Origin of the sequence: Xanthomonas populi (assembly GCF_002940065.1) — a bacterium.
Lineage (GTDB): Bacteria > Pseudomonadota > Gammaproteobacteria > Xanthomonadales > Xanthomonadaceae > Xanthomonas > Xanthomonas populi.
In genome coordinates this window covers 1-57,638 of the sequence record NZ_MDEJ01000008.1, presented here as the reverse complement: position 1 = coordinate 57,638, position 57,638 = coordinate 1, and the positions used below count along the sequence as shown (strand labels likewise).

General features: G+C 64.1%; 42 protein-coding genes, 2 other RNA genes and 5 pseudogenes. 16 read left to right on the top strand and 33 right to left on the bottom strand.

The window, feature by feature from the left end; genetic code table 11:
* The first annotated feature begins 222 nt into the window (after nt 1–222).
* A pseudogene (locus tag XpopCFBP1817_RS02585) lies at nt 223–484 on the top strand (PadR family transcriptional regulator).
* 187 nt (nt 485–671) lie between these two features.
* Nucleotides 672–1,058: a sensor domain-containing protein gene (locus tag XpopCFBP1817_RS02580; protein ID WP_425479043.1), complete on the top strand. Its 387-nt coding sequence runs from the start codon at nt 672–674 to the stop codon at nt 1,056–1,058.
* Nucleotides 1,059–1,118: 60 nt separating this feature from the next.
* On the opposite strand, the pseudogene XpopCFBP1817_RS02575 reads toward XpopCFBP1817_RS02580, so the two are convergent.
* Nucleotides 1,119–1,703, bottom strand: a pseudogene (locus XpopCFBP1817_RS02575) (hypothetical protein).
* A 446-nt stretch (nt 1,704–2,149) separates the two neighbouring features.
* Between XpopCFBP1817_RS02575 and XpopCFBP1817_RS02565 the strand changes: the two are divergent.
* Nucleotides 2,150–2,226: non-coding RNA, sX9 sRNA (locus XpopCFBP1817_RS02565), on the top strand.
* Nucleotides 2,227–2,428: 202 nt separating this feature from the next.
* Here XpopCFBP1817_RS02565 and XpopCFBP1817_RS02560 read toward each other — a convergent pair.
* Together XpopCFBP1817_RS02560 and XpopCFBP1817_RS02555 are read right to left on the bottom strand one after the other, a co-directional pair.
* Nucleotides 2,429–3,772: a polyhydroxyalkanoate depolymerase gene (locus XpopCFBP1817_RS02560; protein WP_128415856.1), complete on the bottom strand. Its 1,344-nt coding sequence runs from the start codon at nt 3,770–3,772 to the stop codon at nt 2,429–2,431.
* 242 nt (nt 3,773–4,014) lie between these two features.
* Nucleotides 4,015–4,617: a methyltransferase gene (locus XpopCFBP1817_RS02555; RefSeq protein ID WP_128415855.1), complete on the bottom strand. Its 603-nt coding sequence runs from the start codon at nt 4,615–4,617 to the stop codon at nt 4,015–4,017.
* Nucleotides 4,618–4,690: 73 nt separating this feature from the next.
* On the opposite strand from XpopCFBP1817_RS02555, the gene XpopCFBP1817_RS02550 reads away from it, so the two are divergent.
* The gene (locus tag XpopCFBP1817_RS02550; RefSeq protein ID WP_128415854.1) at nt 4,691–5,137 is read left to right on the top strand and encodes a CopD family protein; all 447 of its coding nucleotides are present in this window, start codon (nt 4,691–4,693) and stop codon (nt 5,135–5,137) included.
* A 310-nt stretch (nt 5,138–5,447) separates the two neighbouring features.
* Here XpopCFBP1817_RS02550 and XpopCFBP1817_RS02545 read toward each other — a convergent pair whose 3' ends face one another.
* From XpopCFBP1817_RS02545 to lpxD, 8 genes are all read right to left on the bottom strand, one after another.
* Nucleotides 5,448–6,212: a tetratricopeptide repeat protein gene (locus XpopCFBP1817_RS02545; protein ID WP_128415853.1), complete on the bottom strand. Its 765-nt coding sequence runs from the start codon at nt 6,210–6,212 to the stop codon at nt 5,448–5,450.
* A gap of 75 nt (nt 6,213–6,287) precedes the next feature.
* Nucleotides 6,288–7,247, bottom strand: a complete 960-nt coding sequence (locus XpopCFBP1817_RS02540; protein ID WP_128415852.1) for an acetyl-CoA carboxylase carboxyltransferase subunit alpha — start codon at nt 7,245–7,247, stop codon at nt 6,288–6,290.
* Between the two features lie 100 nt (nt 7,248–7,347).
* Nucleotides 7,348–10,941 (bottom strand): DNA polymerase III subunit alpha, encoded by a 3,594-nt coding sequence (dnaE, locus tag XpopCFBP1817_RS02535; RefSeq protein ID WP_128415851.1) that lies wholly within the window; start codon nt 10,939–10,941, stop codon nt 7,348–7,350.
* Between the two features lie 219 nt (nt 10,942–11,160).
* Nucleotides 11,161–11,820: a ribonuclease HII gene (locus tag XpopCFBP1817_RS02530; RefSeq protein WP_244171041.1), complete on the bottom strand. Its 660-nt coding sequence runs from the start codon at nt 11,818–11,820 to the stop codon at nt 11,161–11,163.
* A 77-nt stretch (nt 11,821–11,897) separates the two neighbouring features.
* Complete coding sequence (gene lpxB, locus XpopCFBP1817_RS02525; protein ID WP_128415850.1) at nt 11,898–13,214, bottom strand: lipid-A-disaccharide synthase; 1,317 nt, start codon at nt 13,212–13,214, stop codon at nt 11,898–11,900.
* On the bottom strand, nt 13,211–14,002 hold the full coding sequence (lpxA, locus tag XpopCFBP1817_RS02520) for an acyl-ACP--UDP-N-acetylglucosamine O-acyltransferase (RefSeq protein ID WP_128415849.1): 792 nt from the start codon (nt 14,000–14,002) through the stop codon (nt 13,211–13,213). Before lpxA ends, lpxB begins: the two co-directional genes overlap by 4 nt.
* 25 nt (nt 14,003–14,027) lie before the next feature.
* Nucleotides 14,028–14,486 carry a 3-hydroxyacyl-ACP dehydratase FabZ gene (fabZ, locus tag XpopCFBP1817_RS02515; protein WP_128415848.1) on the bottom strand — a complete coding sequence of 153 codons (459 nt, stop codon included), beginning with the start codon at nt 14,484–14,486 and terminating at the stop codon, nt 14,028–14,030.
* On the bottom strand, nt 14,486–15,496 hold the full coding sequence (gene lpxD, locus XpopCFBP1817_RS02510) for a UDP-3-O-(3-hydroxymyristoyl)glucosamine N-acyltransferase (RefSeq protein WP_128415847.1): 1,011 nt from the start codon (nt 15,494–15,496) through the stop codon (nt 14,486–14,488). Before lpxD ends, fabZ begins: the two co-directional genes overlap by 1 nt.
* A 126-nt stretch (nt 15,497–15,622) precedes the next feature.
* Between lpxD and XpopCFBP1817_RS02505 the strand changes: the two genes are divergently transcribed.
* Nucleotides 15,623–15,814 (top strand): hypothetical protein, encoded by a 192-nt coding sequence (locus XpopCFBP1817_RS02505; protein WP_128415846.1) that lies wholly within the window; start codon nt 15,623–15,625, stop codon nt 15,812–15,814.
* Between the two features lie 80 nt (nt 15,815–15,894).
* Here XpopCFBP1817_RS02505 and bamA read toward each other — a convergent pair whose 3' ends face one another.
* The 8 genes from bamA to XpopCFBP1817_RS02465 all read right to left on the bottom strand — a co-directional run bounded on the left by bamA (nt 15,895) and on the right by XpopCFBP1817_RS02465 (nt 25,629).
* Complete coding sequence (gene bamA, locus XpopCFBP1817_RS02500; protein WP_167393792.1) at nt 15,895–18,261, bottom strand: outer membrane protein assembly factor BamA; 2,367 nt, start codon at nt 18,259–18,261, stop codon at nt 15,895–15,897.
* Nucleotides 18,262–18,348: 87 nt separating this feature from the next.
* Complete coding sequence (gene rseP / locus XpopCFBP1817_RS02495) at nt 18,349–19,695, bottom strand: RIP metalloprotease RseP (protein ID WP_128415844.1); 1,347 nt, start codon at nt 19,693–19,695, stop codon at nt 18,349–18,351.
* A gap of 26 nt (nt 19,696–19,721) precedes the next feature.
* A complete protein-coding gene (locus XpopCFBP1817_RS02490) occupies nt 19,722–20,912 on the bottom strand; it encodes a 1-deoxy-D-xylulose-5-phosphate reductoisomerase (protein ID WP_128415843.1) in 1,191 nt (396 codons plus the stop codon).
* 2 nt (nt 20,913–20,914) lie between these two features.
* A complete protein-coding gene (locus tag XpopCFBP1817_RS02485) occupies nt 20,915–21,742 on the bottom strand; it encodes a phosphatidate cytidylyltransferase (protein ID WP_128415842.1) in 828 nt (275 codons plus the stop codon).
* Nucleotides 21,739–22,500 (bottom strand): polyprenyl diphosphate synthase, encoded by a 762-nt coding sequence (uppS, locus tag XpopCFBP1817_RS02480; RefSeq protein WP_167393791.1) that lies wholly within the window; start codon nt 22,498–22,500, stop codon nt 21,739–21,741. Before uppS ends, XpopCFBP1817_RS02485 begins: the two co-directional genes overlap by 4 nt.
* Nucleotides 22,501–22,517: 17 nt before the next feature.
* Entirely contained in the window at nt 22,518–23,075 is a 558-nt protein-coding gene (gene frr / locus XpopCFBP1817_RS02475; protein WP_128415840.1) for a ribosome recycling factor, read from the bottom strand.
* A gap of 202 nt (nt 23,076–23,277) precedes the next feature.
* Nucleotides 23,278–24,000 carry a UMP kinase gene (gene pyrH / locus XpopCFBP1817_RS02470; protein WP_055820240.1) on the bottom strand — a complete coding sequence of 241 codons (723 nt, stop codon included), beginning with the start codon at nt 23,998–24,000 and terminating at the stop codon, nt 23,278–23,280.
* Between the two features lie 105 nt (nt 24,001–24,105).
* Complete coding sequence (locus XpopCFBP1817_RS02465) at nt 24,106–25,629, bottom strand: sensor domain-containing diguanylate cyclase (protein ID WP_128415839.1); 1,524 nt, start codon at nt 25,627–25,629, stop codon at nt 24,106–24,108.
* 149 nt (nt 25,630–25,778) lie between these two features.
* Here XpopCFBP1817_RS02465 and XpopCFBP1817_RS02460 point away from each other — a divergent pair.
* Nucleotides 25,779–25,856: non-coding RNA, sX9 sRNA (locus tag XpopCFBP1817_RS02460), on the top strand.
* A gap of 79 nt (nt 25,857–25,935) precedes the next feature.
* On the opposite strand, the gene tsf is transcribed toward XpopCFBP1817_RS02460, so the two are convergent.
* The 8 genes and pseudogenes from tsf to XpopCFBP1817_RS02420 all read right to left on the bottom strand — a co-directional run bounded on the left by tsf (nt 25,936) and on the right by XpopCFBP1817_RS02420 (nt 34,327).
* Complete coding sequence (tsf, locus tag XpopCFBP1817_RS02455; protein WP_128415838.1) at nt 25,936–26,814, bottom strand: translation elongation factor Ts; 879 nt, start codon at nt 26,812–26,814, stop codon at nt 25,936–25,938.
* A 170-nt stretch (nt 26,815–26,984) separates the two neighbouring features.
* On the bottom strand, nt 26,985–27,821 hold the full coding sequence (gene rpsB / locus XpopCFBP1817_RS02450; RefSeq protein ID WP_128415837.1) for a 30S ribosomal protein S2: 837 nt from the start codon (nt 27,819–27,821) through the stop codon (nt 26,985–26,987).
* Nucleotides 27,822–28,540: 719 nt separating this feature from the next.
* Nucleotides 28,541–29,248, bottom strand: coding sequence for a fimbrial biogenesis chaperone (locus XpopCFBP1817_RS02445; protein WP_128415836.1), 708 nt, complete (start codon nt 29,246–29,248; stop codon nt 28,541–28,543).
* A 2-nt stretch (nt 29,249–29,250) separates the two neighbouring features.
* Nucleotides 29,251–29,577: a hypothetical protein gene (locus XpopCFBP1817_RS02440; protein ID WP_128415835.1), complete on the bottom strand. Its 327-nt coding sequence runs from the start codon at nt 29,575–29,577 to the stop codon at nt 29,251–29,253.
* Nucleotides 29,578–29,626: 49 nt separating this feature from the next.
* A complete protein-coding gene (locus XpopCFBP1817_RS02435) occupies nt 29,627–30,661 on the bottom strand; it encodes a Csu type fimbrial protein (RefSeq protein ID WP_128415834.1) in 1,035 nt (344 codons plus the stop codon).
* Nucleotides 30,658–33,008 (bottom strand): annotated as a pseudogene (locus XpopCFBP1817_RS02430) (fimbria/pilus outer membrane usher protein). Before XpopCFBP1817_RS02430 ends, XpopCFBP1817_RS02435 begins: the two are co-directional and overlap by 4 nt.
* A 16-nt stretch (nt 33,009–33,024) precedes the next feature.
* Nucleotides 33,025–33,789 (bottom strand): fimbrial biogenesis chaperone, encoded by a 765-nt coding sequence (locus tag XpopCFBP1817_RS02425; protein ID WP_128415833.1) that lies wholly within the window; start codon nt 33,787–33,789, stop codon nt 33,025–33,027.
* Nucleotides 33,790–33,802: 13 nt separating this feature from the next.
* Entirely contained in the window at nt 33,803–34,327 is a 525-nt protein-coding gene (locus XpopCFBP1817_RS02420) for a Csu type fimbrial protein (RefSeq protein WP_158251264.1), read from the bottom strand.
* 318 nt (nt 34,328–34,645) lie between these two features.
* Between XpopCFBP1817_RS02420 and map the strand changes: the two genes are divergently transcribed.
* The 6 genes from map (at nt 34,646) to asnB (ending at nt 43,083) form a co-directional block, all read left to right on the top strand.
* Nucleotides 34,646–35,422 carry a type I methionyl aminopeptidase gene (gene map, locus XpopCFBP1817_RS02415; RefSeq protein ID WP_128415831.1) on the top strand — a complete coding sequence of 259 codons (777 nt, stop codon included), beginning with the start codon at nt 34,646–34,648 and terminating at the stop codon, nt 35,420–35,422.
* The gene (locus tag XpopCFBP1817_RS02410; RefSeq protein WP_128415830.1) at nt 35,419–38,025 is read left to right on the top strand and encodes a [protein-PII] uridylyltransferase; all 2,607 of its coding nucleotides are present in this window, start codon (nt 35,419–35,421) and stop codon (nt 38,023–38,025) included. Before map ends, XpopCFBP1817_RS02410 begins: the two co-directional genes overlap by 4 nt.
* 18 nt (nt 38,026–38,043) lie before the next feature.
* Nucleotides 38,044–39,219 carry a 2,3,4,5-tetrahydropyridine-2,6-dicarboxylate N-succinyltransferase gene (gene dapD, locus XpopCFBP1817_RS02405; RefSeq protein ID WP_128415829.1) on the top strand — a complete coding sequence of 392 codons (1,176 nt, stop codon included), beginning with the start codon at nt 38,044–38,046 and terminating at the stop codon, nt 39,217–39,219.
* 273 nt (nt 39,220–39,492) lie between these two features.
* Entirely contained in the window at nt 39,493–39,849 is a 357-nt protein-coding gene (locus XpopCFBP1817_RS02400) for a Spx/MgsR family RNA polymerase-binding regulatory protein (RefSeq protein ID WP_128415828.1), read from the top strand.
* A gap of 112 nt (nt 39,850–39,961) precedes the next feature.
* Complete coding sequence (gene dapE / locus XpopCFBP1817_RS02395) at nt 39,962–41,095, top strand: succinyl-diaminopimelate desuccinylase (RefSeq protein ID WP_128415827.1); 1,134 nt, start codon at nt 39,962–39,964, stop codon at nt 41,093–41,095.
* 293 nt (nt 41,096–41,388) lie between these two features.
* Entirely contained in the window at nt 41,389–43,083 is a 1,695-nt protein-coding gene (gene asnB / locus XpopCFBP1817_RS02390) for an asparagine synthase B (RefSeq protein ID WP_128415826.1), read from the top strand.
* Nucleotides 43,084–43,140: 57 nt separating this feature from the next.
* Here asnB and hpaM read toward each other — a convergent pair whose 3' ends face one another.
* The 3 genes from hpaM to XpopCFBP1817_RS02375 form a co-directional block, all read right to left on the bottom strand.
* Nucleotides 43,141–44,193 (bottom strand): type III secretion-associated outer membrane-bound protein HpaM, encoded by a 1,053-nt coding sequence (hpaM, locus tag XpopCFBP1817_RS02385; protein WP_167393790.1) that lies wholly within the window; start codon nt 44,191–44,193, stop codon nt 43,141–43,143.
* 239 nt (nt 44,194–44,432) lie between these two features.
* Nucleotides 44,433–46,574: a TonB-dependent siderophore receptor gene (locus XpopCFBP1817_RS02380; protein ID WP_128415824.1), complete on the bottom strand. Its 2,142-nt coding sequence runs from the start codon at nt 46,572–46,574 to the stop codon at nt 44,433–44,435.
* A 399-nt stretch (nt 46,575–46,973) separates the two neighbouring features.
* Nucleotides 46,974–49,382: a penicillin acylase family protein gene (locus XpopCFBP1817_RS02375; RefSeq protein ID WP_128415823.1), complete on the bottom strand. Its 2,409-nt coding sequence runs from the start codon at nt 49,380–49,382 to the stop codon at nt 46,974–46,976.
* A 145-nt stretch (nt 49,383–49,527) separates the two neighbouring features.
* On the opposite strand from XpopCFBP1817_RS02375, the gene bfr reads away from it, so the two are divergent.
* Entirely contained in the window at nt 49,528–50,013 is a 486-nt protein-coding gene (gene bfr, locus XpopCFBP1817_RS02370; RefSeq protein WP_128415859.1) for a bacterioferritin, read from the top strand.
* A gap of 281 nt (nt 50,014–50,294) precedes the next feature.
* Here bfr and XpopCFBP1817_RS02365 read toward each other — a convergent pair whose 3' ends face one another.
* The 3 genes and pseudogenes from XpopCFBP1817_RS02365 to XpopCFBP1817_RS22505 form a co-directional block, all read right to left on the bottom strand.
* Nucleotides 50,295–50,951 (bottom strand): thiopurine S-methyltransferase, encoded by a 657-nt coding sequence (locus XpopCFBP1817_RS02365; protein WP_128415822.1) that lies wholly within the window; start codon nt 50,949–50,951, stop codon nt 50,295–50,297.
* A gap of 435 nt (nt 50,952–51,386) precedes the next feature.
* A complete protein-coding gene (gene parC, locus XpopCFBP1817_RS02360; protein WP_128415821.1) occupies nt 51,387–53,630 on the bottom strand; it encodes a DNA topoisomerase IV subunit A in 2,244 nt (747 codons plus the stop codon).
* 63 nt (nt 53,631–53,693) lie between these two features.
* Nucleotides 53,694–54,543: pseudogene (locus XpopCFBP1817_RS22505) on the bottom strand (AraC family transcriptional regulator).
* Between the two features lie 123 nt (nt 54,544–54,666).
* Here XpopCFBP1817_RS22505 and XpopCFBP1817_RS02350 point away from each other — a divergent pair.
* The 3 genes and pseudogenes from XpopCFBP1817_RS02350 to XpopCFBP1817_RS02340 all read left to right on the top strand — a co-directional run.
* Nucleotides 54,667–55,107 carry a MarR family winged helix-turn-helix transcriptional regulator gene (locus tag XpopCFBP1817_RS02350; protein WP_128415820.1) on the top strand — a complete coding sequence of 147 codons (441 nt, stop codon included), beginning with the start codon at nt 54,667–54,669 and terminating at the stop codon, nt 55,105–55,107.
* Nucleotides 55,108–55,134: 27 nt separating this feature from the next.
* A pseudogene (locus tag XpopCFBP1817_RS02345) lies at nt 55,135–56,535 on the top strand (efflux transporter outer membrane subunit); the annotation flags it as partial.
* Nucleotides 56,532–57,638, top strand: a 1,107-nt coding sequence (locus tag XpopCFBP1817_RS02340) for an HlyD/EmrA/EmrK family protein (protein WP_244171040.1), incomplete at its 3' end; no start/stop codon positions are given. The pseudogene XpopCFBP1817_RS02345 and the gene XpopCFBP1817_RS02340, both read left to right, overlap by 4 nt.

The window sequence follows — 57,638 nt, the reverse complement described above, 5'->3', positions numbered from 1 at the left end:
ATCATGTCTGTCGTTCTCCGCTGGCAGGGCGTCAAGTCAATGATGGCAGATTGCTGGGGTTTTTAGAGGCTCCTTTAAATAACTTCGCAATAGCATTGCCTTCAACCTAGTGGAGATGGCATGACCGAGCCAAATGCCTACCTACGAAAATTTCAGAAAGAACTGAGTGCCGGCACCGTGTCGCTGGCTTTGTTGGCGGTACTAGCGTAGGCCCAGGAGCCGCTGTACGGCTACCTGATTGCCAAGCAATTGGAGCGGCTGGATGGTGTACTGAGCGGCAAGCAGAGCGCGCTCTACCCGGTACTGCGCAAACTGGAAAGGGACAGGGCTGCTGCACAGCCATGTTGAGTCTTCCGCGTCCGGTCCGCCACGGCGCTACTACCGCATTACCCAAACCGGGCGTGATTGCCTAGGCGACTGGACCGCCGCGTGGCGCGCTACCCGCGATTCCGTTGACTCAGTGCTGGAGGCGACTCACTCATGACGACCATTGCGCAGGCACGTCCGTTGCCGATCACCATTTCCGATTACCTGGCGCAATTGCGCCAGGCCCTGTGTCCGGCGCGGACCCGGCGATGATCCAGGACACGCTCTGCGATGCCGAGGAATATCTGCGCCCTTAACTGGCCGAGGTGGAAGGCCGCGTGGTGGAGACGCTGCTCGGCATACGCATGCCGCGTCGTCCTGCGCATCCCGGCCCGCAAGGCGGCTGGCTGCAACGCATCGGCGCGATGTTCACCGATGTCCGCACCTGGAGCACGATGCTGTACTTCCTGCTGATGCTGCCGCTTGGCATCATTTACTTCAGCGTGTTCACCACGTTATTTGTCGCTGGGGTTGGCCGCTTCACCGCTGGCGCTGCTGTTCGACAACGCGGTGGTTTTGACCCGGGATGGCCTGGACCTCAACAACGCCTGGTTGACGTTGCCGTTCTTCATCGTCGGCGTGCTGCTGTTGTTCGTCACGCTGCATCTGGCGCGCGCCTTCGGCAAGCTGCACGGAATGTTCGCCAAGCACTTGCTGGTCAAGAGCGGCGAGGGCAACGCGCGCTCGACTGACGAGGTGTTCAGTGCCGGCCGCTGGTCGGCAGCCATCGGACTGTTCCAGAGCATGCATACTCACCTCGTAATGGCTTGGGCCTCTCGCGCTCGGGCGTTGAGGATGACGCGCATCTTTCGCATCGCCGCCATGACAGCGACCTTGCCGGGCTTTCCGGTTGCCCGCAGCGACCGGTAGAACTCCCGGATCCGTCGCTCGTGCTGGATGGCAGACAGGCACGCCATGTACAGCGTTTTCTGCGCTGGTTGCCAGCGCTACGAGCTGCGGTCGCACGCGCGCACGCGCGCAGCTTTCGCTGCCAAGGTTCCATCGGTTGAGAGGGGCCTAGCCCCAGCGTGGCAGCCATTCAGGCGGGATTGGCGGCGTCCAGACGATCTGTGTTTGCCGGCAGGCCGATGGCAGCGGCGAAGGCATGGCAGCGGCGCGCACCGGACCACCACGTGACCGGCGTCGAACAGGGCATCCAGCACTGCCTGTTCGTATCCGCCACAGGCCTCCAGGACACGCTGGCCGACCTCATGGTGTGCCAGCCAGGACAACAACTTGCGGTGGCCCGCGGGTGTGTTGTGAAACTGCGCGAAAGGGCCGCGGTGGACGGCCACATCCAACAGCGCCTTGCACCCATCAATCCCGATGCCGTTCATGCNTGCCTGCCCTGCCCTGCCTTACCGCTACGCGCGGCAACTCTGGCAACTGTTCGGGCGCAACAGGGCAGAAACCGGCGTGGGCACCCGGCTACACGACGATCGGTAACGATCCAGGCTCTCACACTGGCCCACGTCGGCTCTCGACACCCAGCCCTGGCAGACTCCGAACAGAGCAGGCGCCTATGCGGCATCCATGCCGCAGAAGGTCCCGCGACGGTGGGAGGGCAAGGACCAGTCGACAGGGGCGGTGTGCATGTTTTCAACACAACAACCAGCAAACTGTCTGGCCAGGACACCGTGCCGTCGACCAAGCACTGGCCGAGGCGAACATGCGCAACGGCGCACGCACGACCACCTCGTCTGGTGGCCGTCTGCTGACTTAGAGCGGCTAACAAAACTACTGCGCAGCCGCCAGGCGGGCGCGGCCGGTGCTCGGAATCGGCATGTACCACCCGTACACTCCGGTTCTGAGCGCGCCGTCCGCACCCACCTGAAGACTGCTCGCTACGTTTTGTTAGCCGCTCTTAGTCTTGGTCCTGCACCGGGTTGTTGGCGGATCGTCGGCTCAGTTTGCAGCACTCGATGAAACGCAATGGCTGATACGGGAGTCGAACACGAGATCGAGCGCGGCTGAGTCGTGCTCTATCTTCGCTTTACCCAACAATCTGCCCATAAACATGAACCCTGGTCGAGACAGATCAAGGGGCGTTTTTTTCAGCCGATCAAGCGCGTTTGCCGCGCTTGCGGATCGGGGTGACGGTGGCGGGGGCGCGACTGCCGACCGGATCAGCATCGTAGCGGCCGATGAATTCGCGTACCTCCGGATACACCACTTCACGCCAGCGACGTCCACTGAAAATGCCGTAATGGCCGGCACCTTCCACCACCAGATGACGACGATGCGCAGCATCGATACCGGTGCACAGATCGTGCACCGCTTCGGTCTGACCAAGGCCGGCGATATCGTCTAGTTCGCCCTCGATACTGAGCAGCGCGGTGTTGCGGATCGCCGACGGCTTCACCAACTGGCCATCCACTTTCCACTTGCCCTGAGGCAGCAAAAAGTCCTGGAACACCACGCGGATCGTATCGAGGTAATACTCGGCCGGCATGTCGAGCACGGCGTTGTATTCGTCGTAGAACTGCCGGTGCGCCTGCGCATCCTGCAGATCGCCCTTGACCAGGTCGGTGTAGAAATCCCAGTGCGACATCACGTGCCGGTTTGGATTCATCGACAGGAAGCCGGCGTGCTGCAGGAAGCCCGGATACACCTTGCGGCCATGGCCCGGATACGGGAACGGCACGGTGTGGATCAGGTTGTTCCGGAACCACTCGATGCCGTTCTCGGTCGCCAGATTGTTGACCTGGGTCGGACTGCAGCGTGCATCGATCGGCCCCCCCATCATCACCAGCGAGCGCGGCGTGGGCTCATTGTTGGAGGCCATCAGCGACACTGCGGCGAGCACCGGTACAGTGGGCTGGCACACGCTCACCACATGCAGGCGGTCGGCACCGATGTGGCGGATGAATTCCTGGATGTAGCCGATGTAGTCCTCAAGCCGGAACGCACCGGCTTCCAGCGGCACCATGCGCGCGTCGACCCAGTCGGTCACGTAGACCTTGTGGTTGCGCAGCAGGGTACGCACGGTGTCGCGCAGCAGCGTGGCATGGTGGCCGGACAACGGCGCCACCACCAGCACGGCTGGCTGCTGCTTCATCGTGCCGATCAGCTCGACATGGTCGCTGAAACGCTTGAAGCGCAGCAGGCGGCAGAACGGCTTACTCAGCACCTCGCGTTCGATGATCGGCAGCGAGTGGCCATCGACCTCGACATCATCGAGCGCCCAGGCGGGTTTTTCGTATTCTTTGCCCAGGCGATGGAACAGCTCATTGCTGGCGGCCATGCGTTCGGCTCCCGGGAGCGAGGCCCACAGACTGTCGGGGTCGGAGAACATCTTGGCGTTCGCCTGGGCCTGATGCACCCAGGGGGCTAGCAGATTGCGGGTTAGCTCATGCAGTTGATAAAGCATTCCACCCTTCCGTGCGGCGTTGCTGCCGCGCAGCATACCCTCTTTGGCGCATTTGCACCTTAATGGGGCTGCAGACGGTAGAGGCTGTCATAGGACCTATGGGAGACGTGAGCGACTTTATCTGCCGCTATTTGTGGTCTTTCGAGCGGCTGCGCTCAGCGGAAAGTTGCGCCTATAGCAGGACCATTCGGCCTGCGGAAAAACTGCCCCTCTCCCGTCGGGAGAGGGGAGGCTGCCAAGCCACACGCGGTGAGTGAATCAAGCAGCCAACGTCTTGCTCAGCCGCGCTCCAGCACAGACGCCTCTCCCGCCAACTGTGGCGACAACCAGCAATGCGACCCCAGCGCAGCAAAGCCCACGCTGGCGAAGCGACGCCGATAGCAGCGCGCCGGCCGTGCCTGAAAACCTTCGTGGTCGCCTTCAAACGCATCTTCTTGCGCAAAGGTTTCCAGAAACGCCACGCCCGCACACATCTCGGCCAATCCTGGCAGGCCCTGGTTGAGCTCACGCGTGGGCACGTAATGCAGCACGTCCGAGCAGATCAGCAGATCCACCGGCGCGCACGGGCGCAGCCAGGCGAAATCGCCGAAGCGGGCAGGGTGGATCTGCCGGCTGCGCCCATAGCGCTGCACGGCATAGGCGCTGCTGTCGAAACCCAGATAGCTGAGCTTGGGGCGAAGCGCCAACAACGGTGCGCGCCACGCGGCCTCGCCGCAACCGATATCCAGCACGCTGTGGAGCGGGCGCTCCAGGTAGTACTCGGCCTGGCTCACCGCGAGTGCGACCTTGCGTCGCAGGCGTGCGGGGTCGGCCAGCCCGGCATCGCGATACCAGCGGCTGAAATAGTGGGCGTCGTACTGTTTTTCGTCGGGCTGATGCATGGACGGATGTGCTTTCGCGCGAGCGGATAGGTGAAAATGCGGGCCATCCTACGCCAGCCAGCGAAGCCAGCACATGACTCTGTATCTGTGGATCAAGACCTTCCATCTGTTGTTCGTCATCGCCTGGATGGCGGCGGTGTTCTACCTGCCACGCATCCTGGTCAATCTCGCCGAAGCCGGTGCCGAGCCTGCGGTGCGCACGCGACTGCTGCTGATGGGGCGCCGCCTCTACAAGTTCGGCCACAGCATGCTGGGCCTGGCGCTAGTGCTGGGCGCGGTGCTGTGGCAGGGATACCGAGCGATTGCGGATTTCCCCACCATGGTGGCCGGCAGCTGGATGCACGCTAAGCTATTCGCGGTGGCGTTGATCCTGGCGCACTACATCGTGTCCGGGCGCTGGTTGAAGGGTGTGGATCAGGGGCGCGGAGTGCCCAGCGGCCGCGCGCTGCGGCTGTTCAACGAAGTGCCGGTGTTTTTGTTGGTCGGCGTGATCTGGCTGGTGTTGGCCAAGCCGTTTTGAGCGCTGTTGACAAACAGACGGCGTGTGCTGGCTGACAGTGTGTGTCGCTGAATGCGATTCAGGTGTGGGTGTTGATGCGTTGCCGTTGCTGCTTGGTCGTCGTGATGCGTGTCGAATCATGCTGCTTGCAGCACGCAGCGCTGCGCGCTGACGGCCCACAAGCCGCAGGCGCCTCGACGCCGTCTACAGCGCAGCGGCCGACACGTGTGCGGAAGAACGCAGATCCAGGGCAATCTGCAAACAGCTGTCGCCGGGGTGACTGCTCATGTCTGCACCATGCGTCGGCGCTGGCCGACGCATGGTGATCGGGTCAGGTAGCGATTACGCGTCGACGCGGAGCTCGCTCAGTTCCTTGCGCGATGTCGATCCAGGCACGTTGTTCGCGTTGGTAATGCTCGGGCGAGGTGGCCGCATGGCGCAGCACCTGTTCGAAGATGGTTTTGGCATCTTGCGGGCGCGAGGCGCGCAACAACAGCTGCGCATTACGCACGCGTGCTTCTTCGCCCGGATAGCCTTGTGCAAGCGTCCCGTACTCGTGCAGCGCCTCGTCGATGCTGCCGCTGTCTTCGACGGCGCGCGCGTAGATTAAATGCCCGTCGTGCGAACGGTCGTTGGGATTGTCGGCAATCAATGCGTCCAGAGTCTTGCGTGTTTCCGCAGCCTGGCCCATCCCGTACTGCGCTTTGGCCAGGCCCAGCATCAAGTCTGGGTCGTCGCGATAGATGCCGCGCAGCGCACCTTGGTAAAGCTCTGCCGCACGCGCGTAATCGCGTTGTTCCAGCAGCGTCTGCGCGAGACGGCGGCGGTTTTCCGGAGTATCGGCCACATCCAGTTGGCGCCAAGCGTCGCGTTGTTCGCGTTGCGGATCGATGCGTTGGCGCACCTTGCGCAAGTTGCGGCGTGCGCTGGGGTCGTTGCGCAAATGCGGAATCACCGCCACGAAGATGTAGACCAGCGTGGCCAGAAAAGGGAGCGCCAGCACGATGAAGATCCAGTACAGCGGGCGGCCGCTGCGGACCACGTTCACGCAGCAGGCGGCCTGTAACACCAGCGATAAAAACAGCCGCGGGCTCATTGTTCGGACATCCTTTTCATGAGTGCCTGTCGGTGCGATGGCGCGTTCTGCGCCATCGTGAGTCACATCGCCGATTCAGTTGCCTTCGTAAGCGCCGTAGCTGCGCAAGCGCTCGTAACGCTGCTGCAGCAGTGCGTCGACCGGGATCTTTTCCAGCGCGTCCAGCTCGTTGAGCAGCACCGCTTTCAGACGCTTGCCCATCTGCTCGGGATTGCGATGCGCGCCACCGGTGGGTTCGCGGATCACCTTGTCGACCAGGCCAAGGCCGTTCAGGCGCTTGGCGGTGAGGCCGAGTTGCTCGGCAGCGTCCTTGGCCTTGGCGGCGTCCTTCCACAGGATCGAGGCGCAGCCTTCCGGCGAAATCACCGAATAAGTGCCGTATTCCAGCATCAAGGTGCGGTCGCCCACACCGATCGCCAACGCGCCGCCGGAGCCGCCTTCGCCGATCACGGTGCAGATCACCGGCACTTTCAGTTCGGCCATTTCTAACAGGTTGCGTGCGATTGCTTCAGACTGCCCACGCTCTTCTGCACCGATGCCAGGGTAGGCGCCAGGGGTATCGATAAAGGTCAGCAGTGGTAGGCGGAAGCGGTCGGCCAGCTTCATCAGGCGCAGCGCCTTGCGGTAGCCTTCCGGACGCGGCATGCCGAAGTTGCGCGCGACCTTGGTCTTGGTGTCGCGGCCTTTCTGGTGGCCGATGATGACCACCGGGCGGCCATTGATACGGCCCAGGCCACCGACAATCGCCTTGTCGTCGGAATAGGCGCGGTCGCCGGCCAGCTCCTGGAATTGGTCGCAGATGGTGTTGATGTAGTCCAGCGTGTACGGGCGCTGCGGGTGGCGCGCCAGCTGCGAGACCTGCCAAGCGTTGAGGTCGCGGAAGATCTGCGCAGTACGCACGCGCAGCTTGTCGCGCAGCGCACGCACTTCGGTGTCCACGTTGACTGCAGGGCCCGTGCTGGCCTTGCGCAGTTCCTGGATCTTTGCTTCCAGATCGGCGATGGGTTGCTCGAAGTCGAGGTAGTTAGGATTCATGCAGTGGTGTCGTCAACGTAAGGCGGGAAGTGTAGCTGAAGCGGAGTGGCCGACCCGTACGGGGGCGTTTTGGGCGGGTCCCGGGTCCCCGGTCCCGGCTTCACTGCGCCCACGGTGGGCTGTACTTGATCTTCAACGTGCGCACTGCCGGGTCGGCGCGCAGGCTGTCCATCAGGTGCTGATCGATGCGCACCGAGTGGCTGCCGTTGAGGTCGAGCATGCCGGCGACGCCGCCGCTGGGCGCGCGCAGCAGCAGGTCCAGGCGCAGCGGCGTCTTGCCGGGGCGGTGCTTGGCCAGCAACGCATCAATGCGCTTGAAGGCCTGTTTTTCGCGCAGGTCCAGGCGCAGCGACAGGCGTTGCGCGTGTTCGGCGCAGATCTGCTCGTAGTCCCAGCATTGACGGATGCGCAGGCTGTAGCCGCCGTTGAATTCGTCCTCGCGCAGGCCGCCCTTGACGATCAGGATGCGGTCGCGGGTGAGCAGATGCCCGAACTCGGCCATCGCATCGGAGAACGCGCTGCATTCGACCCGGCCACGGCCGTCTTCGAGTTGCACGAACACCTGGCTGTCGCCCTTGCGACGCACGCCGATCACCTTGCCAGCGAGAATGGCGCTGACTTCCGGGCGCCAGGCGCGTTTTTCGCCATCGCCGCCGCCTCCACCGCCTCCACGTTGTTGCGAGGCGAGGATCTTTTCCAGCGACCCCAGATCGCAGCCGACCAGCTCACGCACTTCGTCGCGGTGCGGGTCAAACGGGTGGCCGCTGAGATAAAAGCCCAGCGTTTCGCGCTCGCCGGTGAGCAACTGGCCCAGCGGCCATTCCTTGCTTTCCGGTAGGTCCAGACGCAGCGCGGGCGCGCTCGCATCTGCGCCCCCGAACAGCGAGTTCTGCCCCGAGGCGCGCTCGCGCGCCATCTGCTCGGTGGCCTTCACCACCTCCGGCAACTGCAGCATCAGCGAGGCGCGGTTCTTGCCCAGCCCATCCATCGCGCCAGCATTGATCATTGCTTCCAGCGTGCGCCGGTTGAGCTTTGCGGTGCCCACACGGGTGCAGAAATCCAGCAGCGTCGTGTAAGGGCCGCCACGCTGGCGTTCTTCGACGATCGCCTCGCAGGCGCCGTGACCGACGCCCTTGATCGCGCCCAGGCCGTACTGAATCGTGTCCGGGGTGGCGGCCTCGAACATGTAGGCAGATTCGTTGACGCGCGGCGGCTTGACGGTCAGGCCGAGGTTGCGCACTTCATCGAGAAATCCGACCACCTTGTCGGTGTTGTCCATGTCCGAAGACAGCGTGGCGGCCATGAACTCGGCCGGGTAATGCCGTTTCAGCCAGGCGGTCTGGTAGCTCACCAACGCGTAGGCGGCGGCGTGCGATTTGTTGAAACCGTAGCCGGCGAACTTCTCCATCAGGTCGAAGATTTCGTCGGCCTTGTGCGCGCTCACGCCGCCCTTGGCTGCGCCCTCGCGGAAGATCTCGCGGTGCTTGGCCATTTCGGCCGGCACTTTCTTGCCCATCGCGCGGCGCAGCAGGTCGGCGCCGCCCAGCGAATAATCGCCGACGATCTGCGCCATCTGCATCACCTGCTCCTGGTACACCATGATCCCATAGGTGTCCTTGAGGATGGCCTCGGTGCGCGGATCCGGGTAGATGATCTCCTGCTGGCCGTGCTTGCGCGCGGTGAAGTCCGGGATCAGGTCCATCGGGCCGGGGCGGTACAGCGACACCAGCGCGATCAGGTCTTCGAAACGGTCCGGGCGCGCGTCCTTGAGCAGCCGGCGCATGCCCGAGGATTCGAACTGGAACACCGCGCCGGTATTGCCCGAGGCGAACACGCCCTTGTAGGTCGGCACGTCGTCGAGCGGAAGCGTGGTGATGTCGACCGGATCGATGCCGGCGCGCGCGTGGCGCACGTTGATCGCCTTGACCGCCCAATCGATGATAGTCAGCGTGCGCAGGCCGAGGAAGTCGAACTTGACCAGGCCGACCGCTTCGACGTCGTCCTTGTCGAACTGGGTGACCTGATTCTTGCCGCGCCCGCCCTCGTCGTGTTCGGCGAACAGCGGGCAGAACTCGGAGAGCGGCTCGGGCGCGATCACCACGCCGCCGGCGTGCTTGCCGGCGTTGCGGGTGAGATCCTCGAGCTGGCGCGCCAGATCCATCAGGTCGCGCACGTCGTCTTCGACCTGATAGCGCTGGATCAGGTCCGGCGAGGCCATCTCCGAATCCTTGCCTTCGCCCATCGCATCCTTGAGCGTGATGCCCAGGATGTTGGGGATCAGCTTGGCCACGCTGTCGACCAGACCATAGGTGAAGCCGAGCACGCGCCCGGCGTCGCGCACCACCGCTTTGGCGGCCATGGTGCCGTAGGTGATGATCTGGCTGACCCGTTCGCGCCCGTACTTGCGCGCCACGTAGTCGATCACTTCGTCGCGGCGATCCATGCAGAAGTCGATGTCGAAGTCGGGCATCGACACGCGTTCGGGGTTGAGAAAGCGCTCGAACAGCAGGTTGTACGGCAGCGGATCCAGATCGGTGATCTGCAGCGCCCAGGCCACCAGCGAGCCGGCACCGGAACCGCGCCCCGGGCCAATCGGAATGCCCTGGTTCTTTCCCCACTGGATGAAGTCGGCCACGATCAGGAAGTAGCCGGGAAAGCCCATCTTGATGATGGTGTCCAGCTCGAACTCCAGCCGGTCCCCGTAGTCCTGGCGGGTCTTGCCGGGCGCGATCGGGCTCTTTTCCAGGCGCGCGGCCAGACCATCGCGCGCTTGTCTGCGGATCCAGCTGTCCAGCGTTTCGTCTTCGGGCACCGGGTAGGCGGGCAGGAAGTAGGTGCCCAGGCGCATCTCGATGTTGCAGCGTTGCGCCAGCGCGTGGGTGTTGTCGATCGCGTCGGGCACGTCGGCGAACAGCGCGGCCATTTCCTCGCTGGACGTGAGGTATTGCTGGTCGCTGTACTCGCGCGGACGCTTGGGGTCGTCCAGCACGCGCCCCGACGAAATGCACACGCGCGCTTCGTGCGCATTGAAGTCGCTGGCATACAGAAAGCGCACATCGTTGCTGGCCACCACCGGCAGGCCGCGCACACCGGCCGCATGCAGCGCGAACTGGTTGAAGCGCTCTTCGCCCTCGCGCCCGGTGCGAGTCAACTCCAGATGCAGGCCATCGCCGAACACGCGTTGCCAGTCGGCCAGTTGCTGCTCGGCCAGATCGGCGCGGCCTTCGCCGAACAGGCGCCCGGCCAGGCTGTCGCGGCCGGCCAGGGCGAACAGGTTGGCGTGGCCGCTCTGCAGCCACTCGGGATGGATCGCCACGCCGCCCTCGGGGCGGTGGCCTTCCATCCAGGCGCGGGTGAGCAGGCGCGACAGGCTTAAGTAACCTTCGCGGTCGCGGCACAGCAGGGTCATGCGCCAGGGCGTCATGTCCGGCGTGGCGATCATCACGTCGGCGCCGACGATCGGCTTGATGCCCACGCCTTCGGCGGCCTTGTAGAACTTGACCAGCGCGAACAGGTTGTTGAGGTCGGTGACTGCCAGCGCAGGCATGTCGAGTTCGACCGCGCGGCTCAGCAGGTTGGCCTGCTTGGCCTTTTTCGGGTCGGCCTGATCCGGTTTCTCGGGCACACGGATGGTGGAATCCGCCAGCGAGAACTCGGTGTGGACGTGCAAATGGACGAAGCGGGAAGTGGACATGCGAGACCAAAATAATGCGTGGTCAGGGTAGCGACCGTGGTCGGGCCGAACAAGGCTTGACAGCACCGGCACGGGGCTGGGGCCAACTGCCACGGGGCTGGGCGGCGCAGCCGATTCAGGCTTTGGCCAACTGCGTGGAGCGCGGCGGTGGCGATTGCGCGGATCGCGGTGTGCGTGGGCTGCGCGAGCGTGGGCTAGGTCGGCCTGGACTGCGGTCAGTCAGTCGGCCCGCGGCAGGCCATCGGCCGGGGCCACGCAGGGCACGTCCCAGTTCGACGGGGCGGTGGCCTCGATTCCCAGCGCACGCCGCACCGGCGCGAAGCTGCGGCGGTGTTGCGGGCACGGCCCGTGGGTCTGCAGCGCGGCCAGATGCACCGGCGTGGCGTAGCCCTTGTGCTGGTCGAAGCGGTATTCGGGATGTTGCGCGTGCAGGTCGTGCATCAAACGGTCGCGGGTGACCTTGGCCACGATCGAGGCGGCCATGATCGCGCGGTCGAGCGTGTCGCCGCCGATCAAGGCCTCGGCCGGGCAGGGCAGTCCCTTGGGCACGCGGTTGCCATCGATGCGCGCCAATCCGGCCACATGCGCCACCCCTTCCACCGCGCGCCGCATGCCCAGCATGGTCGCCTGATAGATATTGATGCGGTCGATCTCTTCGCTGTCGATCAGTACCACCGACCACGCCAGCGCCCGCTCGACGATGCGCGCATACAACTGCTCGCGCCGCTCCGCGCTCAGCTGCTTGGAATCGTCCAGCCCATTGATGCGCGGCTTGCTGGGATCGAACACCACCGCGGCTACCGCCACCGGACCCGCGAGCGGGCCGCGGCCGGCTTCGTCGACGCCGGCGATCAAGCGCTGGGAGTGGGGGTTGGGCATTTGGGATTGGCCAAACAACGGCGACTGGCGTAGCTCAATGTCTGCGCCCTCTGCTGTTACGCGCGCAGCAAAAATCTTCAAGCTTTCGCTCCTGACGAATCCCGAATGCCCACTCCCCAATCCCTGCCTTCAAGCAGCCCAGCCACTGCTTCGGCCGCGCGCGCCGACGCATCGCGGCGCAGTTCTGCGTGCAGCGCGAGATAGCGCGGCTGCAGCGCGGCGACTTTTTCAGGGTGTTTGAACCAGTCCAGCAGCGTCACGCAGAGGCGTTCCGGGGTGCAGTCGTCCTGCATCAGCTCCGGTGCCAGATCGGCGTTGGCCAGGATGTTGGGCAACGCGTAGCGGTTGACCTTGAGCAGGCCCAGCGTCTTGACGATGCGGTAAGTGAGCGGTGCGACCTTGTAACCGACCACCATCGGGCGCTTGACCAGCATCGCCTCCAGCGTGGCGGTGCCGGAAGCCAGCAGCACCACGTCGGCGGCCAGCATCGCGGTGCGGGCCTGGCCGTCGAGCAGGTGCGAACGCAGCACCGGCAGCGACGAGTGCGACAACTGCTCGGCCAATAACTGCTTGCAGCCGGGGTTGGCTGCCGGTACCAGCACGTGCAGGTTGGACAGATGCTCGGAGACCAGCCAGGCTGCCTGGAAAAACGTATCGCCAAGCCGGCTGATTTCGCCATGCCTGCTGCCGGGCAACACCGCCAATACGGTGCTGGACGCGGACAGGCCCAACTTGGCGCGCGCCGCCGCGCGATCGGCCTGGTAGGCGATGTCATCGGCCATCGGGTGGCCGACAAAACGCGCATCCACACCATGTTTGGCATAGATCGGCGGTTCCATGGGAAACAGACAGAGCACCAGATCGGCGCTGGCACCGATCTTTTCCGCGCGCTTCTCGCGCCACGCCCATACCGACGGGCTGACGTAGTGCACGGTGCGGATGCCGCGCTGTTTCAACCAACGTTCCACTGGTAAATTGAAATCGGGCGCGTCGATGCCGATGAACACATCCGGCTTCCACGCCAGCACGCGCTCGCGAAATGCGCTGCGCAGCTTGAGCAGCCGCGGCAGATGCCGCAGCACTTCGGTCAGGCCCATCACCGCCAGCTCGCTGGCATCGAACCAGGTCTGGCATCCCGCGCTGCGCATCGCATCGCCACCGATGCCGACGAACTCGGCGTTCGGATAACGGCGACGCAATTCGTCGATCAACCCGGCACCCAGGATGTCGCCGGAGGCTTCGCCGGCGATCAGCGCAATGCGGCGCGCGCGCTGATCGCTGGGAGTCGGGCGTGGGGCATGGGGAATTGGCAGTGCCGCCGGCAGGCTGACGACAGGCGCGGCAGCGTGCTCGCGGGCACCGATTCCCGATTCACCACTCCCGATTCCCATCATCGCAACAACGGCCTTTCCGCCGCTTCGATGAATTCCAGCAGCCCACGCACGTCTTCACTGCTCTTGGCCTGTTCGGCAAGCTGCAGTTTGGCTTCAGCCAGCGGCAGGCCGGCGACGTACAGCGTGCGGTAAGCGCGCTTGATCGCGGCGATGCGCTCTGCATCGAAGCCGCGGCGCTTGAGCCCTTCACTATTGACGCCGCGCGGGCGGCCCAGCGATTCGCTGCCGACCATGGTGAATGGCGGTACGTCGCCGTTGGTCAGCGCGCCCATGCCCAGGAAGGCGTGCGCGCCGATGCGGCAGAACTGATGCGCACCTGCAAACCCGCTGATGATCACGTAGTCGCCCACGCTGACGTGGCCGGCCAGCGTGGTGTTGTTGGAAAACACGCAGTGGTTGCCTACCTGGCAATCGTGCGCCACATGGGTATAGGCCAGCATCCAGTTGTCGTTGCCGACCACGGTGATGCCGCCGCCGCCGCCGGTGCCGCGATTGATGGTGACGAATTCGCGGATCACGTTGCCGTGCCCGATCACCAGCTCGGTGCGCTCGCCGGCGTACTTTTTGTCCTGCGGCTCGCCACCGATCGCCGCGTGGCCGATGAAGCGGTTGTTGCGGCCGATCCGGGTCGGGCCATGGATCGAGCAATGCGGCCCGACCTCGCTGCCCGCACCGATGTCCACATCGGCGCCGATCAGCGAAAACGCGCCGACACGCACGTCGTCGGCCAGCGTTGCCGATGGATCGATGACTGCCGTGGGATGAATCAAAGGTGTTGAATCACACATCGTGTCTTACTCCGAAAGCGGGTGATTACCTGGCGCCGGCGCACATCACCTCGGCACTGGCTACCACTTCGCCATCCACCTTTGCCTCGCCGTAGAAGCATCCCACGTTACGGATCAGGCGCTGCATCTTCACCTCCATGATCAATACATCGCCGGGTATCACCTGCTTATTGAAGCGGGCATTGTCGACTTTGACCATGTAGAAAAGCTGGGACAATGCATCGCGGCCTAAGCCTAGTTGGGTCATCACACCACCGACCTGCGCCAGCGCCTCGATGATCAGCACGCCAGGCATCACCGGGCGGTTCGGGAAGTGGCCCTGGAAGAACGGCTCATTGATGCTGACGTTCTTCTGCGCCACGATCCACTTGGCTTCCAGATCGAGTTCGATGACCCGGTCGATCAGCAGAAACGGATAGCGATGCGGGATCAGCGTCTGGATCTGATTGACGTTGATCGGCAGCTCGTAAACGGCGTGACTCATTACTTCTCCTTGCCCACAGCCAGAATGCGCCTTGCCAGCACATCGAGTTGTTTGAAGCGCGCGGCATTCTTGCGCCACGTGCGATTGTCGGTGAGAGGGGTGCCTGATGAATACTCGCCCGGCTCATGGATGGAATTGCGCACCACCGACTTGCCGGTGATCACGACCTTGTCGCAGATCTCCAGGTGCCCGACCACGCCAACGTGGCCGCCAAGCAGACAGTAACGGCCGATCTTGGCGCTGCCGGCAATGCCGGTGCAGCCGGCGATGGCGCTATGTGCGCCGATATGGCAGTTGTGCGCAATCTGCACCAGGTTATCCACGCGCACGTCTTCTTCCAGCACGGTGTCTTCCAGCGCGCCGCGGTCGATGCAGGTGTTGGCGCCAATCTCGCAATCGTCGCCGATCACCACGCCGCCCAGCTGCGGCACCTTGATCCAGTGGCCGGCATCCATCGCCAGGCCGAAACCGTCGGCGCCGATCACCGCACCGGGGTGAATGCGCACCCGTTTGCCCAGCCGCACACGGGTCACCAGGGTCACGCGGGCCAGCAGTTCGCTACCGTCATCCACCACGCAGTCTTCGCCGATGATGCTGCCGGTACCGATCACGCAACCATCGCCCACGCGGCTGCGGGCACCGATGCTGACGAAGGGCCCGACATGCGCGCTCGGCGATACCTGCGCGCTGGGATCGATCACCGCCAGAGGATGAATGCCGGGCGCGCGCACCGGCGCCACATCGAACAGCGCGGCGATCTTGGCGAATGCGGTGTATGGGTCCTTGACGACCAAGGCGGTGCCGCGAGCCGCCTGCGCATCATCGGCGCGCAAGACAACGATCGCTGCCTGGGTGTCGGCCAGCTGTGGCCGATAGCGTGGGTTTGACAGGAAGCTCAGTTGTCCGGCGCCGGCGTGCGCCAGCGTCGCCACGCCGGTGACTTCGGTAGCGCCGTCGCCAACGACGGTCAGACCAAATTGTTCGGCAATCGCACTGGCGGTCAAGCGCATCAGGGTGAATCTCGCGTAAACGGTAAGTTGCTGGTTTTACGGAAAAAAACGTTGCCAAACGTTTGCCAAACAGTCGGGCGTATCTCTGGCTGGGCCGCAACTGTGCGGCGAACCCAGGAAAAGCCTATGAAAACTGTCCTCTCCATTTTCGGAAACGTGATCCTGCTGGGCGCGGTCGCCAGTGCCTCGGCCGACGACTTCGCAGAACAACACGCCAACGCTCAGAGCTTCTGGGACCAGCAGGTCCAGTGCGTGAACTCGTCCGATTGGGGCGCTACCGCCACCTGCCTGGGCAACGTCTGGAACGAGTACTTCTAAGTCCGGATTTCAGACGGGAAGCAGTTCAAACGAACAATGGCGGCCCGAAGTTCGGGCCGCCATTGTTTTGCCTGCAGCTCTTAGAACTGGCCGCCGAAGGTGAACTGCAAACGCTCGATTTCGTCGTTGTCTTCCTTTTTCAACGGGAACGCATAGCTGATCGAAATGGGGCCGACCGGTGCGCGCCACAACAACGCCACGCCGGTGGACGCACGTAGTTCATTGGCCTTGAAGTTGTCCACGCCGCTGTACACGTTACCGAAGTCGAAAAAGGCCGACACGCGCGCAGACGGGCTGTCGAACAGCTTGGGGAAATACATTTCCACCGAACCCACGGTCTTGAACGAGCCACCCAGCGGCTGGCCGCGATTGAAGCCGTTGATGGCTTCCGAACGCGGACCCAGGGTGTTGTCCTCGAAGCCGCGCACCGAATTGGTGCCGCCAGCGTAGAAGTTCTCGTAGAACGGCAAGCCGGTGGCGGTAATGGTGCGCGACACGCCATTGCTATCGGTGACCACGCGCGTGCTGTCGTTGCCGTAGCTGTCGCCATAGCCCAACTCGAAGCGGGTGTTAAACACGATCGCCGGAATGATCGGCCAGTAGTTGGAGATCTGGTAATTGAGCTTGTAATACTCGACCGTGGAGCCGGGCAGGGTGGTTTCCAGACCCACGCGCTGGTACATGCCGCGGGTCGGCATGAAGAAGTCGTTGCGGGTATCGCGCGCCCAACCCAGCTCGGTACGCCAGGCGTGGAAGGTACGGGTGCCGATCGCATCGATGTAATCGATGATCGCCTGCGGCGTGGTGCCCGTGAAGGTGGTGATCTGGTTGCTGTCGATGCCGACCATTGCCGACACGGTGTCGTTCTCGGTGATCGGCACGCCGAACACCACCTGCGCGGAGCCGTTCTTGCTGTTGAACTGCGCGGTATTGAAGTCCGAGTAGTCGAGTGCGCGCCAGGACAGGTTGTAGCCCAGCGACACGCCGTCGTCGGTGAAGAACGGGTTGGTGTAGGAAAACGCGTAGCGCTGCTGGAAGGTGCTGCGCGAGGCTTCCACCGCCACGCGGTTGCCGCCGCCCAGGAAGTTGTTCTGCGACAACTGCACCGAGGTGGTCACACCAAAGGCTTGCGAGAAGCCAAGACCGAACACGAAGCTGCCGGAGGTGGTTTCCTTGACGTTGTAGACCACGTCGACCTGGTCGTTGCTGCCCGGCACCGCAGGCGTTTCGACCTCAACGCTCTCGAAGTAGCCCAGCCGCTGCAGACGGATCTTGGAACGGTCGATCGCCGCTTGCGAGTACCAGGTGTTCTCGAATTGGCGCATTTCGCGGCGCAAGACTTCGTCCGAGGTGCGGCTGTTGCCTTTGTACAAAATGCGTCGCACCGAGACGCGTGGGCCTGGCACCACCTGCAGGTTCACCGCAACGGTGCGCTCCTCGCGGTTCGGGGTCGGCAGCGGGTTGACCTTGGCGAACGCGTAACCGACGTTGCTCAGCGTGTTGGTGATCGCATCGGAGGTGTACTCCAGCAACGCACGCGAGAAGATGTCGCCGGCCTTAGGAATGACCAGGCGCTCGATGTCGGCCTGCGGCAACACGGTGTCGCCGGTGACCTTGATCTCGGAAATCTTGTACTGCTCGCCCTCGGTGACGCCGGCGCTGACGAACATGTCGCGCTTGTCGGTGCTGATCGCCACCTGGGTGGAGTCGATGCTGAAGTCCACATAGCCGCGGTCCAGGTACCAGGAGTTGAGCTTCTCCAGATCGCCGGACATTTTTTCCTTGGAATACTGGTCGTCGCGGCGGTACCACGAGGCCCAGTTGTGCTCCTTGGATTCCCAGTTTTCCAGGATGTCTTCGTTGGCGAACTTCTCGGTGCCGATCAGGTTGACGTGACAGATCTTGGCCGCCTTGCCTTCCTTGATCGCGATGGCCACGTCCACGCGGTTGCGATCCAGCGGGCTCACCGTCGGGGTGATTTCGACGTTGTACTTGCCGCGGTTGTTGTACTGACGGGTCAGTTCCTGGGTCACGCGGTCCAGGCTCAGGCGGTCGAAGGTGCCGCCTTCGGTCAGGCCGATGTCGCCCAGGCCCTTGAGCAGCTCTTCGGACTTGATGTCCTTGTTTCCGGTCACGGTGAGCTTGTTGATCGCCGGGCGCTCCTTGACCGTGATCACCAGGATGTTGCCCTGGCGATCCAGCTGCACGTCTTCGAAGAAGCCGGTGCGATACAGCGCGCGGATCGAGTCGGCAACCTTGCCATCGTCCACGGTATCGCCGCGATTGACCGGTAGATAGGTGAACACGGTGCCGGAAGCAATGCGCTGCAGGCCGTCGACGCGGATGTCGCTGGCAACGAACGGCTCGGCCGCCAGGGCGAGCGCTGGCAGGCTGAGGCCGGCGGCAAGAGCGAGGGCAAGCAGGCGGCGAGTGGGAAGACGCGTCATGTCACATCCGGTTGGAGTCGATTTCGGGTGTTGCTGGATGCCGGCGTATGACGACGACAACAGGCGTAAAGAGTGGAACAAGTTAGTTCATCGTGGAAGCAGGCCGAGGATGTCGTTGTAGAACGCCAGTCCCATCAACCCGGCAAGCAGCGCCAGGCCGACATATTGCCCGGCAATCATGGCCCGTTCGCTGATCGGGCTGCCCTTGACCAACTCGATAAGGTAATACAGCAGGTGCCCACCGTCCAAGATCGGGATGGGCATCAGGTTGATGATCGCCAGACTGAGCGACAGCAATCCCAGGAAATACAGGAACCAGTCGAGCCCGCGTTCGGCCGAGGCGTTTGCGGCGCGCGCGATCGCGACAGGGCCGGAAATGTTTTTCACCGAGGCCTGGCCGGTCAGCATGCGCTTCATCATGCCCAGCGAATCGGAGGTCATCCTGCCGGTTTCACGGATGGCGGCGGGCACGGCCGCGAAGAGACCGTACTGTTGGCGACTGTCGTAGGCCGGTGCCTGCGCGGCCGCAAACCCCACCCCCAGCATCCACTGCCCCGGCGGCGATCGGCGCGGGGCGATTTCCAGCGCCAGCCGGTCTTCGCCGCGCGCGACCTCGATCATGCCTGTCCCGCCCTGCGCGCCCAGCGTCTGCAGCTGGGCAGCAATCTCGTCGGCCGAGCGGATCGGCTGGCCGGCGATGGCCACGATGCGGTCACCTGGCTTTAGCAGGCCCTCGGCGGCAGAGCCTGCCACTACCTGACCCACCACCGGCGGCTGCAGCATGAATTGCCAGCCGATACCGGCCAGCGCCGCCACGCGGCGTTCGTCAAAGCCGGCCGGCAGCTGCGACAGCCGCAGGGTGTGCTCGCTGTTGCCGGCGCCCTCGGCGGCGGTGAGCAGGCGGATATCGCGCCTGTCCATCGCTGCGGTGGTGAGCTGCATGCTGGCATCGCTCCAGCTCGTCACGCTGCGGTCGTCGATGCGCACGATGCGCTCGCCCGGGGTGAGCCCGGCTTCGGCGGCCAGGCCATCGGCGCGGCCGACGGTGGCCGAATAATCCTGCTTGCCGACCACGAACATCGCCCACAGCATCGCTATGCACAGCAGCAGATTGGCCATTGGCCCGGCGGCAACAATGGCGATGCGTTGCCACACCGTATTGCGATTGAAGGCATGGTCGCGCTCAGCCGCATGCACCTCGCCTTCGCGCTCGTCGAGCATCTTGACGTAGCCGCCCAGCGGAATCGCGGCAATCGCGAACTCGGTGCCGTGGCGGTCGCGGCGCATCCACAATGGCTTGCCAAAGCCCACCGAAAAACGCAGCACCTTGACGCCGCAGCGGCGCGCGACCCAGAAATGTCCGAATTCGTGAAACGTCACCAACACGCCCAGGCTGACGATCATCCACCAGACCGAACCGATGAAATCACCCATGGATGCAACTCGGCTGCGTGGATCGATCAGGCATGAAAGGAATGATGGGCGAGGGCGCGTTCAGTGATTTGCCGTGCTTGGGCATCGGCAGAAAGAAGGGTGTCGAGGGTGTCGGCATTGTGCCGTGGGAGCGTTGTCAGTGTGTGTTCGACCAACGCTTGGATCGCTAGGAAACCCACTTTGCCCTGAAGAAAGGCTGAAACAGCCACTTCGTTGGCCGCGTTCAGGATCGCTGGCGCGGTTCCACCGGCCTCCAGCGCTTCCCAGGCCAGCCGCAGGCACGCAAAGGCGGCCGTGTCTGGCGCCTCGAAATCAAGTCGCCCCTGGGTCAGTAGGTCCAGCCCGGCAACGCCCGATTCGACCCGCTCCGGCCATGCCAGACCGACCGCCAGGGTGGTGCGCATGTCCGGCAGGCCAAGCTGGGCCAGGGTAGAGCCGTCGATGAATTCGACCAGCGAATGCACCAGGCTTTGCGGGTGTACCAGTACATCGATCTGCGCGCCGGGCAGGCCGAACAGGTGATGCGCCTCGATGACTTCCAGGCCCTTGTTCATCAGCGTGGCCGAGTCCACCGAAATCTTCGGGCCCATCGACCACTTGGGGTGCGCGACGGCTTGCGCGGGCGTGACTGCGGCCAGCGCGGCGCGGTCCCAACCACGGAACGGGCCGCCGGAGGCAGTCAGGATCACCCGCCGCACCCCGCGGCTGGCATCGCAGGAACGCAGACACTGAAAAATCGCGCTGTGTTCGCTGTCGATCGGGATGATCTCCGCGCCAGCGGTCGCTGCAGTACTGGTCAGCAACTCGCCAGCCAGCACCAGCGATTCCTTGTTGGCCAGCAGTAGGCGCTTGCCGGCGCGCGCGGCGGCAAGCGTGGACGGCAGTCCAGCCGCTCCCACAATCGCCGCGACCACGGTATCGCAGGCATCGCTACCGGCCAATGCATCCAGCGCTTCGCTGCCGGCATGCGCCTGTGTCGCCAAACCTGCCGCACGCAAGCCATCGCGCAACGCCGAGTAAAGCGTTGCCTCGGCAATCACCGCATGCGCGGGCCGATGCGTGACGCATAGCGCCAGCAACTCGTCGACCTTGCTGCCGGCCGACAGCACGCTGGCGCGCAGCCGCTCCGGGTGGCGCGCGATCACGTCCAATGCCGACGCACCGATCGAGCCGGTTGCGCCGAACACGGCGACCTGACGGAGAGAGGAGCCAGCCATGCCTAGAATCCGAGAATTTCCTTGCCGAGTGCGAACACCGGCAGAGCGGCGAGCACGCCGTCGATGCGATCCAGCACGCCGCCGTGGCCCGGAATCATCGTGCCCGAGTCCTTGGCGCCTGCGTGGCGCTTGAGCAGGCTCTCGAACAGATCGCCCAGCACCGAGGCCAGCACCGCAATGGCGGAGACCAGAATCAGCTGCGGCACATGCGCAAGCGTCAGACCGGCCAGCCAGCCGAACGCGCAGGCCACCGCGATGCCGGCGACCATCCCGCCGAGCAGGCCTTCGATGGTCTTGTTCGGGCTGACCCGCGGCGCCAGCTTGTGCTTGCCGAACGCGCGGCCGGCGAAATAAGCGCCTGAATCGGCCGCCCAAACCATGGTCAGCGCGGTCAGCAACCACAGACTGCCCTTGTCCGGATTGGCATGCAGCAGTACCAGCGCGGCCCAGCCCGGCAACACCGCCAGCGTGCCGGCGGCCAGCTTGATTGCACGCGCCTGGCCGTTGTTGTGGTCGGCGCCAAAGGTGAAAAAGCGCAGCCATAGCAACGCCAGCAGCCACCAGGCCACGCCCACCAGCGCGGCAATCTGGAACAGCACCATGGAGCCGGCCGAAGCCCACACCAGCAGCACCATCAGCAGCAGATTGAGCATCAGCAGTACGGTGCGCGGCAGGCTGTCGTCGATGCCGGAGAGCTTGAGCCACTCCCACAAGCCGGTCAGGAACAGGATCGCCGCCAGCGCTGCCAGCCATTGCGTCGGCAGCAGCACGATCGCGCAGATGGCGAGCGGCGCCATGATCAACGCGGCAATCACGCGGGTCTTGGTCATGCGGAGGAGCTCTCAGTCGCCTTGTCGGCGATCTGGGCGCTGATCAGGCCGAAGCGACGTTCGCGCCCGGCGTAGTCGTTCAGTGCCTGCTGCAGCACAGTGGCATCGAACTCCGGCCACAGGGTTTCGGTGAACCACAGTTCGGTGTAGGCAAGCTGCCACAACAGGAAATTGCTGATGCGGGTGTCGCCACCGGTGCGGATGAACAGATCCGGCGCCGGCAGGTCGGCCAATGCGATCCGGCTGGCCAGCAGGGCTTCGTCGATCTGCTGCGGCTGCAGGCGACCGGCAGCCACTTCTTCGGCCAGCGCACGTGCGGCCAGCGCGATGTCCTGGCGGCCGCCGTAGCTGGCGGCAATGCTCAATACAAGGCGCGAGTTGGTGGCGGTGATGCGTTCGGCGCCGGCCATGCGCTCGCGCAGCTGCGCGTCAAAGCGGCTGCGATCGCCGATGAAGCGCACTTGCACGCCACGCCGTTGCAGTTCGTCGACCTCGCGATCGAGCGCATGCAGGAACAACTTCATCAGCGCGTCGACTTCCTCCTGCGGGCGCCCCCAGTTTTCGCTGGAGAACGCAAACAGGGTGAGTGCGGAGACGCCTTTTTCCAGGCAGAAATCGATGGTGCGATTGACCGCGCGCGCGCCCGCGCGATGACCGATCATGCGCGGACGTAGCCGACGCTGCGCCCAACGCCCGTTGCCATCCATGATGATGGCAATGTGGCGTGGCACGGCCGCAGCGGAGGGTTCTGGATGCATGGCAGGCGATGCCACGATCAGACCGTCATCAGTTCCTGTTCCTTGCCCTTGACGACCTCATCCACATCCTTGATGGCCTTGTCGGTGAGCTTCTGGATGTCGTCTTCGGCGCTGCGCGCTTCGTCTTCGGTGACCGCCTTGTCCTTGAGCAGATCCTTGATCTGCTGGTTGGCATCGCGACGGATGTTGCGGATGGACACCTTGCTGTCTTCGCCTTCGCCATGCACGGACTTGCTGAGCTCCTTGCGGCGCTCCTCGGTCAGCGGCGGCAGGTTCAGACGGATCACGGTACCCACTACGGTCGGGGTCAGGCCCAGATCCGAGGCATAAATCGCTTTTTCGACGTCCTTGATCATGCCCTTGTCGAACAGGCTAATGACCAGCGAGCGGCCTTCGGAGACGCTGATGCTGGCGACCTGATTGAGGGGGGTGTCAGTGCCGTATGCCTTCACCTTGATGTTGTCCAGCAGCGCCGGAGAGGCGCGGCCGGTGCGCACGGTGGTCAGGGAATGGCGCAGAGCATCGATGCTCTTGGTCATGCGCGTGAGCGCGTCTTGTTTGATCTGGTTGAGCATCGCCGGAATCCGTGTGGAGCTGAATCCCGGGATTATAGCCGGGACTGCGTTTTGAGACTTGCCGGCTGGCAGAGTCCTGCGCAGCCGGTTCACCCGTGGCGCCGCTTCACACCGGGAGCCGCTATCGGTCAGGCGTCAACCCAGTCCCAGTCCCTGGCGCTGCGCTTTACGATCCCCGATTTCCCAATCCCGATTCCCTACCTCAGCTACGGCCCTGAACCAGCGTGCCGATCTGCTCGCCATGCAGAATGCGCAGCAGCACGCCGGGCTCGCTCATGCCGAAGATGCGCAGCGGCAGGTCGCTGTCGCGTGCCAGGGCGAAGGCGGCGGTGTCCATCACTTCCAGGCCCTGCATGATGACCTGGTCGTAGGTCAGGCTGTCGTAACGCACCGCATCGGGGTGCTTCTTCGGGTCCTTGTCGTACACGCCGTCGACCTTGGTTGCCTTGAGCAGCAGGTCGGCGCCGATCTCGATCGCGCGCAGCGCCGCGCCCGAGTCGGTCGTGAAGAACGGATTGCCGGTGCCGGCGGCGAAGATCGCGATGCGGCCCTTTTCCAGATGACGGATCGCGCGACGGCGGATGAAGTCTTCGCAGACATCGTTGATCTTGATGGCGCTCATCACGCGCACCTTGGCGCCGAGCTTTTCCAACGCGTCCTGCATCGCCAGTGCGTTGATCACGGTGGCGAGCATGCCCATGTGGTCGCCGGTGACGCGGTCCATGCCGCTGGCGGCCAGGCCGGCGCCGCGAAAGATGTTGCCGCCGCCAATTACCAGCGCAACCTGCGCGCCGGCTTGCTGCGCTTCGATCACTTCATGGGCGAGGCGATTGATGACTTTGGGGTCGATGCCGTAATCCCCGTCTCCCATCAGCGCCTCCCCGGAAAGTTTGAGAAGAATGCGACGATAGGGAAGTGCAGACATGGGGAAACCTCGGTGTGGGGAATCGGCAAACGCCGGCAAGTCTAGCGGAAGCCTGTCACCGGGCGTGGTAAAAATTCGCTTGTCGGTGGTGACGTGATGCGTTGCTCAGTGCGCGCGCGGTGGCTGCGGTGCCGGTACATCGGTCGCATCGTAGGCGGTGACACGGTTGCGGCCGTGATGCTTGGAGCGATACAGCGTGCTGTCGGCAGCGTGCAATAAATGCTCGATGCTCTCGAACTGGCGGTCGCCGCCGCCATGCGTGGCCAGTCCTGCGGAGAAGGTGATATGCAGTGGTCCGCTCTGCAATTGCGCCATCGGCGTGCGTGCGGTTTCGACCAGGATGCGCTCGATCGCCATCAACGCTGCTTCGGCTGCAGTGTTGGGCAGGATCACCAGAAATTCTTCACCGCCATAGCGTGCGACCAGATCGCTGGTACGCACCATGCGCTGCAGTGTCTGCGCGAAGTTGCGCAGCACTTCATCGCCGATCAGATGGCCATGCGCATCGTTGACGCGCTTGAAGTCGTCCAGATCGATGAAGGCGATCGACAGCGGCCAGCTCTGGCGCGAGGCAAGCTCGAATTCGTGCTCGAGCGCAGTGCCGAGCTGATGCCGATTGAACACGCCGGTGAGTGCGTCGCGGTTGGCCTGTTCGGCCAGATGACGCATGCGGTTTTCAGATTCGTCGGCGTGCCTGCGCGCTTGGGCCACATCCTGCAACTCGCGCAGGCTGCGCAGCATCGCCAACTCGCGCGCCTGCTCGAAGATCATCTGGATGTGCTCCGGCTGCGGCACGCGGATGTCGAACAAGGCTTCCAGTTCGGGCAGCGATTCTGCGATGCGTTCGATCACTTTTTCGAAGCGTTCTGCGTCCAGCTCCAACACCTGCTGGGCCTGCTGCTGCGCGTGTTCGGTGGCGGTGACCGCGCTGGCCGACTGCCAGATATCGGCCAGTCGCCCGGACAGCGCGACACAGGCCATGAACGGTTCCAGGCTGGCCGGCTCTTGTTCGCTTTGCGCGATCGCGTTCTGCAGATACGGCGGCAACTGCCATTGATGCGCAAGCCAGGCACCGACTTCGGCGTGGGTCGCGCCCAGGTGCTCGCGTTCTGCTTTCAGCAGCGAGGTGTTGTCTGGCGCTTGTTCCAGCAGCGGCGCATACAGCGCCGGTGCGCCTTGCAGCAGGGCAAGCTTGCCGATGTCCTGCAGCAGGCCGGCCAGCATCAATTCTTCGGGTTTGCGGATGCCGTAGGCCTGCCCGAGGATGCGGCTGGCCAGTGCACACAAGCCGGCACGACGCCAGATACGATCGTGCAGCGGATGCGCAGTGAAGGTGCTGCGCACGCCATGCACCATCGAAAATCCCAGTGCCAGACTCAAGGTGGCGTTGAGGCCGAGCATGGTCAGCGCCTGGCCGAGGTTGTCGATGCGGCGACGGCTGGCATACAGCGGCGAATTGGCCACGCGCATCATGCGTGCGCTCAATGCCATGTCCATGCCGATGACATTGGTCGTGGTGGTCATGTCCACGTCTGGGTCTTGCGCAAGTTCGATGATGCGCAGCGCGACGCCCGGAGGCGATGGCAGGTTGCGGCAGTAGTGCAGGGCGGCTTGGAGGTCTGGTTGCATGATTCATCGCCGTCGTTTGTTGCAAGCATACAGCCGGGTTCGCCGAATAAGCGGCGCGCGGGCGGGACGTTCATTTAGATCGGCTATTCGATCGGCTAATAAACGACTGCGCTCACCGCCAGACGGGCGCGGCCGGTGCTCGGTGCGGCATGTACCACGTGTGCACTGGGATCCTGAGCGCGCCGTCCGCGCCCAACTTGACGACAGCTCGCCACGTTTTGTTGGCTGCTCTGCGTCGCAGTGCGTTGCCTGGAACGAAAAGAGCCGCAGCGAGCCGCGGCTTTTTTCGTCAACGGTTGCGGAAAATCAGGCCAGGCCGGCCTGCTTCATCACTTCGGCGGCGTAGTCTTCCACCACCTTCTCGATGCCTTCGCCAACGGCCAGGCGCTGGAAGCCGATCACCTCTGCACCGGCAGCCTTGACGGCCTGCTCGACGGTCTGGTCGGTGTTCAGTACGTACGGCTGACCGTACAGCGTCACTTCGTTGATGATCTTGCTGATCTTGCCGCTGATGATCTTTTCCAGGATGTCGGCCGGCTTGGACTTGTCCTTCTCGGACATCTTGGCCAGTTCGATTTCCTTTTCCTTTGCAACGAACTCGGCCGGAACATCGGACGCCTTGACGTGCGGCGGATTCATCGCAGCGATGTGCATGGCGATGCCGCGTGCCAGTTCGATGTCGCCACCCTTCAGCTCGACCAGCACGCCGATGCGGCCACCGTGCACGTAGGCCGCAACGTTGTTGGCGCTGTCGATACGGACCAGGCGACGCACCTGCAGGTTCTCGCCGACCTTGGCGATGACCGCAGCGCGACGTTCTTCGATGGTCTCGCCGCTGTCGAGTTTGACGCTCTTCAGCGCTTCGGCATCGGCTGCCTCCGAGTGCAACGCGGCGGTGGCCACGGTCTCGGTGAAGGCCAGAAAATTCTCGTCCTTGGCGACGAAGTCGGTCTCGGAATTGATTTCGACCAGCACCGCCTTGCCGCCAGCCTGTACGGTGGCGATGCGGCCTTCGGCGGCAACGCGGTCGGCCTTCTTGTCGGCCTTGGCCAGACCCGACTTGCGCAGCCATTCGGCAGCGGCGTCGATGTTACCCGCGTTTTCGACGAGTGCCTTCTTGCACTCCATCATGCCGGCGCCAGTGCGCTCGCGCAGTTCCTTGACCAGGGAAGCAGTGATTTCCATGGAATTACCTCGTTTGGACGAATGCATGCGGCGGAGATGTTCCGCCAATTAGGAGACGGCGCAGCGTGCTGGCCGCCCCCGTAGATGTCTTCAGTGGCCCGAGCGACGGGACGCCATGGTTCCGTCGGGGCTGCGGCCGCACAGCATGGTGCGGCCGCATTGCAGGCCGATTACTCGGCAGCAGGAACAGCAGGAGCAGCGGCGGCGGTAGCGTCAGCCTTCTTCTCGGTCTTCTCAGCCTTCTTGGCCGGAGCGCGACGGCCCTTGCCTTCGTCGGCGGAGTCGGCCGAAAACTCTTCTTCGCGCACGGATGCGGAGTTCGGCGCAGCGGCCTTGCCTTCCAGCACGGCGTCGGCGGCGGCGCGTGCGTACAGCTGCACGGCGCGGATGGCGTCGTCGTTACCCGGGATGGCGTAGTCGACCAGGTTAGGGTTGTAGTTGGTGTCGACCACGGCGATCACCGGGATGCCGAGCTTCTTGGCTTCCTTGATGGCGATGTCTTCGTGGCCGATGTCGATCACGAAGATCGCGTCGGGCAGGCGGTTCATTTCCTTGATGCCGCCCAGCGAGGCGTCCAGCTTCTCGCGCTCGCGACGCAGGCCCAGCACTTCGTGCTTGACCAGCTTATCGAAGGTGCCATCTGTCTCGGCCGCTTCCAGTTCCTTCAGGCGGGCAACCGACTGCTTGACGGTGCGGAAGTTGGTCAGGGTGCCGCCCAGCCAGCGCTGGGTCATGAACGGCATGCCGCAACGCTCGGCTTCTTCCTTGATGGACTCGCGCGCGCTGCGCTTGGTGCCAAGGAACAGGATGGTGCCGCGCTTCTGAGCGATCGAGGACAGATAGTTCATCGCGTCGTTGAAGAGCGGAACGGTCTTCTCGAGGTTGATGATGTGGATCTTGCCGCGCGCGCCGAAGATGTAAGGCGCCATCATCGGGTTCCAATAACGGCACTGGTGGCCGAAATGGACGCCTGCTTCCAGCATCTGACGCATGGTGACTTGGGGCATTGAAGTAACTCCTGGTAGCGGAATCGCCGTGCGCGGCTGTTGTTTAAAAATCCGCACATGGATGTGCGGGCTTTTGCGAGGGACTCGCATCGAACGCACAAACGATTCCGGGGTTGGGCTTCCCTGTCGCCTCCGTGTCGAACCCCTCGCAGGGCACCCCGGCACGGATGGCGGCGGCAGGTGAGAATTCGTCGGTGACGTCCGACGTGAACGACGCAATGCGTAAAGGCGCAAAACAGCGTGAGGAGTATAGCCGGCCAATGCGCGTCTGCACAATTGGCCGGCTTGGTAACATCCAACCGCACTGAGGCTCAGTCACTTGGGCGCCTTGAGAGGTCCATTGGAGGTGTAGATCCGTCGGGGGGCAGGGCGGCTGATCCGTTGATTGACTGGAGGGCCCTTGCCCGCCCACCATCGCGGGACACGCCGCAAGTACGTCCATGCAGGTTCTTACGCTGCATCCATGCCGCGTAAGGTCCGGCGACGGTGGGCGGGCAAGGACCAGTGGAGATCGCCGTGTGCATGGTTGCGAGCAGGCATGCAGCGCCACCGTTCTATGAGGTGCGGGTCTGATCAGCTCGGTTCGATCAGACCAATGTCACTGCTATTTCCGACACCACTCCACGCGTCAATGAAGGCGAGTGTAGCCAACACTTTGTCGCCATCGATACTGCGTTTGAGCGGTGTCGTCAGCCACTCTAAACTGCCCTATTCCCGATTCACGGCTCAAGCGCCAGCGTGGTCTCGATGTCGCTATTGATGCGTGCCACAAAGCGGCCGCTGCCGGTGGGCAGGTTGGCTGGCAGTGCCCATTGCCGGGTTTGGCCCGGCAACACGTAACCGGCCAGATCATCGCGGATGTGGCGGCGGTTGCCGCCGGCATCGATGTAGGCCAGGTCGGCCAGCCGTGCATGGCTTAGCCCGGCATTGTGCACGCTCAGCGCGCGTCCGTTGCCCTGGCCGGACAAGCTGGCTTGCAGCACCGGCTGCGGTTCGGTGGGCTGGCTGGGCAGGGCAAACACCGGGGTGGAATAACGCAGCAACTCGGTTGCGTCGCCGGTGGCGTGTTGTGTCACCACCAGTCGATAGCTGTCTTCGGTCTGCACCGGGCTGGGGCCGAGCCGGATCACCCGCAACAGCTGGCGACCTTGCGACGGGATTTCGAAATGATTCGGGCTGACCGTGGCGCCGGTGGCGGGCTCCAGCACCTCGCGCTCGCCCTCTTGCCGCCAGCGGTAGAGCTTGGCTTCGGCGCGCCACGGCAGCGCGGCCTGGTTGTAAAGCCAGACCGTTGCCTGATCGCCATCGGCAGGGATATGCGCGGTGGTCGGTGCGATGGCGATCTCGGCGGCGATGGCCGCGCCATCGACTGCGACACAGGCCAGAGCAAGCGCGAGCCAGCAAAGGAGGGAGCGTCGCGTGGTCATGGTCAAAACGCGATCGTGGTGATGCGCGCGGCGGCGGCCGGCGCCGGGCCTGCCAGTGCGCTGGCGTCCTGGCCGGTGCTGATGATGGCGGGCGTTTCGGCGGCACGGGCCGGCTGGGCGATCGCCATCGGCGTGCCCCTGGAGCAGCTGGCGCGCGGCGGCGTGGTGCTCAACTCGCAACCGCTGAGCAGGCGCAAGCCGATGTGCAGGGTGAAATTTTCCGGGCCGCGACTGGTGGCGGCATTGGCCACAGACGCGCTGCAGAACAGAGCAAGCAGCATCAGGCGCTTCAGAAGGGTGACCGGCATCATGAAGGCAATCGTTTGCATTGGAGGACGTAACAAGTAGCGACGCCCCCGATGCGAACTTTATTAACTGTCAGTAAGTGATAGAAACGGTCACCGTGTCGTTGTAGTCACCCGCAATGGGGAGTTGTGGCGCAGGTGCGCGGCCGTAAACGGTCACCGTCTGGGCGACGCCGGTGCCGGTGCCGCTGAGGGTTTCGAGCCCGATCGTGGTGCCCCAACGGCTGCCCCGGCCAACGTCTTTGTAGAGCTCATAGGCGATGTAATTGGCGCTGCTGGAGTGGCGCATGCGGCGGATGCTGCCGGTGGCATTGATGCCATCGCCCAGGCCGATGTTCCAGGCGGTGCGATTGGTGCACGACAGGCTGATGGTGGAGCTGCGGTCGATGGCGGTGTCGATGGTGCCGGCAATGCTGCCGAAATCCAGATCGGTGGTGACATAGGTATTACAGCGTGCCGGCACGTTGGCCGATGCGGTGAACGGGAAGGCGTTGCTGGCGGTCTTGGCACCGCTGCTGCCGGCCGTGCAACTGCCCGGTAGCGGTGGGATGCCGATGATGCTCTCGTTGTAGGCGTAGCGCAGCACGGTATCGGCACCGCCGAAACTGCTGGTGTGGTTGCCGACCGATAGGATCTGGCTGGCCGGAATGCGCCCGTACAGCGTAATGGTGGCCGTTTGCGAGCCGCCGGTGATCACCGGAACGCCGTAGGAAAGCGTCAACGTACGCGGCGAGGGCGCCGCCGACCCGGTGGCTCCCCAGATCTGGGTGCGCGTTGCTTCGCTGTAGATCTGGAAGTCCAGGCTATCGCTGGTGGCGTTGAGCATGCGGCGCGGCGCATACAGCCCGCTGCTGGCGCTTCCCGGCCCTAGGTCCAGGCAAAGTCTCACTTGTGCATAGCCCGCGACGCTAAGCGCGGCGGTTGCGCAGGAGACGTTGAGCGTTGCCACCGCATCGGTGGTGCCATTGGCTGCCACATTGCCGAACGCCAACGGCGTGCCCAGCGTGACGGTACACGTGGTGTCGGCATGCGCACGCTGGCTTGGTGCCAGCCATAGCATCGCGATTGCCAGTGCAAACACCAAGCGCCAGATGCGGTGCATGTTCATGGCGTTTTCTGCTCGGTGACGCATTGCAGCGGCCCCACCCGCGGAATGCCGCTCGGATTGGTAGGATAGGTGAATCGGGCGCTGCAGCGGCCCTGCGGCAAGTCGACCAGCAGGCGGTTGTCGCTCTGCAGATTGTCCAGATAGGTTTCGCCGTCGTAGCCGACCACCACGCGTTCGGTATCGCCTTCGCGCTGCACCACGCTGCCGACCGGCAGCGGGGCGCCCTGTGCGTCGTGCAACACGATGATCGCCGCACGCACGCGGGTGATGCCGAAGCGCACCGCACCCCGGATTGCTGGCGCGGCGTCACTACGGTATCGACGCGGTCCACGCGCAGATCTGCCGGCAGGTTCAAGGTGTCGATCGACAACTGGTTGCGCTGCCACGACTGCAATGGCGTGACCAACAGCGTGCCGCTCGCATCAGTCACGCCGATCAGCCGATTCTCCAGCCGTACCGGAATGCCGGCCTGGCCGTCGGTGGACACCACCGCAAACGCATCCTGGATATCGCGCGCCGCAAAGCCGCGCCCGTTCATCCACACCAGGCTGCCACTGGCACTGGCATAGCCGAAGTTGTCGCCGTCCTGGTTGGCGGCGCCGAGGTTGTAGCGGCCGACCCGGTTCAACCAGCCTAGTTCGGCCAGCCCGCCGCTGGCATCGTCGCCGGCACGCCCCTGCAGGCGCCAGCCGATGCCGCCCAGGTCGCCGTCGCCCGGCAATGGCTGGCTGATATCGGCCACAAATCCGGTGCGATTGCCGTTGCGCTGCATCGAGGCGCTGGCCTGACGCAGCTCGCCGAAGGTGGTCGATAGCGATAGATACAGGCTGCGATCGCTGCGCACGTCCAGGTTCTGGTTTCCGGACAGATTGGCGGCCCAGTTGCGCCCGAAACTGCGCGACCAGAACACGCTGACATAGCGCGAGGTGTCGCCCTGCGGATAGCTCAGCCGCACGTAGCTGGTGCCGAGCGAGCCGATCGGGTCGACGTTGACGCCGAACACGGCGCGGTCGCTGATGCGTGCCGGCAGCGCACCCTGCAGCGCGCCCAGGTCGCGATAGTCGCCGTGGGTGCGCTGGGTGCCGACATTGAAGTTGAAGCGACGATTGTTCCAGGCATAGCCCAGCACGTACTGGCCGCCGCGCAGCGCGTCCATCTGGCTATGCGCATAGGCGAGATTGAACACGCCGCCCACGCCGAGCAGCCAGATCCCGCCGGCACCGGCATTGACTACGCCGCCGCCGGCCTCGGCGTGCGCCTCGAGGGTGAAATCGTCGCGCAGGCCTTTGCGCAGCGTGGCGCTGGCGACCGTGCGCGCATCGTAGGAAAACGAGCGCACACCGTAGTCCTGGCGCAGATGGCCGATACCGGCCGACCATTCGGAAATGCCACGCGCCAACAGTTGGGGAGTGCCGTAAAACGCGAAGTCCAGCCGACGCACGCGGCCGAACGCATCGGTCACCACGATCTGTGCCTGCCCGGTGCCGCTGATGCCCGGTTGGGCGGCCAGTTGAAATGGCCCGGCCGGCACCTGGCCGCTGTACTGACGCAGGCCATCGACATACAGCTCGATGGTCGAAGGTACTGCCGCTTCGCCCAGAAAACGCGGCGTCGGCGTTAATACGCAGTAGGGCTGCAAGGCGTAATTGCGGCCGATTTGCACGCCGCCCAGGCGGATCGAACGGCTCCAGTCGACGAAGCCGCTGTAGAAATCGCCAACGGTGAGGCTGGTGGCGGTGTCCGGGAAATCCATCTTCCAGGCGCTATCCAGGCGCACCGCTTCGCTGCGCCAGCGGTCGTCCTGCGGACGGTCGTAAGCCAGAAACACAGCGGTGGTATCGACCATGCCGCGGCCGATGCCGAAGCCGCGCCATTCTGTCGCCAACGACACGCTGCTGGCGCCGGCATTGCGCGTGGCATAGACGTCGTAATTGAGCAGCATGCCCGGTGATGCGATGGCGCTGGGCGGTGCGATTTCTTCGGCTTTCAATACCGTGGTGGAGAGCGACAGTTGCGCCAGCGGCACCTGCAGCGCGAGCCGCTGCAGCGCGGCGTCGTAACGCACCTCCACATCAAGCAAGCGATCCAAATCGACCAGTTCGCCGGCATTGCGGTCGGCCAGGATGAAGCCGAGTTTGCGTAGCGTTTCGACCGATCCACGCAGGTGGCCGTCCACCAGTTCGAACGGTGCCAGGCCGCGGTCAGCCTGATTCAGGGTGACCTCCAGATACAGCGTCTGCGGTAGTACGCCGGCGCTTTGCGGTGTCTGATCGGGCTGCGAGGCAACGTCGGCCAGATCGACGGCCGCAGCGGTTCCCAGACAGGTGGCGGTCGCGAGCAGCGTCATCGCCAGCCGGGCCGTGTCACGGGGCTGTCGGCGTTGCCAACAAGGTACGTTGGTCAGCCTCACCATTGATCCTTGCGATGATGGTGCCGCGGCCGAATTGCGCCAGCGGTGCACCCAGCGACCAGCGCATGATCTGGCCGGGCAGCACATAGCCCACCAGCCCGTTCAATGCGGTCTTGGTCGCGCCATCGACCCGATGTTGCAGGTCGGCGACCTGGGCGTGCCCGTTGCCGGTGTTGCTGATCTGGATCTGCGCATTGCCGTCGCTGCCAGCAATCACTTGCGTGCTCAAGGTCGGTGTAGGCTCGGCTTTGCCGGGCGGCAGCACGAAGATCGGCACCGAGTAGCGCAGCACGAACTGCATGCCCTTGCGGTCGGCATCGGCGTTAGGCAGTTCGTCGACGATGATGCGGTAGCAGATTTCCTGACTGGTGGGCGCAGGCCCGGCGCGGATCACCCGGATCAGCTGGCGCTCGCCGGCGGCCAAGGTGCGCATCGGTGGGCTGACCAGCAGTTCCTGGGTCGGGTCGAGCTGGTCCTGACCGTCGCGCTGGGTCCAGCGATAGGCGCGGGTCTGTACTTGCACCGGCACGCTGCCGCTGTTGCTCAGCCACAGCCCGTCGGCGGCCTGTTCCGCGCTCAGGGTCAGCGAGGTGGGTGCCAATTGCAGGCTGGCCGCGCGCGCCGGCTGCAGCGGCCATCCGCCGATCAGCGCCAGCGCCAGTCCAGCCAGGATGAGCGGCGTTGGACTACGTGACGGCAGGCGGTGGTGCAGCATCATGCGTCGTGCTCACTCAGTAGAAGATCGTGGCGGTGATGGTGTCCTGGTACGCACCGGTCGCCGGATTGTTGGCGGATGGGTTGGTCACACGGCCGTAGACCGGATAGACCTGGTTGATGCCGGTGGCGGTACGACTCAGCGTGTTGGTGCCGCTGGTGCTGCCCCACACCGTGCTGCGCCCCAGGTCCTGATACAGCTGGTAGGCGATGAAGTTGTTGGTGGTGACCAGCGGGTCGGCGTTCTTCATGCGGCGAGTGGTGACGTCGTTGGCGGTGCCGGCATTGCTGCCCGCGCTCAACGCGATGTTGTACGGCGTCAGCGCAGTGCACTGCGCGGTCACGCTGCCGTTGGCGTCGGCATTGGCGGTGGAGGTGGACAGCACCGAGCCGAAGTCGACGTCCGTCGCAGACGCCGCCGTGATGGTGCAGGCCTTGGTGACGGCGATCTTGACGTTGAACGTGGTGGTATCTGCTGCGGTGGCAACGCCAATGGTCGAGAGCATGCCGAGGGAAAGCAGGACAGGGAGGACAGTACGCATGGACATTTCCTTGACCGGTCTGGTCATCGATGACGCGACGACGTGTCGCCCTGTTTGAAATGCATCAGCTGTGCCAAAAGATAACGCCTAATTCACGCGCTATCTACCTGTTTAGAGTGGTTATTTTTGCAAAAATGCGATGTCTCTCGGATGACTCCGTTAATGGGGACTTTGACGCTCTCTACACTGCTTCACACATGAATGCGCTGTGATGTCAGTTTTCTGCTGCACCGTCCGCTTGTGCCATGACAGCGTGTTTTGTAAAAAACGACTGCGCAGGTCGTTCAGATTCAGCCCGAATCGGCGATAATCCACCCCATGAGCGTCAATCTGAAAACCAAAGAAGAAATCGAACTGATGCGCGTCGCCGGCCGCCTGGCCGCCGAGGTGCTCGATATCGTGGCCCCGCATGTGCAACCGGGCGTGACCACTGCCGAGCTGGACCGCATCTGCCACGACCACATCGTCAACGTGCAGGGCACCATTCCTGCCAACGTCGGTTATCGCGGCTTCCCCAAAAGCGTGTGCACCTCGGTCAATAACGTGATCTGTCACGGCATCCCGAGCGCAGCCAAGATCCTGAAGGAAGGCGACATCGTCAATATCGATGTCACCGTCATCAAGGACGGCTGGCACGGCGATACCAGCCGCATGTATTGCGTCGGCATGCCGTCGGTGATGGCCAAACGCCTTGTGGGCACGACGTATGAGGCGATGTGGCGCGGCATCCGTGCAGTCAAGCCGGGTGCGACGTTGGGCGATGTGGGCCACGCGATCCAGAAGTTCGCCGAAGCCGAGCGTTTCAGCGTGGTGCGCGATTACTGCGGTCACGGCATCGGCAAGGTCTATCACGACGAGCCGCAGGTGATGCATTACGGCCGTCCGGGCGAAGGCCTGGTACTCAAGCCGGGCATGACCTTCACCATCGAGCCGATGATCAACGAAGGCACCTACCACCATAAGACGCTGCCCGACGGCTGGACGGTGGTGACCAAGGACCGCAAGTTGTCCGCGCAGTGGGAACACATGGTCGCAGTGACCGAAGACGGTGTGGATGTGCTGACGCTGTCGCCGAACGCGCCTGCTCTGGTATGACAGTCACGCCGGCGGACCGACCCGACCCGGGTGTCGCCGGCGATGCCGAGTGGGCCGCGCAAGCGCGCCCGCTGCTGGTGCATGCGGACATGCGGCTCTGCAAGCGCTTCGATCAGGGTGAACCGATCGAGCGCCTGGTGGCGTTGCGCGCGCGCACGGTCGATCAATTGACGCGCAGTGCGTGGACGCGCTGCATCCCGGCCGATGCCGGTCTGTCGTTGCACGCCGTCGGCGGTTACGGACGCGGCGAACTGTTTCCGCGTTCGGACGTGGATGTGCTGGTGCTGGGCGAAAGCGCTGTGCAACAACAGCATGAGCAGGCTTTGGCGCGTTTGTTCGCGTTGCTGTGGGATGTGGGATTGCCGATCAGTCATGCAGTACGCTCGCCCACGCAGTGCACCACTGCGGCTGCCGACCAGAGCGTGCTGACCGCATTGATCGAATCGCGCCCGCTGGTTGCGGGAAGCCAGGCGCGCGCGGCATTGGCGGCGGCGATCGCCCCGCAACGGGTGTGGCCGGCGCGCGAATTCTTCCAGGCCAAGCGCGAAGAACTGCTGGCGCGCCATCAGCGCTTTGGCGATACCGCCGACAACCTGGAGCCGGATATCAAGGACGGCCCGGGCGGCTTACGCGATCTGCAGACACTGGGCTGGATGGCGCTGCGCGCGTTCGGCGTCAAGGATCTGGAAGCGCTGGTCGGGCTCGGCCATGTCGGCTTCGACGAGGCAGCAGCGCTGCGGCGCGAGCGTGAAGAACTGGCGCGGCTGCGCTTCGGGTTGCACATCGTCGCCAACCGGCCGGAAGAACGCCTGCGTTTCGACTATCAAAAGGCCCTGGCGCAGCGGCTGGGCTTTGCCGACGACCCGGAAAGCCTGGGCGTTGAAAAGATGATGCAGCGCTTCTATCGCAGCGCTGCGTTAATCCGCCGGATCAGCGACCGTCTGTTGCAGCGCTTCGAAGAGCAATTCGATGGTGAAGCGGTGCCGGAGCCGCTCGGTGGCGGCTTCAGCGTGCGGCGCGGCTACCTGGCTGCCGATGCCGACGACTGGCCGGCCGGCGATGTACTGCAGGTGTTTGCGTTGTTTGCGCAGTGGGCGGCGCATCGCGACGTGCGCGGATTGCATTCGCTGACCGCGCGCGCGCTGGCCGAGGTGCTGCGCGAGTTGCCGGCCTACGACGTGGCTGACGCGACCGCGCGCGACCGTTTCATGGCGCTGCTGCGCGGTCCGCGTGCAATGGAGACGCTCAATCGCATGGCGCGCCTGGGCGTGTTGGGTCAGTGGATTCCCGCATTCGCCAGCGTGTCCGGGCGCATGCAGTTCGACCTGTTCCATGTTTACACAGTGGACCAGCACACGTTGATGGTGCTGCGCAATATCGCGCTGTTTGCCGCCGGTCGCGCCGACGAGCGTTTTTCGATCACCCACGAAGTCTGGCCGCGGTTGCGCAAGCCGGAACTGCTGCTGGCGGGCTTGTTTCACGACATCGCCAAGGGCCGTGGCGGCGATCACTCCGAACTGGGCGCGGTGGATGCGCGCGCGTTCTGCCAGGCGCATCGGCTCAGCGAAGGCGACACCGCATTGGTGGCCTGGCTGGTGGAACAGCATCTGCGCATGTCGGTGACCGCACAGAAGCAGGACATCTCCGACCCGGAGGTGATCCATCGTTTCGCCATGCTGGTCGGCACACGCGAGCGGCTGGATTATCTGTATCTGCTGACCTGCGCCGACATTGCCGGCACCAGTCCAAAATTATGGAATGCGTGGAAGGACCGGCTGCTGGCCGATCTGTATTTCGCTGCGCGCCGCGCGCTGCGCGAAGGTCTGGAACATCCGCCGCCGCGCGAAGAGCGCTTGCGCGAAGCACGTGAGTCCGCACGCGCGCTGATGCAGGCGCAAGGGCACGACGATGCCACCATCGACCGCCAGTTCGCCGGCATGCCTGACGAGAACTTTTTGCGCTTCCGTCCCGAACAACTGGCCTGGCAGGCGGTTTCGCTGATCGAAGTACAGATCGGCCAGACCACAGTTAAGGCGCGCCGCGCAGTGCCGGACAACGACGCATTGGAGGTGTTCGTTTACTCGCGCGACCGCGATGGTTTGTTTTCGGCGATTGTCTCCACGCTGGATCGCAAGGGCTATGGCATCCACCGCGCACGCGTGCTGGACGCGCCGAACGATGCCATCTTCGACGTGTTCGAAGTGCTGCCGCAGGACAGCTCTGCCGATGGCGACCCGCAGCGTCTGGCTGCGGCCTTGCGACAGGTGCTGGCCGGCGATCTGCAAAAGGTGCGTCCCTCGCGGCGTTCGGTGCCACGCCAGCTGCGCCATTTCCGCTTTGCGCCGCGCGTGGAATTCAGTGAAAGCGCTGGCGGCCGCCGCACCCGCATCAGTCTGGTGGCGCCCGATCGCCCCGGCTTGCTGGCCGATGTGGCCAACGTGCTGCGCATGCAACACCTGCGCGTACACGATGCGCGCATTGCCACGTTTGGCGAGCGCGCCGAAGACCATCTCCAGATCACCGACGAGCACGACCTCCCGTTGTCCGAATCCGCCCGGCAGGCGCTGCGCGATGCGCTGTGCGCCTGTCTCGACCCCACCTAGCATCTTTTGGAGACCCCCATGGCTAGCAAGAAGACTGCGCCCAAGCAGAGCGCGACCACGACCAGCGCAGCGCCCGCGCGCGCGACCACGAAAAGCAGCAAGGCGAACGGAAAGCCGAGTGACCGCACGTCGGTCAGCAAGCCGGGCAAGCTGCCTGCCGCGCGCAAGGCCACCGCTGTCGCAGCTGCCGACACCAAGGCTGCTGCCAAGAAACGCGTTGCAAAAAATGTCGTCGCCAGCGCACCGCGTGTGGCCAAGCAGCCGACCACCGTGGTGTCCGCGCCGCTCGCCCAAAAGGCGGCGGCTGCGAAGAAACTGCCGATCGCCGAAAAGGCGGTACAGAGTACTGCAACGCACGTGGGCAATGACGAGCTCAAGTTCGGGATCGAGAGCGCATTCGAGCGCCGCGCCAGCTTGACCAGCGACGAAATCGACGGCTCCACCCGCGCTATCGTCACCCGTGTCATCGACAGATTGGAAAGCGGCGAGTTCCGCGTCGCCGAGCCGGACGGGCAGGGCGGCTGGACCGTCAACGCGTGGTTGAAGAAGGCCGTGCTGCTGTATTTCCGCGTCAATGAGATGGCGGTGATCGAGGCGCAGCCAGCGCCATTCTGGGACAAGGTGGAGTCGCGTTTTGCCGGCTTCAACGAGGCCGAGTTCCGCAAGGCCGGTGTGCGTGTGGTGCCGGGCGCGGTCGCGCGTCGCGGCAGCTATTTCGGCAAGGACGTGGTGCTGATGCCGAGCTTCACCAACATCGGCGCGTATGTCGGCGAAGGCACCATGGTCGACACCTGGGCCACAGTAGGGTCGTGTGCGCAGATCGGCAAGCACTGCCATCTGTCCGGCGGCGCCGGCATCGGTGGCGTGCTCGAACCGCTGCAGGCCAGCCCGACCATCATCGAAGATCATTGCTTCATCGGCGCGCGTTCGGAAGTGGTTGAAGGCGTGGTGGTAGGCCATCACAGCGTGATCGGCATGGGCGTGTTCATCGGCCAGAGCACGCGCATCTACAACCGTGCAACCGGCGAAATTTCCTATGGTTATGTGCCGCCGTATAGCGTGGTTGTGTCCGGGCAGCTGCCGTCCAAGGATGGCTCGCATTCGCTGTATTGCGCGGTGATCGTCAAGCAGGTAGATGCGAAAACGCGTAGTAAGACGAGCGTGAATGAGTTGCTGCGTGGGTTGGCGGATTAAGGTCAGCGCCCAGATGCCTGAGCGATTCGCCCGCATGACAACTGCTTGCAGCTCTCTTCCCTTCTCCCCTCCCACCGGGAGAAGGTGGCGCGTAGCGCCGGATGAGTAGCGCCTCAGAAACGTGTCAGTGCCTGCAACGACAAACGCGTCGCCACGCGCCATCAGGGGTGAATCACCGATCGCTTCGCCGCCGTACCCTCACCCCCGCTCCGCGCGTGCCGTGGTGCGCTTAGGGGAGAGGGGCTTTGCATACTGCATTCTCGGATATTTCGCATGACCACGCTCTACGGATTGAAGAACTGCGACACCTGCCAGAAGGCGACCAAGTGGCTGGACCGCTTCGGCGTGGCCTACACGTTTGTCGATTACCGCGAGTACAAACCCGCGCCGGAGACGCTGTTGGACTGGGCTGGCAAGGCTGGCGGATTCAGTGCACTGATCAACAAGTCGTCGACCACGTGGCGCCAGTTGCACGATAACAAAAAGACGCCCGGTTCGCATGCCGAATGGAAGCTGCTGCTGCGCGAATACCCGCAATTGATCCGCCGCCCGGTGGTGGTGACCGACGATGGTGCGCTCATTCAGGGGTTCTCCGACAACGGGTTCAAGGCAAGGTTCGGCATCGCCTGATAGCGCCATCGCGTCATCGGCTCGCGCATACGTGTGCGTGGCGAGCGCGTCGAAGGCATGCTAGCTGCTAATGCCCGCAGCACAGGTGCATCTCTTTATCGGAAGGACGAGCATGACCAGCGACGTACTGCAACTGACCTGCGACCTGATCGCACGCACCTCGGTGACCCCGGACGATGCCGGCTGTCAGGCTGTGATTGCGCAGCGTCTGAGCGCGGCCGGCTTCGCCTGCGAGCACCTGCGCCTGGGCGAGGTCGACAATCTGTGGGCCACGCATGGCAGCGGTGCGCCGGTGCTGGTGCTGCTCGGGCACACCGATGTGGTGCCGCCGGGTCCGCGCGAGGCATGGACCAGCGATCCGTTCGACCCGCAGATCCGCGATGGTCTGCTACACGGGCGCGGCACGGCCGATATGAAAGGCAGCGTCGCCGCCTTCGTTGTCGCTGCCGAACAATTCGTCGCCGCCCATCCAGAGCACACCGGTACGTTTGCGGTGTTGCTGACCTCCGACGAAGAAGGCGATGCCATCGATGGCGTGCGGCGCGTTGCCGATCTATTCCGCGCGCGTGGGCAAGCGATCGATTGGTGCATCACCGGCGAGCCGTCGTCCACCGAGCGACTGGGCGATCTGCTGCGCGTCGGCCGTCGCGGCAGTTTGTCCGGCACGTTGACCGTCAAGGGCGTGCAGGGGCATGTGGCGTATCCGCACAAGGCACGCAATCCGATCCATCTGGCAGCACCTGCGCTGGCCGAGCTGGTGGCACGGCAATGGGACGCGGGCTTTGAGAGTTTTCCGCCGACCAGCCTGCAGATCTCCAATATTCATGCGGGCACCGGCGCCAATAACGTGATTCCGGGCGAGCTACAGGTGGCCTTCAATCTTCGCTACACCCCGCATTGGGATGCACCGCGACTGGAAGCGGAGATCGCCGCATTGCTGGATCGCCACGCGTTGGCGTATTCGCTGCGCTGGCATCGCAGCGGCGAGCCGTTCTACACCCCGGAAGGGCGCTTGCGCAGCGTTGCGCGTGAGGTGCTGGGCCAGTTTGCTGGCGCGCTGCCGGAAGAGAGCACGGGCGGCGGTACTTCGGATGCGCGCTTTATCGCGCCGCTGGGCGCGCAATGCATCGAAGTCGGCCCGGTCAACGCCAGCATCCACCAGGTCGATGAGCATGTGCGCGTGGCCGATCTGGAGGCTTTGCCGGCGCTGTATCGCACATTGATCGAGCGGCTACTGGTCGAATGATTGACCGTTTGCCACCGTCGTTGCCGCTGAAACAGTTGCGCCATCGAAAACGAACGGTTAGCGTCCAACCCATGGTCATCCACCGAGCCAACCTCAATAACGCCAACCGCACCACGCTGCGCGCGAATAATCGTGCGCAGCCGATGCGGGTCTGCGACTAGGCGACGTACACCAAACGCCTAGGAATCAGAAAACCCGCATCGGCCGATGCGGGTTTTTTTATGGGTGTCATTCTCGTGCAGCACGCTCTCCCACCGGCCGCCAATCCCCGCAGTTTCATCAGGAGTGTTTCCATGTGTTCCATCTTCGGTATTTTCGGCCTGCAACCCGGTGACGATCTGCAGGCATTGCGCCGGCAGGCACTGGAATGTTCGCAGCGGCAGCGCCATCGCGGCCCCGACTGGAGCGGCGTGTATGTCGATACCGGTGCGATTCTGGTGCACGAGCGGCTGGCCATCGTCGACCCGGCCGGCGGCTCGCAGCCGTTGCTGTCCGAAGATGGAGAGCTTGCGCTCGCCGTGAACGGCGAGATCTATAACCATCGCGAGCTCAAACAGGAATTGAAGCAGCCGTACGCATTCCAGACCGGGTCCGATTGCGAGGTGATCAACGCGCTGTATCGCGAAGATGCGCCGGCCTCGTACCTCAATCGCCTCAACGGCATCTTTGCGTTTGCACTGTGGGACAAGGCCGCCGGGCGCGTGATCATCGCGCGCGATCCGATCGGTGTGGTGCCGCTGTACTGGGGCCACGATCGCGAAGGCCGTTTGCGTGTGGCCTCGGAATTGAAAGCCTTGGTGGACGATTGCGCCGATGCCGCGCAATTTCCGCCTGGTCATTGGTACGACAGCGCCACCGGTGTATTGATCCGCTACTACGAGCGCCCCTGGCGCCAATACACCGAAGTGGAAGGCGTGCAGGTGCAGTTGCAGGAATTGCGCGAGGCGTTCGAGCGCGCGGTGCATCGTCAATTGATGACTGACGTGCCCTACGGCGTGCTGCTGTCCGGCGGGCTGGATTCGTCACTGGTCGCCGCCGTGGCCGCGCGCTACGCACGGCATCGCATCGAAGAGAACGACACCACCGAGGCCTGGTGGCCGCGCCTGCATTCGTTCGCGATCGGCTTGAAGGGCTCGCCGGATCTTGCCGCCGCCGAAGTCGCCGCCGCCGCGCTCGGCACCGTGCATCACGGTTTCGAATACACCTTCGAAGAAGGCCTGGATGCGCTGCCCGAGGTGATCCGCCATATCGAGACCTATGACGTCACCACCATTCGCGCCTCCACGCCGATGTTTTTGCTGGCGCGACGCATCAAGGCCATGGGCGTGAAGATGGTGCTCTCCGGCGAAGGCAGCGACGAGATCTTCGGCGGCTATCTGTATTTCCACAAGGCGCCGAACGCGCGCGAATTTCACGAGGAACTGGTACGCAAACTGGATGCGCTCAACAACTACGATTGCCTGCGCGCCAACAAATCGATGATGGCCTGGGGCGTGGAGCCACGCGTGCCGTTCCTGGATCGCGAGTTCCTGGACGTGGCGATGCGCATGGACGCCAGCTTCAAGATGATCGACAAGACCAGCAGTGACGCCACGCGCATGGAAAAGGGCGTATTGCGCGAAGCATTCGCCGGTTATCTGCCTGAGTCGATTCTGTGGCGGCAAAAAGAACAGTTCAGCGATGGGGTAGGCTATGGCTGGATCGATGGACTGAAAGCGCATGCTGCCGCGCATGTGAGCGACCGCGAGCTGGCGGCTGCCGACAAACGCTTCCCGGTCAACCCGCCGCAGACCAAGGAGGCGTATTTTTATCGCACGCTGTTTGCGCAATTTTTCCCCAGCCAGGCGGCTGCGGAGACGGTGCCGGGTGGCAAGTCGATCGCGTGTTCGTCGCCGACCGCTATTGCCTGGGATGCGAGTTTTGCCGCGATGGCCGACCCGTCCGGCCGTGCGATTGCCGGCGTGCACGAACAGGCGCTGGCCTCGTAACCTTAGATCGAATGCAGCGGCCGGCATGCGCTCACGCACTGCCGGCCGCTGTTGCGATCACTCGTGGCGCACGCAGTACCCGTAGCGCTGCGGCTCGATATCCACGCCAGCCACATCGGCCTGGTTGCTGCGCCACAGGTTCGGCTTGAAGTCCGCCGCAGTGCAGTTGGCGGCGCGGTCCACGCCGATGGTGTAGGTGAACGGGTTGCTGGAAAAGCGATTGTTCTCGAACACGTTGTCCTGGCTCATGCTGTTGTCCCAGCACAGGATTTCCGGGGTGCGATAGCGAATGGCGCAGGCCAGAAAGATGCCGGCGACCTTGTTGCCGTCGAACTGGTTGTTGCTGAAGCGGTTGCGCCGCGCATCCGACAGATAGATGCCCTGGCTGCCATTGCGCTCGAAGCGGTTGTTGCGGATTTCGCTGTCTTCCAGGTGCTCGGTGGTCAGGCCTGCCGCCACATTGTCGTGGATATAGTTGTTGACCATCGTGACCTTGGCGGTGCGGTTGAACGACACGCCATCCCAGATCGCACCGGAGACGTCGTTGTTTTCGATGGTGATCTCACGCGTGTCGTACTCGCTTAACAGGCAGGCGCTGCGGCACTTGTTGACCTGCAAGCCGGCAAGCCGGATGCCCTGGCCGGAACGCACCACCACCGCGCTATTGCTCAGATACTGGCGCTCGGGCATGAACTCCTTGTCGCCGGTGCTGGCGACGATCTGCATGTCTTCGATGCTGACGTTGCGGATCACGCCGATCGGCTGTTGATTTTCGTAATCGCCGACAACCAGCGCCGGTTGCTGCACGCCATCGGCCATGCGCAGCACGGTGGTTAGGCCCTTGCCGCGCAGGGTGAGGTTGCCTCGGTGGATCGAGACCAGGCCATTGAGCGGAAATTCGCCTTTTTCCAGGCACAGCACCGCAGGCGTATCGCTTTGCGGGAGCGTGTCGATGGCTTTTTGCAGATCCTGGCCGGGGCGCACTTTGGCGGTGCAGGCGGCGACGGGCGCATCCGGCGGGCCGGATTTGGCGGGTGGCGCGGCCGAGCAGGCGGTCGCAGCAATAAGCAGTGGCAACAGGGCGGAAAGGGAGCGGGCAAGCTGAGGCATGCGGATTCCGGTCAGTGGGGGGAGGGGGCGATGTTGTGGAGATGAGTTCCACATCGCGACGGCCTCTAGTGTGTCCCACCGGACGTTAAGGTCTGGCCGATTCCGGCATGCGTGATTCGGCGCAGGTTCAGTGCATTGCGGTTGTTGAGGCCGCAGCGGTGTGTGCGGCACACCGCTGCGGCCGACGAACGTCACACTTGAAGCAGCCATCAAGATCTAGGCAGGCGCGTTCGCCACGCTTAAAAACTGTAGGCCAACTGCGCATAGATGCGGCGCGGTTCGCCGGGAAAGTGACCGGTGCGCTCGGTGAAACCGCTGACGGCATAGACCTTGTCGAACAGGTTCTTGACATTGACCTGCAGCTTCCACGCATCCCACTGCCTTTGCCAACTGATGTCGAAGATGGCGTACGGCTTGACGCGCTGCCCTTCCAGGCTGAGTCGCTCGCCCACGTAATCGGCACCAAAGGCGATCGCCGAGTTCCAGGCCGGCAGGTCGTAACGCGTCCACAGGCCGAAGGTGTTGCGCGGTGCATTGGCGAAGCGGTCGCCGGAGGCATTGGTGATGCCATTGGTGCCTGCATCGAGCACGCGCGCATCGTTGTAGGCGTAAGTCAGGTTGAGCACCCAGCGTTCGGTGAGGTCGGCCAGCAGATCCACTTCCAGGCCTTCGCTGCGTACCAGGCCGAGGGCGGAGAGTTGATTGACGCCATCGACGATGCTGCCGTTGGCTTGCACGATATTGCTGCGTTCGATGCGATACAGCGCGGTGTTGAGGGTCAGCCCGCCATCGTTGAGCGCAGTCTTCAGGCCGATTTCCCATTGTTTGCTGCGCTCGGGATCGAACAGGCCGCCAACGCTGCTGTCCTGATTTGCCCCATCCTGCGGCAGAAACCCGCTGGCATAACTTGCGTATGCATTGATGCCATCGCGCAGTACGAACGTGCTGCCCACGCGCCAGCTGAGATCGTTGCCGGTGACGCGCGAGCCGTCCAGGCGGTTGTCGTCCTTGAAACCATCCCAACGCAACCCGGCCATCGCAAACCAGCGCGGCGTCAGCGTGAGTTCGTCCTGCAGATATGCGCCGTAGCGCTGGCTGCGGATGCTGGTGGCGCGCCAGGGCAGGCGGTCCAGGCCGTAGTCGTAGAAGCCGCTGCGCCCGTACACCGGGTTGAACAGATCGATGCCCGGCACTGGCCCGCCGACGCGGCCGGTGTCGGCGGTATCTGCAGTCTGCGCGCGGAAATCCGCATCCAGCCGATAGTAGTCCGCGCCCATCAACAGCTTGTGCTCGATCGCGCCGATGCTGGTGCGGAAAATCGCGTTGACGTTGCTGGAGATCGCATCGTTGTCGCGGAACTGATTGCGTAACTGCCGCGTCATCCATTCGGCGGTGCCGTCGCCATCGCGGTCGATCAAGCCCATCGGCTCGTGATAGATCTGATGCTCGTCGTTCTTGAACCAGCGCAGCGCCATGTCCACATCCCACGCATCCGACGGCGCAAAGCGATACTGCGCGAACACCACCTTGGCGCGCATGTCGAGAAAGTCGGTGGACGCGTTGTGGTTCCAGCGGCGGTCGGTAAGGAAGTTGCCATCGTCATCCACCGGCACGCCGCGCAGGCGATTGCCGCCCAGGTTCTGGGTGATGTCGGTGTACTGCAAGGTGAGCTCGCCGGTCTGCCCGATGTCGAACGCCACCGACGCATCGCCGATCTGGCTCTGGCCATCGGTGTTCCAGCGAAAGCCATCTTCGCCATCGGCATAGGCACCCATGCGGTAACGAATGCGGCCGTCTTCGCGTGCCGGGCCGGTGGCTTCGAACGAGGCCGCCCCGAAGGATTGATTGCCCACCTGCAGCTCCACCCGACGCGCGGCCTGATGGCCGGGTTTGCGAGTGACGTAATTGATAACGCCACCGGGTTCGCCGCCGCCGTACAACGCACCGGCCGGGCCTTTGAGTACTTCCACGCGTTCGATGTTGAACAGCTGCGGCACCGAGAAGCCGGCATACGGGTCGCCGCGCAGGCCGTCGTACAGCACGTTTCCCTGGCGAAATCCGCGCAAGGTGACGCCGGCATAGCTGAAGAAACTGATGCCGCTGATGCTGCGATACAGATCAGTGATTTGACGTGCTGCCTGGTCGTCGATCAACTCGCGCGGCAGCACCTGCACCGATTGCGGCACCAGCGCCAGCGGCGTGTCGGTGCGCGTGGCCACCGCCGCGTCTTCAGACTTGTAGAGCGTCTGTGCACGGCCGATGACGTCGACGCCATCGAGTTCGGTGATGGCGGGCGAGGTGCTGGTGTGTTTGGCGAAAGCGGATTGCGAAGGCAGGGCGAGCGCACAGGTAAGCGCGGTGACAAGGAGCGTGGGGCGCATTGGTCACTAATGGGAATGGTTATCAAATGCATCTTAGCATGAGGTGCTCGCTTCATCACATGGATTGGCAGATGTGCGCAGTTGTGGATGTGTAGACATGCAGATGTGCAAGACGCAGAACGCAGAAGTGCAGAAGTGCAGAGGCATCCCTTCTCCCACCGGGAGAAAGTGCCCGAAGGGTGGATGAGGATGCGGGCGAAGCCTCGTGCCGTTTGTCATGCAGGAAGCCGCGTGAAGCTAGTGCAGGATGAGCCGCATCGCCTGCCATCGGTCGCATGGCGGGCGCCCGTACCCTCACCCCAACCCCCTCTCCCGCAGCAGGAGAGGGGCTAACGCAGCTCAACTAAGCTTTTTGCTTTGGTCGAAACCCGTATCGACCGTCAAAACCCGTATCGATGCCTAATTTGGCTGCAATCGCAGCGTGTAGCGGGTAGCAGTCGGCAGAAATGGGGTGGGCCGGCCATGCACCCAATCGTCATGCCCGGCGCCCCAGAACGGCGACAACGGATGTCCGCTCTGGCCACCCGGCATATGCACGATGCCGTCGCGTTCGTGGCCGGGGGAGACCACCATGCGTTCGGACGCGCCGAAGGCCGGGCCTTGGACGCGCGGCATGTCGCGATCGCCGGGGAGTTGGTCGGGCGGCATGCACAGCCAGCGCTTGGCGAGGTCAGGCAAGGCGCGCGCGATTGGGTGGCAGATCGCGGCGGTATTGCGCTCGCCCCAGGTACGCCCGCTCAAGGGGCCGTCCTGAGCAGCTAAATCCGTCTGCGCACTGCGTGCAGCATCGGTAAGCAACTGATCCCAACTGGTGTACGTGGGCGGCAACAAATGTGCAGGGCGCTGCTGCAGCATCGGCCAGACGATGCCTTCCAACTGCGCGCGACGCGGCGGCAGAAAGTCATCGCCAAGCGCAGCGTTTGCCGGTGCCAGCAGGCCGGCTTCCACGGCATCGATGGTCATGCTGCGAAAACCGCGCACGATGCGATAGCTCACCGAGCCGGTGGACGCATGCCCGTCCCACTGCCGCGTGGCGACTTCGATCTGTTGCAGCGCCGGGTCCTTGCTGTGTTCGACCATGCTGCGCAACAACTGCCACCAACGCGTGAGCAGCACGGCGCGATCGTCGAGCTGGATGGCAAGCAGATCCAGTTCGTTGAAACGCTGTTTGGCGAACAAATCGTCGCGGATCTGCTGCCCGCGTGCGCCCAGGTCGTAGCCGGCATTGCCGAGTGTGGCCAGCTGCTGCGCAGCGAAGATGCGGCTGTTGGCGGTCCAGAGCCGGTGTGAGGGTGGGTCGATCAAGGCGGGTGCATCGTCGCTGCGCACCGGCCATGGCACGCAGCCAGTGGGCGCAGGTTCGGAGGCGACCGCGCCGGCAGTCGAAGGCAACGCCTCGTTCGACTCCTGCGCCGAGGTCGCAAGTTCGGCAATGCCACTCGGGCTGCACCCCGGATTGCGCAGCGGGCGTGCGCCGATCAGCCGCCAGGCGATGCGCCCGCTGCGGTCGGCCAGCAACAGATTCTGCGCGGGAATGCCCGAGCGATCGGCCACCGCAAAAGCCGCCTGCAGATCCGCCGCGCTGCTCATCTGCGCGAAATCCAGACGGATCGCACCGGGAAGCTGTGCTGCCCAGCGCAGTGCGAGCAGGCTGCCATCAAGGTTCTGATGCAGGACCGGCCCCCAGACCGTCTCGCGCACTGGAAAGCGCACCGGCGAAGCGCCGGCCACATGAATCGTTTCGACATACGTGGTGAGCGCTTGCGGATGCCCGGGCGTGGCTGGCGCAATCCGCGCGAAATCCGCCGTATCGATATAGCTGTTGGTGAACGCCCAGGCCACGTGCCCATTGCTGCCGACCACCACCGCCGGCAGGCCGGGCAGGGTGAAGCCGGTGACATCCACCTTGCCCTCGGGCGCGCTGATATCCGGATACCGCAAGCGCGCGCGGAACCAGATGTTGGGCGCACGCAGGCCCAGATGCATATCGTCGGCGACGATGGCGCGGCCGTCGCGGGTGAGGCTGCCGTCCACGGCGAAGTTGTTGCTGCCCGGGGTCGGTTGTTCGGCGCGTGGTGCAGCGGCTGGATGCGGCAAACGCCGCAGATCCAGCGTCGCCGCATCCGGAAGTACCGCATCGCCCAGTGCCGGCCCGAACAGCGGTGCATCCCAGCTGGAGCCCTGATGATCGAGCAGCGCCGCCAGCGCGGGCGGCACCACCGCGCGGATACGTGCGCTGGCCAGTTCGGTCTGGTTGTCGTTGTCCTGCAGGTCGGCGTACATCGCCATGCCGGTGAGGATGGAATCGTCCAGCGTCCAGGCGCGCGGCGTCTGCCGCAGCAGCAGGTACGGCCATGGACGCACGCGCAAGGCCGCCAGCCCCGCATTCACGCCGTCGGTATAGGCCTGCAATGCTGCGCGCTGGCTGCCTGCAGCGATGTCCAGGCTGGCATGCACGCGTGCGCGCAACCGATGCACGCGGTTGCGTTTGTCCAGGTCCAACGCTGCCGCGCCAAATAGCTCGGACAACTCGCCGGCCGGCGCGCGGCGCATCAGATCCATCTCGAAGTAGCGCTCCTGCGCGTGCACATAGCCGAGCGCGCGCATGGCATCGACCTGACTGGCCGCATCGATGGTGACCACGCCCAATCGGTCGCGCTGCACGCTGACCACCGCCGCCAGTCCGGTGAGGGCGCTGTCGCCATCCAGCTGCGGCAGGCTGCCACGCAGCAGCAGATAAATAGTCAACGTGGCTACCACCGCCAGCACCACGATTCCCAGCAACAGCCGGCCCAGCCATGTGCGCATTGTCGATTCCTTGAGCTCGGTCGAAGTGTGGCGCGCCGTCATGACCGTGGCGGGTCTGGTCGCAACGCAACTGAAAGTGATTCCGATTAGATCATTGTCCGGCGGCTTAGGGCACCATGCGCGCATTGCGTTGCTGGAGCACACCATGAAAGGCCATCCCGAAGTCGTCGATTACCTCAAGCAGCTGCTGCGCGGCGAGCTGGCGGCACGCGACCAGTATTTCCTGCATTCGCGCCGTTACGAAGATCAGGGACTGATGGCGCTGTACGAGCGCATCAATCACGAGATGCAGGAAGAAACCGAGCACGCCGACGCGCTGCTGCGGCGCATCCTGTTTCTGGAAGGCGACCCGGACATGCGGCCGTCGGAGTTTGCGCCAGGCAAAACCGTGGTGGAGATGCTTGAGCGCGACCTGGTGGTGGAATACGAAGTGCGCGCCAATCTGGCCGCCGGCATGAAGCTGTGCGAAGAGCATGGCGATTACGTCAGCCGCGACATGCTGCTCAAGCAGCTGCAGGACACCGAAGAAGATCACGCCTGGTGGCTGGAGCAGCAGCTAGGCCTGATCAAGCGCATTGGCCTGGAGTTGTACCAGACCTCGAAGATCGACAAGGGCCACGTGGCCGGCTGAGTCGGGCGACTGGGCGCTGCGCAGCCGAAGAGCTGGCGCAGCACAGGTTCGCAGTCGGCAGGTGCCTCGCTGTGCATCGCATTGCTGCGCGGCCTGCGTCATCTGCCGGCAGTCTGCTGCGGTGTTGCTTTGCGCATTACGCGCGTGTGCGGAACCACCGCGTGGTGCAAGGTCACGCGGTCTTGATCGGCTTGCGACTTGCGCATTGTGCGACGCATGCAACGGCCGACTGATGCGAAGGCAGCAGCGTTCGGGCGCGACAGCGCGTTCGAACGCGATCGTCAGTTACGTTGCAGGCGATACACCCCGGTCGACAGTGCGGTAACGCCATCGGCACGGAAGCGCGGCTCCTGATCCAGGATGTCGCGGTGTTCCAACGCCTGCACCTGCCACTGCGCGTCGAACAATGCGTGTACCTCGGCGGCATCCACCGAGAAGGGTGGGCCGGCTTTTTCGGCTTGCGGATAGTCCAACGTGATCAGCAGACCGCAGCAGCCGGTGGGCAGGCGCGCATAGACGGTCTCCAGATAGCGCCGACGTAGCGCCGCAGGCAGGGCGATCAATGCAGCGCGGTCATAGACAGCGCTGCAATCGGCCAGCACGCTTGCGTCCAGTGCAAAGGCATCGCCGCAGATGATTTCGATCGGGCCGGCAATAAAGTGCTCGCCGGCGCTGCTGGTGTGTCGCTGCGGTCGCAGGCCTGCGTCATCGAAGAACTGCGTGACGGCCAACGGCGATACTTCCACACCCAGCACGCGATGGCCTTGCGCGGCCAACCAATGCATATCCAGTGTCTTGCCGCACAACGGCACCAGCACGCGGGCAGCCTTCGGCAACTGCAACGCCGGCCAATGCTTTTGCAGTAGCGGCATCACCTCGTCCTGATGGAAGCCGGTCTGACCGTCCTGCCACCGCTGCAGCCAGAAATCTGTGTCCATGATGTTGTCTTGTTGTCTTGCGTTGACCAGTGATGTGATGGCGAAAATAGGAGTGATATTGCCGCTCGAAAGGAGCCGATCAGACCGCAACGCATCGCACAGCTGCCTGGCAGACACCGCGCGCAACCACGCACACCGACCATCTTGATTGGTTCTTGCCCGCCCACCGTCGCGGGACCTTACGCGGCATGGATGCCGCGTAAGAGCCTACATGGATGTACTTGCGGCGTGTCCCGCGATGGTGGGCGGGCAAGGGCCCTGCAGCCAAGCCGCAGATCATCCGCTCTACAACCGACGCATCCGCACCGTTCGATGACCTCTCAAGGCGACGCAGAGCTTGAGCTTCAGCGTCGTTTTGATGTTCCAAGCCGAACTAATCGAGGGCGCGACGACAGCATCGAACGCGCCGCCGCGCGTCGCTTAGGTGAACAAGCGTTACTGCACTTCCAGTCCATCTACTTTCTGCCACCCGCGCGGCAACAACGCCCCACGACTCGCACGCGTGCCCACATACGTCTCCAGATCCTTGAACGACAGGCTCATGGTGCGTGCGCCGCTGCGCACCAACAGCGTGTTGCCCGGTGCCACCGCCACCACCGCGACCACGCGCTCGGTGCCGAGTTTGGCCTTGGGGATCTCGATGATCTTGTTGCCTTTGCCCTTGTCCAGCTCGGGCACATCGCTGGCCGGCACCGCCAGTAGATTGCCGGCGCTGGTGACAGCGACAATGCGGTCGGTCTGCGGGTTGGTGACTTGTGCCGGCGTGAGTACCTGCGCGCCGGTGGTCAGGTTGAGCATCGCCTTGCCGGCCTTGTTGCGGCCGGTGAGGTTTTCGAAGCGGGTGACGAAGCCGTAGCCGTGCGATGAAGCGAGCACGAAGCGGGTGGTGTTGTCGGCGCTGGCCATGACCTGGAACGAAGCGCCGGTGGCCGGCGAAAAACGTCCGGTCAACGGTTCGCCATTGCCACGCGCCGAGGGCAGGGTATGCACCGCAGTCGAATAGGCGCGGCCTTCCGAATCCAGGAACGCCACTTGATGGGTACTGCGGCTGCGCACTGCGGTGAGCAAGCTGTCGCCATCGCGGTAGGACATGCCGGCCGGATCCACTTCATGGCCCTTGGCCGCGCGCACCCAGCCCTTTTCCGACAACACCACGGTCATCGGTTCGCTGGCGACCATCTCGGTTTCGTCGATCGCCTGCGCCGCGCCACGCTGCACCAGTGGCGAGCGACGCGCGTCGCCGAACTTCTTGGCGTCGGCAGTGAGTTCGTCCTTGATCAGCTTCTTCAACTTGGTCTTGCTTTCGAGAATGGCCAGGAGTTGCGCGCGCTCCTTGGCGAGCGCTTCCTGCTCGCCGCGGATCTTTATTTCTTCCAGGCGCGCCAGCTGGCGCAGCTTGGTTTCCAGAATGTATTCGGCCTGTTCCTCGCTGAGTGCGAACTTGGCCATCAGCACCGGCTTGGGTTCGTCCTCGCTGCGGACGATGCGGATCACTTCGTCCAGATTGAGGAAGGCGATCAACAAGCCTTCCAACAGGTGCAGGCGACGCTCGACCTTCTGCAGGCGATGGTTGAGGCGGCGGGTGACGGTGTCGCTGCGGAAGGTCAGCCACTCGCTCAGTAACTGGCGCAGATTCTTGACCTGCGGGCGGCCATCCGGACCGATCACATTGAGGTTGACGCGGTAGCTGCGCTCAAGATCGGTGGTGACGAACAGGTGGCCCATCAGCTGTTCGGCATCGACGCGGTTGGAACGCGGCACCATCACCACCCGCACCGGGCTGGTGTGGTCGGATTCGTCACGGATGTCTTCCAGCCACGGCAGCTTCTTGGCGCGCATCTGCTGGGCGATCTGTTCGATCACCTTGGATGGCGATACCTGATACGGCAGCGCGTCGATGACGATGTTGGCGTGTTCTTTCTTGTAGGTGGCGCGTGCACGCACGCTGCCATGGCCGGTCTCGTAGATCGCGCGCAGGTCGGCGATGGGGGTGATGATTTCGGCAGTGGTGGGGTAGTCCGGGCCGAGCACGTGCTCGCACAGTTCGGCAACCGTGGCATCGGGGTTGTCGAGCAGGCGCAGCAGCGCGCTGACAATCTCATTGAGGTTATGCGGCGGCACGTCGGTGGCCATGCCCACCGCAATGCCGGTGGTGCCGTTGAGCAGCAGGTGCGGCAGGCGCGCCGGCAACCAGGTCGGCTCTTCCAGGGTGCCATCGAAGTTGGCCGCCCAATCGGTGGTGCCCTGGCTGATTTCGCCCAGCAGTACCTCAGCGATCGGGGTCAGCTTGGATTCGGTGTAACGCATCGCCGCGAACGACTTGGGGTCGTCGGTTGAGCCGAAGTTGCCCTGGCCTTCGATCAGCGGGTAACGGTACGAAAACGGCTGCGCCATCAGTACCAGCGCCTCGTAGCAGGCGCTGTCACCATGCGGATGGTACTTACCGATCACATCGCCCACGGTACGCGCGGATTTCTTCGGCTTGGCGGCCGCGTTCAGGCCCAGCTCGCTCATCGCGAAGATGATGCGCCGCTGCACCGGCTTCAGGCCGTCGCCCAGGAACGGCAGGGCGCGGTCGAGCACCACGTACATGGAGTAGTCGAGATAGGCGCGTTCGGCGTATTCGCGCAGCGGCAACTGCTCAAAGCCATGGAAGGTGGGGCGGGTCAGATCGGTCATTGCGAAGCCAGGTCCTACGTAAAGAGAAACCCGCGCGCCAGGCGCGAGCTCGAAGAGCGCCGATTATCCGGATGCGGCGGGGGATGCCAAGCCGCGCGCGTGGGTGCCGGCCAGATATCGCGTGGGCGGGGCGCCGAAATGGCGGTGGAAGACGCTGACGAAAGCACTGGGCTGCTGTAGCCGAGCTGGTCGGCAGCCTGTGCGACTGCGCTGCCCTGGCTGAGCCGGCGTAGGCCCTCGGTCAGCCGCGCCTGTTGACGCCATTGCGCAAAACTCAGCCCGGTCTCGTCGCGGAAATGCCGGCTCAGGCTGCGCGGCGACAGCCCGCCCCAGTCGGCCCAGGCGTCGAGTGGGCGCGGGTCGGCGGGGTTGTCGAGCAGCTGGCGGTCGATGCGCAGCAGCCGGCGGTCGGCCGGCATGGGCAGGTGCAGGTGGTCGATCTGCGCATGGCATAGTTCGTCCAGCAACACCGCAGCCAGTCGTTGCCGGGCGGCATCCAGCGGCTGGTCCAGAGGCCAGCAGGATGCGCGCATGATGACTTCGCGCGCAAGCCCGGTCAGTCGGATCAACTTGCCTTGTGCTGGCAGGGCGGCGCAGGCATCCGGCCGCACCACCAAACCCCAGCCGCGCATCGGCCCTGCCAGTTCCACGGTGTGCTGCTGGCCGGCGGCATCCAGCCGGCGCAGCCCTGTGGCAGCGACAGGTTGCCCTGCTCGGTATGCACGGTCAGCATGCCGTGCTCCACCTACATCAGCTGGCCGCGCACATGCGCGTGCTGGGCGGTCTCCGGCGCCCACACTGCGTGCAGATCGGCCAGAAATGCGATCACTTCCGGGCCATCTGCCCACTCGAAGCTGGCGCGCACGCCCGGCGGCAGGGTATCGACCGTCGCTGGCGAGTTTTCGATATTCATTGGCGAAATTTTATTACAAGGTCAGCCAACCCTCCGCGTATCGTGCCGATCCTTGTTGGCATTTTAATACCTTTAAATATATTGTCGTTGACAAATATATTTTTCGGAACAATATGACCCGCCATGAGTGACCTCTCTTCCTCCTGGCCATCGTTCGGCCTGCTGTTGCGCCAGGTGCGCGACGCGCTGATGCGGCAGCTCGATACCGAGATCAAGGGCGAACTGCCCGACTTCGGTTTCAGCCACTACGTCGGTCTAAAAATGCTGGCGGTGCGTTCGCCATGCACGGCCAACGCACTGGCGCTGGCGCTGGACCAGACCCCGAGCGCGGTCACCCGCCTGCTCGACAAGCTCGAAGCGCTCGGCGCGGTGCGCCGCGAGCCGCATGCGCAGGACCGGCGCGCGCTGCAGATCGTCATGACCGAACAGGGCGTGGCGTTGTGGGAGCGACTGAAGCTGCGCGGCGAACGCGCCATCGAGCACGGCCTGCGCGATCTGGCCGCGCCCGAGCGCGAGCAACTTACCTCTCTTCTCATCCGTGTCCGCGATGCACTCAACGCATGAACGCTGCTAATTCTTCGATCCAGATAGGGCGCCGTGCTGGAACCGGGCGTGCTGTATGCCGAGCGCACCTTGGCACAGGCCCCTCTCAGCCCGGCAGCGTGGCCGGCCAGCGATTGGTGGCGTGCCTTGGGCGATCCGCAATTGAACGCGCTGATTGCCGAAGGCCTGCAACACAGCCCCAGCCTGGCCGCGGCCGATGCGCGCTTGCGCCAGGCGCAGGCACGCATCGGCACCGCGCAGGCCGATCGCGGCCCGAGCCTGTCGGTGTCCGGCGGCTATGCCGGCGTGCAGTTGCCCGAATCGATGGTGGGCGACGAACGCGGCGGCAAATTCGGCGGCAATGGCCAGGTGGTGCTGGATTTCCGCTACGGCGTGGACCTGTGGGGCGGCAAGCGCGCCGCCTGGGAAGCGGCGGTGGACCAGGCGCATGCGTCCGAGGTGGATGCGCAGGCGGCGCGCCTGAACCTGTCGGCGGCAATCGCCGAAGCCTATGCCCAGCTCGACTACGCGTGGCGCCTGCACGATGTGGCCAACGATGAGTTGACGCGCGCGCAGAAGACACTGGACCTCACCCGGCAACGTCGCGGCGCCGGCATCGACAGCGAACTGCAGGTGCGTCAGTCGCAGGCGCGCGTGCCGGCTGCGCAACAGCAGCTGCAATCGGCGCAGCAGCAGATCGACCAGGCGCGCACGGCGCTGGCCGCGTTGGTCGGGCAGGGCCCGGACCGCGGGCTGGGCCCTGCCCGTCCCACCTTGAGCAGCGCAGGCGCGCTGCAATTGCCAAGCGCGCTGCCGGCCGAACTGTTGGGGCGGCGCCCGGATGTGGTCGCCGCGCGCTGGCGCGTGGAGGCTGCCGACAAGAACATTGCGGCCGCCAAGACGCGCTTCTATCCCAGCTTCAACATCACCGCGCTGGGCGGGCTGGTGAACCGGGATGTCGGCCAGTTGCTGGAAAACGCGTCTCTGTTCGGCGTGGTCGCTCCTGCATTGAGTTTACCGATCTTCGACGGCGGCAAGCTGCGCGCCAATCTGGCCGGCAGCGATGCGCAGTACGACCTGGCGGTGACCGACTACAACCAGAAGGTGCTCGATGCGCTGCGCGAGGTGGCCGACCAGGTCAACGCGGTGCGTTCGCTGGGGCAGCGCGCACGCGCGCAGGACTAGGCCGTGCAGACCGTCACTGCCGCCTTCGATCTCGCACAGCAGCGCTACCGCGCCGGCATCGGCAGCTAGCTGGAAGTGCTCAGCGTGCAGGAGCAATTGCTCACCGCACGCCAGCGCATGGCCAGCCTGCAATCGCAACACCTGTTGGCCTCGGTGAGGTTGCAGCGCGCCCTGGGCGGCGGATTCACGCCGGAATTTGCGCGCGATACCGCACACGCCGCGACCACTTCCGCACAACCGAATTTTCTGAGACAGCGACAATGAGCCAGACCACTGCAACTTCTCCCCCACCCACGCCGGCCGCGCCGAGCAGGCGCCGCATGCTGCTGCGCATCGTGGCCATTGCGGTGATCCTGGCGATCATCGCGGTGGTGGCGTGGTACTTCCTGATCGGCCGCTGGCACGAGGACACCGACGACGCCTACGTGCAGGGCAACCAGGTGCAGATTACCCCGATGGTGGGTGGCACCGTGGTCAGCATCGGCGCCGAAGACGGCATGCGCGTGGAGCGTGGCCAGTTGCTGGTGCAGCTGGACCCGGCCGACACCGCGGTCGCGTTGCAGCAGGCCGAAGCCAACCTGGCCAAGACCGTGCGTCAGGTGCGTGGTCTGTATCGCAGCGTGGAAGGTGCGCAAGCCGAATTGTCTTCGCGTGAGGTCACGTTGCGCAGTGCACGCGCCGACGTCGCACGGCGTAAGAACTTGGCTGCCAGCGGCGCGATTTCCAACGAAGAACTGGCGCATGCCCGCGACGAACTCTCCGCTGCCGAAGCCGCCGTCAGCGGTTCGCGCGAGAGCTTCGAGCGGAATCGTGCATTGGTAGACGACAACACGGTGGCCAATCAGCCGGACGTGCAGACCGCCGCCGCGCAGCTGCGTCAGGCCTATCTCAACCATGCGCGCACCGGTGTGATTGCGCCGGTATCCGGTTACGTGGCGCGTCGTTCGGCGCAGCTGGGCCAGCGTGTGCAGCCCGGTAGCGTGCTGATGGCGGTGGTGCCGCTGGAGCAGGTGTGGGTGGAAGCCAACTTCAAGGAAACCCAGCTCAAGCACATGCGTCTGGGTCAGCCGGTGGAGCTGCATTCGGATCTGTACGGCGGCGGCGTTGACTATACCGGCCGCATCGAAAGCCTGGGCCTGGGCACCGGCAGCGCGTTCTCGCTGCTGCCGGCGCAAAACGCCAGCGGCAACTGGATCAAGATCGTGCAGCGCGTGCCGGTGCGCATCGCGGTGGATGCCAAGCAACTGGCGGGTAACCCGCTGCGCATTGGCTTGTCGATGAAGGTTGAGGGGCACCTCGAACAACCAAGTCGTAGCCGTGGTGACACGCACTGGATGATGACCATACCTTCAAAAAATCAGCGATCT

Bases quoted from the DNA above. Each gene is read 5' to 3' on its own strand.
- XpopCFBP1817_RS02580 (WP_425479043.1), top strand. From the start codon at position 672: ATGCCGCGTCGTCCTGCGCATCCCGGCCCGCAAGGCGGCTGGCTGCAA.
- XpopCFBP1817_RS02560 (WP_128415856.1), bottom strand. From the start codon at position 3,772: ATGCTGCGCGGCAGCAACGCCGCACGGAAGGGTGGAATGCTTTATCAA.
- XpopCFBP1817_RS02555 (WP_128415855.1), bottom strand. From the start codon at position 4,617: ATGCATCAGCCCGACGAAAAACAGTACGACGCCCACTATTTCAGCCGC.
- XpopCFBP1817_RS02550 (WP_128415854.1), top strand. From the start codon at position 4,691: ATGACTCTGTATCTGTGGATCAAGACCTTCCATCTGTTGTTCGTCATC.
- XpopCFBP1817_RS02545 (WP_128415853.1), bottom strand. From the start codon at position 6,212: ATGAGCCCGCGGCTGTTTTTATCGCTGGTGTTACAGGCCGCCTGCTGC.
- XpopCFBP1817_RS02540 (WP_128415852.1), bottom strand. From the start codon at position 7,247: ATGAATCCTAACTACCTCGACTTCGAGCAACCCATCGCCGATCTGGAA.
- dnaE (WP_128415851.1), bottom strand. From the start codon at position 10,941: ATGTCCACTTCCCGCTTCGTCCATTTGCACGTCCACACCGAGTTCTCG.
- XpopCFBP1817_RS02530 (WP_244171041.1), bottom strand. From the start codon at position 11,820: ATGCCCAACCCCCACTCCCAGCGCTTGATCGCCGGCGTCGACGAAGCC.
- lpxB (WP_128415850.1), bottom strand. From the start codon at position 13,214: ATGATGGGAATCGGGAGTGGTGAATCGGGAATCGGTGCCCGCGAGCAC.
- lpxA (WP_128415849.1), bottom strand. From the start codon at position 14,002: ATGTGTGATTCAACACCTTTGATTCATCCCACGGCAGTCATCGATCCA.
- fabZ (WP_128415848.1), bottom strand. From the start codon at position 14,486: ATGAGTCACGCCGTTTACGAGCTGCCGATCAACGTCAATCAGATCCAG.
- lpxD (WP_128415847.1), bottom strand. From the start codon at position 15,496: ATGCGCTTGACCGCCAGTGCGATTGCCGAACAATTTGGTCTGACCGTC.
- XpopCFBP1817_RS02505 (WP_128415846.1), top strand. From the start codon at position 15,623: ATGAAAACTGTCCTCTCCATTTTCGGAAACGTGATCCTGCTGGGCGCG.
- bamA (WP_167393792.1), bottom strand. From the start codon at position 18,261: ATGACGCGTCTTCCCACTCGCCGCCTGCTTGCCCTCGCTCTTGCCGCC.
- rseP (WP_128415844.1), bottom strand. From the start codon at position 19,695: ATGGGTGATTTCATCGGTTCGGTCTGGTGGATGATCGTCAGCCTGGGC.
- XpopCFBP1817_RS02490 (WP_128415843.1), bottom strand. From the start codon at position 20,912: ATGGCTGGCTCCTCTCTCCGTCAGGTCGCCGTGTTCGGCGCAACCGGC.
- XpopCFBP1817_RS02485 (WP_128415842.1), bottom strand. From the start codon at position 21,742: ATGACCAAGACCCGCGTGATTGCCGCGTTGATCATGGCGCCGCTCGCC.
- uppS (WP_167393791.1), bottom strand. From the start codon at position 22,500: ATGCATCCAGAACCCTCCGCTGCGGCCGTGCCACGCCACATTGCCATC.
- frr (WP_128415840.1), bottom strand. From the start codon at position 23,075: ATGCTCAACCAGATCAAACAAGACGCGCTCACGCGCATGACCAAGAGC.
- pyrH (WP_055820240.1), bottom strand. From the start codon at position 24,000: ATGTCTGCACTTCCCTATCGTCGCATTCTTCTCAAACTTTCCGGGGAG.
- XpopCFBP1817_RS02465 (WP_128415839.1), bottom strand. From the start codon at position 25,629: ATGCAACCAGACCTCCAAGCCGCCCTGCACTACTGCCGCAACCTGCCA.
- tsf (WP_128415838.1), bottom strand. From the start codon at position 26,814: ATGGAAATCACTGCTTCCCTGGTCAAGGAACTGCGCGAGCGCACTGGC.
- rpsB (WP_128415837.1), bottom strand. From the start codon at position 27,821: ATGCCCCAAGTCACCATGCGTCAGATGCTGGAAGCAGGCGTCCATTTC.
- XpopCFBP1817_RS02445 (WP_128415836.1), bottom strand. From the start codon at position 29,248: ATGACCACGCGACGCTCCCTCCTTTGCTGGCTCGCGCTTGCTCTGGCC.
- XpopCFBP1817_RS02440 (WP_128415835.1), bottom strand. From the start codon at position 29,577: ATGCAAACGATTGCCTTCATGATGCCGGTCACCCTTCTGAAGCGCCTG.
- XpopCFBP1817_RS02435 (WP_128415834.1), bottom strand. From the start codon at position 30,661: ATGAACATGCACCGCATCTGGCGCTTGGTGTTTGCACTGGCAATCGCG.
- XpopCFBP1817_RS02425 (WP_128415833.1), bottom strand. From the start codon at position 33,789: ATGATGCTGCACCACCGCCTGCCGTCACGTAGTCCAACGCCGCTCATC.
- XpopCFBP1817_RS02420 (WP_158251264.1), bottom strand. From the start codon at position 34,327: ATGCGTACTGTCCTCCCTGTCCTGCTTTCCCTCGGCATGCTCTCGACC.
- map (WP_128415831.1), top strand. From the start codon at position 34,646: ATGAGCGTCAATCTGAAAACCAAAGAAGAAATCGAACTGATGCGCGTC.
- XpopCFBP1817_RS02410 (WP_128415830.1), top strand. From the start codon at position 35,419: ATGACAGTCACGCCGGCGGACCGACCCGACCCGGGTGTCGCCGGCGAT.
- dapD (WP_128415829.1), top strand. From the start codon at position 38,044: ATGGCTAGCAAGAAGACTGCGCCCAAGCAGAGCGCGACCACGACCAGC.
- XpopCFBP1817_RS02400 (WP_128415828.1), top strand. From the start codon at position 39,493: ATGACCACGCTCTACGGATTGAAGAACTGCGACACCTGCCAGAAGGCG.
- dapE (WP_128415827.1), top strand. From the start codon at position 39,962: ATGACCAGCGACGTACTGCAACTGACCTGCGACCTGATCGCACGCACC.
- asnB (WP_128415826.1), top strand. From the start codon at position 41,389: ATGTGTTCCATCTTCGGTATTTTCGGCCTGCAACCCGGTGACGATCTG.
- hpaM (WP_167393790.1), bottom strand. From the start codon at position 44,193: ATGCCTCAGCTTGCCCGCTCCCTTTCCGCCCTGTTGCCACTGCTTATT.
- XpopCFBP1817_RS02380 (WP_128415824.1), bottom strand. From the start codon at position 46,574: ATGCGCCCCACGCTCCTTGTCACCGCGCTTACCTGTGCGCTCGCCCTG.
- XpopCFBP1817_RS02375 (WP_128415823.1), bottom strand. From the start codon at position 49,382: ATGCGCACATGGCTGGGCCGGCTGTTGCTGGGAATCGTGGTGCTGGCG.
- bfr (WP_128415859.1), top strand. From the start codon at position 49,528: ATGAAAGGCCATCCCGAAGTCGTCGATTACCTCAAGCAGCTGCTGCGC.
- XpopCFBP1817_RS02365 (WP_128415822.1), bottom strand. From the start codon at position 50,951: ATGGACACAGATTTCTGGCTGCAGCGGTGGCAGGACGGTCAGACCGGC.
- parC (WP_128415821.1), bottom strand. From the start codon at position 53,630: ATGACCGATCTGACCCGCCCCACCTTCCATGGCTTTGAGCAGTTGCCG.
- XpopCFBP1817_RS02350 (WP_128415820.1), top strand. From the start codon at position 54,667: ATGAGTGACCTCTCTTCCTCCTGGCCATCGTTCGGCCTGCTGTTGCGC.